This window comes from Ruegeria sp. G10 (assembly GCF_056533645.1).
Map to the genome: position 1 here is coordinate 171,600 of NZ_JBQFOQ010000002.1, position 57,081 is coordinate 228,680.

The 57,081-nt window shown below is 59.4% G+C and carries 55 protein-coding genes (2 of these 55 running past the window's edge); 35 read left to right on the forward strand and 20 right to left on the reverse strand.

Translation table 11 applies throughout. The annotated features are described in order from the left end of the window. The 4 genes in view from ACR0KM_RS04560 to ACR0KM_RS04575 are tightly spaced (at most 31 nt apart) and all read left to right on the forward strand, a layout consistent with a single transcriptional unit that may run on beyond the window. Positions 1 to 38: the 3' end of a MotA/TolQ/ExbB proton channel family protein gene (locus ACR0KM_RS04560; protein WP_480857866.1), read on the forward strand. Its footprint begins 619 nt before the window's first position; 38 of the gene's 657 nt are visible here — the last part of the coding sequence; its start codon lies beyond the left edge, outside the window; it ends in the stop codon at positions 36 to 38. 31 nt (positions 39 to 69) lie between these two features. Beyond that, positions 70 to 396 (forward strand): ExbD/TolR family protein, encoded by a 327-nt coding sequence (locus ACR0KM_RS04565; protein ID WP_480857867.1) that lies wholly within the window; start codon positions 70 to 72, stop codon positions 394 to 396. A gap of 4 nt (positions 397 to 400) precedes the next feature. Beyond that, positions 401 to 778 carry an ExbD/TolR family protein gene (locus ACR0KM_RS04570; RefSeq protein ID WP_480857869.1) on the forward strand — a complete coding sequence of 126 codons (378 nt, stop codon included), beginning with the start codon at positions 401 to 403 and terminating at the stop codon, positions 776 to 778. Then, a complete protein-coding gene (locus ACR0KM_RS04575) occupies positions 775 to 1,785 on the forward strand; it encodes an energy transducer TonB family protein (RefSeq protein ID WP_480857871.1) in 1,011 nt (336 codons plus the stop codon). Before ACR0KM_RS04570 ends, ACR0KM_RS04575 begins: the two co-directional genes overlap by 4 nt. 12 nt (positions 1,786 to 1,797) lie before the next feature. Here the strand turns inward: ACR0KM_RS04575 and ACR0KM_RS04580 are convergent, their stop codons facing one another. Next, positions 1,798 to 2,427 carry a response regulator transcription factor gene (locus ACR0KM_RS04580; RefSeq protein WP_480857873.1) on the reverse strand — a complete coding sequence of 210 codons (630 nt, stop codon included), beginning with the start codon at positions 2,425 to 2,427 and terminating at the stop codon, positions 1,798 to 1,800. Positions 2,428 to 2,642: 215 nt separating this feature from the next. On the opposite strand from ACR0KM_RS04580, the gene ACR0KM_RS04585 reads away from it, so the two are divergent. The 7 genes from ACR0KM_RS04585 to ACR0KM_RS04615 all read left to right on the forward strand — a co-directional run bounded on the left by ACR0KM_RS04585 (position 2,643) and on the right by ACR0KM_RS04615 (position 11,883). Then, positions 2,643 to 3,884, forward strand: coding sequence for a pyridoxal-phosphate-dependent aminotransferase family protein (locus ACR0KM_RS04585; RefSeq protein WP_480857875.1), 1,242 nt, complete (start codon positions 2,643 to 2,645; stop codon positions 3,882 to 3,884). A gap of 16 nt (positions 3,885 to 3,900) precedes the next feature. Continuing rightward, positions 3,901 to 5,097 carry a malate--CoA ligase subunit beta gene (locus ACR0KM_RS04590; RefSeq protein WP_480820671.1) on the forward strand — a complete coding sequence of 399 codons (1,197 nt, stop codon included), beginning with the start codon at positions 3,901 to 3,903 and terminating at the stop codon, positions 5,095 to 5,097. Further along, positions 5,097 to 5,987: a succinate--CoA ligase subunit alpha gene (gene sucD / locus ACR0KM_RS04595; protein ID WP_170424786.1), complete on the forward strand. Its 891-nt coding sequence runs from the start codon at positions 5,097 to 5,099 to the stop codon at positions 5,985 to 5,987. Before ACR0KM_RS04590 ends, sucD begins: the two co-directional genes overlap by 1 nt. Then, complete coding sequence (locus ACR0KM_RS04600; protein WP_480858547.1) at positions 5,987 to 6,958, forward strand: 2-hydroxyacid dehydrogenase; 972 nt, start codon at positions 5,987 to 5,989, stop codon at positions 6,956 to 6,958. Before sucD ends, ACR0KM_RS04600 begins: the two co-directional genes overlap by 1 nt. 29 nt (positions 6,959 to 6,987) lie before the next feature. After that, entirely contained in the window at positions 6,988 to 7,965 is a 978-nt protein-coding gene (locus tag ACR0KM_RS04605) for an HpcH/HpaI aldolase/citrate lyase family protein (RefSeq protein WP_480857878.1), read from the forward strand. Between the two features lie 139 nt (positions 7,966 to 8,104). Next, positions 8,105 to 8,569 (forward strand): putative molybdenum carrier protein, encoded by a 465-nt coding sequence (locus tag ACR0KM_RS04610; RefSeq protein WP_480820665.1) that lies wholly within the window; start codon positions 8,105 to 8,107, stop codon positions 8,567 to 8,569. A 299-nt stretch (positions 8,570 to 8,868) separates the two neighbouring features. Then, positions 8,869 to 11,883 (forward strand): ATP-binding protein, encoded by a 3,015-nt coding sequence (locus ACR0KM_RS04615; RefSeq protein WP_480865459.1) that lies wholly within the window; start codon positions 8,869 to 8,871, stop codon positions 11,881 to 11,883. Here the strand turns inward: ACR0KM_RS04615 and ACR0KM_RS04620 are convergent. The 3 genes from ACR0KM_RS04620 to ACR0KM_RS04630 form a co-directional block, all read right to left on the reverse strand. Further along, positions 11,880 to 13,526, reverse strand: a complete 1,647-nt coding sequence (locus ACR0KM_RS04620; RefSeq protein ID WP_480857884.1) for a peroxidase family protein — start codon at positions 13,524 to 13,526, stop codon at positions 11,880 to 11,882. The genes ACR0KM_RS04615 and ACR0KM_RS04620 overlap by 4 nt on opposite strands. A 17-nt stretch (positions 13,527 to 13,543) precedes the next feature. Continuing rightward, entirely contained in the window at positions 13,544 to 14,602 is a 1,059-nt protein-coding gene (locus tag ACR0KM_RS04625) for a catalase family protein (RefSeq protein ID WP_480857885.1), read from the reverse strand. 171 nt (positions 14,603 to 14,773) lie between these two features. Then, entirely contained in the window at positions 14,774 to 15,646 is an 873-nt protein-coding gene (locus tag ACR0KM_RS04630; protein WP_480820657.1) for a LysR family transcriptional regulator, read from the reverse strand. 99 nt (positions 15,647 to 15,745) lie between these two features. Here ACR0KM_RS04630 and ACR0KM_RS04635 point away from each other — a divergent pair, with 99 nt between their 5' ends. The 8 genes from ACR0KM_RS04635 to ACR0KM_RS04670 all read left to right on the forward strand — a co-directional run bounded on the left by ACR0KM_RS04635 (position 15,746) and on the right by ACR0KM_RS04670 (position 22,797). Then, complete coding sequence (locus ACR0KM_RS04635) at positions 15,746 to 16,612, forward strand: phytanoyl-CoA dioxygenase family protein (RefSeq protein ID WP_480857887.1); 867 nt, start codon at positions 15,746 to 15,748, stop codon at positions 16,610 to 16,612. Then, positions 16,609 to 17,229: an HD domain-containing protein gene (locus ACR0KM_RS04640; protein WP_480857889.1), complete on the forward strand. Its 621-nt coding sequence runs from the start codon at positions 16,609 to 16,611 to the stop codon at positions 17,227 to 17,229. Before ACR0KM_RS04635 ends, ACR0KM_RS04640 begins: the two co-directional genes overlap by 4 nt. Positions 17,230 to 17,396: 167 nt before the next feature. Continuing rightward, the gene (locus ACR0KM_RS04645; RefSeq protein ID WP_480857891.1) at positions 17,397 to 17,948 is read left to right on the forward strand and encodes a TetR/AcrR family transcriptional regulator; all 552 of its coding nucleotides are present in this window, start codon (positions 17,397 to 17,399) and stop codon (positions 17,946 to 17,948) included. A gap of 37 nt (positions 17,949 to 17,985) precedes the next feature. After that, positions 17,986 to 19,089 carry a mandelate racemase/muconate lactonizing enzyme family protein gene (locus ACR0KM_RS04650; RefSeq protein WP_480857893.1) on the forward strand — a complete coding sequence of 368 codons (1,104 nt, stop codon included), beginning with the start codon at positions 17,986 to 17,988 and terminating at the stop codon, positions 19,087 to 19,089. Between the two features lie 11 nt (positions 19,090 to 19,100). After that, a complete protein-coding gene (locus ACR0KM_RS04655) occupies positions 19,101 to 20,195 on the forward strand; it encodes an alcohol dehydrogenase family protein (protein WP_480857895.1) in 1,095 nt (364 codons plus the stop codon). Continuing rightward, entirely contained in the window at positions 20,192 to 21,316 is a 1,125-nt protein-coding gene (locus ACR0KM_RS04660; protein ID WP_480857897.1) for a mandelate racemase/muconate lactonizing enzyme family protein, read from the forward strand. Before ACR0KM_RS04655 ends, ACR0KM_RS04660 begins: the two co-directional genes overlap by 4 nt. Positions 21,317 to 21,319: 3 nt before the next feature. Then, a complete protein-coding gene (locus ACR0KM_RS04665) occupies positions 21,320 to 22,051 on the forward strand; it encodes an SDR family NAD(P)-dependent oxidoreductase (RefSeq protein WP_480857899.1) in 732 nt (243 codons plus the stop codon). Then, positions 22,048 to 22,797: an SDR family NAD(P)-dependent oxidoreductase gene (locus ACR0KM_RS04670; protein ID WP_480857901.1), complete on the forward strand. Its 750-nt coding sequence runs from the start codon at positions 22,048 to 22,050 to the stop codon at positions 22,795 to 22,797. Before ACR0KM_RS04665 ends, ACR0KM_RS04670 begins: the two co-directional genes overlap by 4 nt. 72 nt (positions 22,798 to 22,869) lie before the next feature. On the opposite strand, the gene ACR0KM_RS04675 is transcribed toward ACR0KM_RS04670, so the two are convergent. The 3 genes from ACR0KM_RS04675 to ACR0KM_RS04685 are packed head-to-tail and all read right to left on the reverse strand — an operon-like array spanning position 22,870 to position 27,930. Next, positions 22,870 to 23,919 carry an Ldh family oxidoreductase gene (locus ACR0KM_RS04675; RefSeq protein WP_480857903.1) on the reverse strand — a complete coding sequence of 350 codons (1,050 nt, stop codon included), beginning with the start codon at positions 23,917 to 23,919 and terminating at the stop codon, positions 22,870 to 22,872. A 21-nt stretch (positions 23,920 to 23,940) separates the two neighbouring features. Continuing rightward, positions 23,941 to 25,461, reverse strand: coding sequence for a trimethylamine methyltransferase family protein (locus ACR0KM_RS04680; RefSeq protein WP_480857905.1), 1,521 nt, complete (start codon positions 25,459 to 25,461; stop codon positions 23,941 to 23,943). A gap of 15 nt (positions 25,462 to 25,476) precedes the next feature. After that, positions 25,477 to 27,930 (reverse strand): GcvT family protein, encoded by a 2,454-nt coding sequence (locus ACR0KM_RS04685; protein ID WP_480857907.1) that lies wholly within the window; start codon positions 27,928 to 27,930, stop codon positions 25,477 to 25,479. 254 nt (positions 27,931 to 28,184) lie between these two features. On the opposite strand from ACR0KM_RS04685, the gene ACR0KM_RS04690 reads away from it, so the two are divergent. The 3 genes from ACR0KM_RS04690 to ACR0KM_RS04700 all read left to right on the forward strand — a co-directional run bounded on the left by ACR0KM_RS04690 (position 28,185) and on the right by ACR0KM_RS04700 (position 30,614). Continuing rightward, positions 28,185 to 29,084, forward strand: a complete 900-nt coding sequence (locus ACR0KM_RS04690) for a LysR substrate-binding domain-containing protein (protein WP_480857909.1) — start codon at positions 28,185 to 28,187, stop codon at positions 29,082 to 29,084. A 141-nt stretch (positions 29,085 to 29,225) separates the two neighbouring features. Continuing rightward, complete coding sequence (locus ACR0KM_RS04695; protein WP_480857911.1) at positions 29,226 to 29,423, forward strand: hypothetical protein; 198 nt, start codon at positions 29,226 to 29,228, stop codon at positions 29,421 to 29,423. A gap of 12 nt (positions 29,424 to 29,435) precedes the next feature. After that, complete coding sequence (locus ACR0KM_RS04700) at positions 29,436 to 30,614, forward strand: nuclear transport factor 2 family protein (protein WP_480857913.1); 1,179 nt, start codon at positions 29,436 to 29,438, stop codon at positions 30,612 to 30,614. Positions 30,615 to 30,681: 67 nt separating this feature from the next. On the opposite strand, the gene ACR0KM_RS04705 is transcribed toward ACR0KM_RS04700, so the two are convergent. From ACR0KM_RS04705 to ACR0KM_RS04720, 4 genes are all read right to left on the reverse strand, one after another. Next, on the reverse strand, positions 30,682 to 31,677 hold the full coding sequence (locus ACR0KM_RS04705) for a nuclear transport factor 2 family protein (protein WP_480857915.1): 996 nt from the start codon (positions 31,675 to 31,677) through the stop codon (positions 30,682 to 30,684). Positions 31,678 to 31,759: 82 nt separating this feature from the next. Next, positions 31,760 to 32,644, reverse strand: coding sequence for a carbohydrate ABC transporter permease (locus ACR0KM_RS04710; protein WP_480820630.1), 885 nt, complete (start codon positions 32,642 to 32,644; stop codon positions 31,760 to 31,762). A gap of 2 nt (positions 32,645 to 32,646) precedes the next feature. Then, complete coding sequence (locus tag ACR0KM_RS04715) at positions 32,647 to 33,678, reverse strand: carbohydrate ABC transporter permease (RefSeq protein ID WP_480820628.1); 1,032 nt, start codon at positions 33,676 to 33,678, stop codon at positions 32,647 to 32,649. A gap of 77 nt (positions 33,679 to 33,755) precedes the next feature. Further along, on the reverse strand, positions 33,756 to 34,988 hold the full coding sequence (locus tag ACR0KM_RS04720) for an ABC transporter substrate-binding protein (RefSeq protein ID WP_480820626.1): 1,233 nt from the start codon (positions 34,986 to 34,988) through the stop codon (positions 33,756 to 33,758). A gap of 288 nt (positions 34,989 to 35,276) precedes the next feature. Here ACR0KM_RS04720 and ACR0KM_RS04725 point away from each other — a divergent pair, with 288 nt between their 5' ends. From ACR0KM_RS04725 to ACR0KM_RS04785, 13 genes are all read left to right on the forward strand, one after another. Further along, a complete protein-coding gene (locus ACR0KM_RS04725) occupies positions 35,277 to 36,323 on the forward strand; it encodes an ABC transporter ATP-binding protein (RefSeq protein WP_480820624.1) in 1,047 nt (348 codons plus the stop codon). Between the two features lie 74 nt (positions 36,324 to 36,397). Further along, positions 36,398 to 36,934, forward strand: a complete 537-nt coding sequence (locus ACR0KM_RS04730; protein ID WP_480820622.1) for an ester cyclase — start codon at positions 36,398 to 36,400, stop codon at positions 36,932 to 36,934. After that, positions 36,934 to 37,881 carry an ester cyclase gene (locus ACR0KM_RS04735; RefSeq protein WP_480857917.1) on the forward strand — a complete coding sequence of 316 codons (948 nt, stop codon included), beginning with the start codon at positions 36,934 to 36,936 and terminating at the stop codon, positions 37,879 to 37,881. The genes ACR0KM_RS04730 and ACR0KM_RS04735 overlap by 1 nt, the downstream gene beginning before the upstream one ends. Before the next feature lie 9 nt (positions 37,882 to 37,890). Then, the gene (gene hisD, locus ACR0KM_RS04740; protein ID WP_480857920.1) at positions 37,891 to 39,219 is read left to right on the forward strand and encodes a histidinol dehydrogenase; all 1,329 of its coding nucleotides are present in this window, start codon (positions 37,891 to 37,893) and stop codon (positions 39,217 to 39,219) included. Positions 39,220 to 39,222: 3 nt separating this feature from the next. Further along, the gene (locus tag ACR0KM_RS04745; protein WP_480857922.1) at positions 39,223 to 40,272 is read left to right on the forward strand and encodes an ester cyclase; all 1,050 of its coding nucleotides are present in this window, start codon (positions 39,223 to 39,225) and stop codon (positions 40,270 to 40,272) included. Further along, a complete protein-coding gene (locus ACR0KM_RS04750; protein WP_480857924.1) occupies positions 40,272 to 41,036 on the forward strand; it encodes an SDR family NAD(P)-dependent oxidoreductase in 765 nt (254 codons plus the stop codon). The genes ACR0KM_RS04745 and ACR0KM_RS04750 overlap by 1 nt, the downstream gene beginning before the upstream one ends. Next, positions 41,033 to 42,049 (forward strand): LacI family DNA-binding transcriptional regulator, encoded by a 1,017-nt coding sequence (locus ACR0KM_RS04755; RefSeq protein ID WP_480858549.1) that lies wholly within the window; start codon positions 41,033 to 41,035, stop codon positions 42,047 to 42,049. The genes ACR0KM_RS04750 and ACR0KM_RS04755 overlap by 4 nt, the downstream gene beginning before the upstream one ends. Then, positions 42,046 to 43,017, forward strand: a complete 972-nt coding sequence (locus ACR0KM_RS04760; protein ID WP_480820612.1) for an ester cyclase — start codon at positions 42,046 to 42,048, stop codon at positions 43,015 to 43,017. The genes ACR0KM_RS04755 and ACR0KM_RS04760 overlap by 4 nt, the downstream gene beginning before the upstream one ends. A 152-nt stretch (positions 43,018 to 43,169) precedes the next feature. Beyond that, positions 43,170 to 44,129, forward strand: a complete 960-nt coding sequence (locus ACR0KM_RS04765) for a cupin domain-containing protein (protein ID WP_480857926.1) — start codon at positions 43,170 to 43,172, stop codon at positions 44,127 to 44,129. Then, the gene (locus ACR0KM_RS04770) at positions 44,126 to 44,728 is read left to right on the forward strand and encodes a class I SAM-dependent DNA methyltransferase (protein WP_480857927.1); all 603 of its coding nucleotides are present in this window, start codon (positions 44,126 to 44,128) and stop codon (positions 44,726 to 44,728) included. The genes ACR0KM_RS04765 and ACR0KM_RS04770 overlap by 4 nt, the downstream gene beginning before the upstream one ends. A gap of 10 nt (positions 44,729 to 44,738) precedes the next feature. Beyond that, positions 44,739 to 45,866 (forward strand): cobalamin-independent methionine synthase II family protein, encoded by a 1,128-nt coding sequence (locus tag ACR0KM_RS04775; RefSeq protein ID WP_480857929.1) that lies wholly within the window; start codon positions 44,739 to 44,741, stop codon positions 45,864 to 45,866. Further along, entirely contained in the window at positions 45,867 to 46,571 is a 705-nt protein-coding gene (locus ACR0KM_RS04780) for an alpha/beta fold hydrolase (RefSeq protein WP_480857931.1), read from the forward strand. Next, the gene (locus tag ACR0KM_RS04785; RefSeq protein ID WP_480857933.1) at positions 46,564 to 47,259 is read left to right on the forward strand and encodes an RraA family protein; all 696 of its coding nucleotides are present in this window, start codon (positions 46,564 to 46,566) and stop codon (positions 47,257 to 47,259) included. The genes ACR0KM_RS04780 and ACR0KM_RS04785 overlap by 8 nt, the downstream gene beginning before the upstream one ends. Positions 47,260 to 47,344: 85 nt before the next feature. On the opposite strand, the gene ACR0KM_RS04790 is transcribed toward ACR0KM_RS04785, so the two are convergent. The 9 genes from ACR0KM_RS04790 to ACR0KM_RS04830 form a co-directional block, all read right to left on the reverse strand. Then, complete coding sequence (locus ACR0KM_RS04790; RefSeq protein ID WP_480820600.1) at positions 47,345 to 48,952, reverse strand: BCCT family transporter; 1,608 nt, start codon at positions 48,950 to 48,952, stop codon at positions 47,345 to 47,347. A 215-nt stretch (positions 48,953 to 49,167) separates the two neighbouring features. Then, complete coding sequence (locus ACR0KM_RS04795; protein ID WP_480857935.1) at positions 49,168 to 50,193, reverse strand: LacI family DNA-binding transcriptional regulator; 1,026 nt, start codon at positions 50,191 to 50,193, stop codon at positions 49,168 to 49,170. A gap of 5 nt (positions 50,194 to 50,198) precedes the next feature. Continuing rightward, positions 50,199 to 51,368 (reverse strand): dihydrodipicolinate synthase family protein, encoded by a 1,170-nt coding sequence (locus tag ACR0KM_RS04800; RefSeq protein WP_480857938.1) that lies wholly within the window; start codon positions 51,366 to 51,368, stop codon positions 50,199 to 50,201. A 4-nt stretch (positions 51,369 to 51,372) separates the two neighbouring features. After that, positions 51,373 to 51,681, reverse strand: a complete 309-nt coding sequence (locus ACR0KM_RS04805; protein ID WP_480820594.1) for a Dabb family protein — start codon at positions 51,679 to 51,681, stop codon at positions 51,373 to 51,375. A 2-nt stretch (positions 51,682 to 51,683) separates the two neighbouring features. Continuing rightward, complete coding sequence (locus ACR0KM_RS04810; protein ID WP_480857940.1) at positions 51,684 to 53,270, reverse strand: GMC family oxidoreductase; 1,587 nt, start codon at positions 53,268 to 53,270, stop codon at positions 51,684 to 51,686. Between the two features lie 16 nt (positions 53,271 to 53,286). Further along, the gene (locus ACR0KM_RS04815) at positions 53,287 to 54,045 is read right to left on the reverse strand and encodes a 3-ketoacyl-ACP reductase (RefSeq protein ID WP_480820590.1); all 759 of its coding nucleotides are present in this window, start codon (positions 54,043 to 54,045) and stop codon (positions 53,287 to 53,289) included. Next, positions 54,042 to 55,532, reverse strand: coding sequence for a GMC oxidoreductase (locus ACR0KM_RS04820; protein WP_480857942.1), 1,491 nt, complete (start codon positions 55,530 to 55,532; stop codon positions 54,042 to 54,044). Before ACR0KM_RS04820 ends, ACR0KM_RS04815 begins: the two co-directional genes overlap by 4 nt. Beyond that, entirely contained in the window at positions 55,529 to 56,641 is a 1,113-nt protein-coding gene (locus ACR0KM_RS04825; protein WP_480820586.1) for an ABC transporter ATP-binding protein, read from the reverse strand. The genes ACR0KM_RS04820 and ACR0KM_RS04825 overlap by 4 nt, the downstream gene beginning before the upstream one ends. A 6-nt stretch (positions 56,642 to 56,647) precedes the next feature. Beyond that, positions 56,648 to 57,081: the final stretch of a carbohydrate ABC transporter permease gene (locus ACR0KM_RS04830; RefSeq protein WP_480857944.1), read on the reverse strand. The gene runs 448 nt beyond the window's last position; only the last 434 of its 882 coding nucleotides appear in the window; the start codon falls outside the window, past its right edge; the stop codon is at positions 56,648 to 56,650.

Genomic DNA, 57,081 nt, shown 5'->3' on the forward strand with positions numbered 1-57,081 from the left:
AAGAAGAAACCATATCCGCCGTGCCGGAACATGCGTAACCGGGCGCCATTTGTCAGGCGCACGTTGTCGATGACACCGCTCATCGATGTAATATTCTTGCTGTTGCTCTTCTTCATGCTCACCTCGACCTTTTCGAAATTCGGCGAGATTGAACTGACGAGCTCAGTCGGAGGCAACGCGCAAACCAGCGAACCGTCAGAGCGGACTTTTCTGCAGCTCGGAGCCGACCGTCTGGTATTGAACGGGACATCAACCACGCTGGACGATCTCGTGACGCAGGTCGAGACCGGGCAGCTTCTTGTCAGCCTTGACGACGACGTGACCGCACAGCGCCTTGCGGATTTGCTGGTCCGTCTGCGCGGACGCGACGGGCTCAGCGTGTTAGTGCTGGAGTGAGCGGATGATCCAACCGTCCACCCCCCGCCGCAAGCGCGACTCGACCATTGCCCTGATCAATGTCGTGTTCCTGATGCTGATCTTCTTTCTGATCGCAGGGACCATAGCACCACCGCTGGACCCCGATCTGGATCTCGTAGACACAAGCGAACTGGACGGGCGTGAGCCGCCTGACGCGCTGGTGCTGCACAAGGATGGCACGCTCAGCTTCCGTGGCGTGCCAACTGACGCAGAAACATTCATGGCCAATCACATTGAAGGCCCGGTCCGGATCGTTCCGGATCGCGAAGCACCCGGCGCGCGCCTGATCGAAGTCACCGGCCTGCTGCGCCGCAATGGCGCGCCATCCGTGTTTCTTGTAACAAAGCGGACGCTGCAATGATCCGCGGGTCGGTCATAGTTGCCGTATTGGCCATTCTGTTGTCGCTGATCCTGCATATCTTTGGCCTGAGCATGACCGCAGCGCCCGTCGCGGATGCGCCGTCCACACAGGGCAATAGCGACGCGGTGGACCTAAGCAACAGTTTCGAAGAACTGGCAGAGACGCCGACCGACCCGGAAGAACCCGAAGCCGCCGAGACCCCGGAGCCGCAAGAGGCAGAGATCCCGACCAGCGAAGCTCTGGTCGCTTCGGACGATCCGCAACGGGTCTTCTCGCCCGATTTTGGCGAGGCCGAAAGGGTTCAGCCTGACGTGGTCGAGCCGCAGGACGCAGAGCCCGCCGACCCGTCCGATAGCGACGACCCAGCACGCGCCGATACCGAGACGGTAGAGCCGACCTCGGTCGATGAAACGGCCGAAATCCCACAAGGTGAACCGGTTGCAGAAGCCGACCCTGCCGAGGCCGAGACGCCAGCGCCCGCCGTGATCGAAGCCATCGAGCCCGCGGAAGACGCAGACATCGCAGTGTCAGAGCAGGCCGTGACGGAATCCGTCCGCCCACGCCTGCCGGACCGCAAACCGACCGATGCCCCGGATGGGGCCACCGACAGCAACGACCAGTTCGCCCAATTGCGCTTTCCACAACAATTGATCGAATCTCCCTTGCAGACGTTTCAGCGTCAGGGGACCGATGCCTTCACCCGAGGCGATCAAGAGCGTCAGTCAGGCGGGCGCGGACCGGGCAATTCAAATACGACGAACTATGCTGGTCAGGTGCTGGTGCATCTGAACCGAACGCCTGCTGTGTTTGTCCCGGTCCGGGGCTTCGCGCGTGTCTTCTTCCAGATCGACCCCGATGGCTCGCTTGCATGGGTCGAAATCACCGACAGTTCGGGCTCGAACCAGATCGACCGCGCCGCCCGAGAGCAAATTCGCCGGGCCGCCCCGTTCCCGCCCCCACCGGGCGGTGTCAGCCGCAAACTGTCCTTCTATTATCAGAATGGCTAAGCACCAGCCCGGTCAGCCGTTCTCGGCCTTTGACGAATAGTAATATGCGATCGCCTGCGCCCGGTTCTTGATCGACAGCTTTTCATAGATGTTCGACAGGTGAAACTTCACCGTATTGGTTGAGATTTGCATCTCTTTCGACAATTCGCGGTTCGACATGCCCCGGGCCAGCGCTTCAAGAATAGCTAGTTCCTTGCGTGACAGGGTTTGCAGGGGGTTCTGCTGCATTTTGCGCACGTCGATGAACGGAAACACCATCTTGCCTTTTGCCACATCGACGCAGGTTTCCAGCAAACCCTCGACCTCACCCGAACGCGGCGCGAACCCGGCGGCCCCGGCCTGCATCGCCTGTCGCGGCACATCTCCGGCCTCATCCCCATAGACGACAAAGCGCGGCGCGTTGGCCTGTTCGCGCAAGACCTCGATCAATTTGGCTGCGCCCAAAGCAGGCAGTTCCCACGATACGATCCCGACCTGAACCGGCACCCGCATCACCGTGCCCAGAAATCCCTCGGCGGTGGCCGAGGTTGCAACCAAAGAGAATCGCGGGTCACGTTCAAAAATCTCGGACATGGCCGACAATACGAGCGGGTTGTTGTTCGCGAGCATGACATCGACCGGACGCTGAGATGTGTTGGCCATTGTTTTCCTGCCTGTTTTCCACCCTGTCCCATCCGTTTGGGTAGGTACATTTTTGGTATACATCCGTATATTTACCTATATGGGTAGGTTATTTACCACCCAATTAGATATCCCAAAGCAGTAGTAAGTTACGTTGCGCGGTGGCGCAAGTTTCGGTTTTCCTTTGCGTCAACGCGACCGACGGGGCCAGAGCCCCTGACGCTGAGGAGGATTACATGACTTATCAAATCTACCCCACGCTCGAAATCCCCGAGACACTGGCCGCAGGCCCCGGGCCGGGCAATACCGACGCCCGCGTTCTGCAGGCCTTCACCAGCGCTGGCGTTGCCGATCACATGCAGGGCGACGTTCTGCGCGGCATGATCGAATGCAAGCATATGCTGCGTCAGATCTGGGGCACCGCCAACACCTATACATTCGCGGTTGCGGGTACCGGCTGGAGTGGGCTGGATACCATGTTCTCAGCCGTGATGCCCGGTGACAGCGTTGTGGCGTTCACCAACGGCACCTTCTCGGGCATCGACGCGCTGACCCTGCGGATCAAGGCAGCAACGCCCGAGGAGCACGCCGCGAGCCCGCTGGACCCACAAGCCGCCAGCGTGACCGTGATCGAAGTCCCTCATGGTCAGCCCGTTACTGGCGAGATGGTTGATGAGGTTCTGGCGCGGCACAAACCCAAATGGGCCTTCATGGCGCATTGGGAAACCGGCTCGGGCCGCGTGAACGACATTCAGGGCTTTTCAGATGCATGCGAACGTCATGGCGCGATGGGCCTGATCGACGCAGTATCGTCGCTGGGTGTCGCGGATTTCCGTATCGATGACTTCCCGGGCGTCGCCGGTTGGGCCTCGTGCCCGCAGAAAGGCCTGTGCTGCCTGCCGCTGACCTACGCGCCTGTTAGCTTTACTGACGCCTATATCGACGCGCTGAAAACCTCGGGCGCTTACACCTACGTCCACAACCCCATCTTCGAGGCCCGCCACTGGGGCATCGTTGACGGTCAGGACGTAGAAAAGGGTACCTATCATCGCACCCATTCCGGCTATGCCGTCGCCGCTTTCCATGAATCGCTGCGCCTGACCCTGCAGGAAGGGTTGGCAAAGCGTGCGCATTCCTACCGCACGCACGAGGCTGTTCTGCGCGACGCTGTGACCGCCATGGGTTGCGAAGTGACCTCGGACATGCCCAGCCTTGTGGTGCTGAACCTGCCCGCAGAACTGGCAGGCCGCGAGATGGAGCTGGTGCAGAACTGCCGCGCCCGTGGCTTTGGCATCTGGCCGACGCTAAGCGCCCCGGTTCAGGTCCGCATCGGCATTCTGAACCAGCTGAACCACCAGTCGATCAGCCGCATCGTCCGACTGTTCGCCGAGGCGATCCGTGAAATGGGCGGTTCGGTCGATTTTGAAGCCATCGAATCGCTGCTGGAAAGCCGCTACGGCACATCTATCGCTGCATAAACGGGAGGGAATGCAGATGGATATTCACGAATATCAGGCGAAAGAACTTCTTTCGAAGTTCGGTGTCGAGGTCCCTTCGGGGGCGTTGGCCTACAGCCCCGAGCAGGCAGCCTATCGCGCACGCGAGCTGGGTGGCGACAAGTGGATCGTCAAGGCGCAGGTCCATGCCGGTGGGCGCGGGAAGGCGGGCGGTGTGAAACTTTGCAACTCGGAAAGCGAGATTCACGAGGCTTGTGATGAGATGTTCGGTCGCAAGCTGGTCACGCATCAGACCGGGCCCGAGGGCAAGGGTATCTACCGCGTTTATGTCGAATCCGCCGTGCCGATTGATCGAGAGATCTATTTGGGTTTTGTGCTGGACCGCTCGAGCCAGCGGGTGATGATCGTGGCCTCCTCCGAAGGCGGGATGGAGATCGAAGAGATTTCCGCAGATCGTCCCGACAGCATCGTACGCTCGATTGTTGAACCTGCGGTTGGGCTGCAGGAGTTTCAGGCCCGCGAGATCGCGTTCAAACTGGGGCTTGAGCCGAAGTTGACCCAGCACATGGTCCGTACGTTGCAGGGCTGCTATGCCGCGTTCAGCGAGCTGGACGCGACCATGGTCGAGATCAACCCGCTGGTCGTCACCGGCGATGATCGTGTTCTCGCGTTGGATGCGAAGATGAGCTTTGACGACAACGCCCTTTTCCGCCGCCCGCAAATCGCCGAATTGCGCGATAAAAGCCAGGAAGACCCGCGGGAAAGCCGGGCGGCGGATCGCGGTCTGTCTTATGTCGGTCTGGACGGCAATATCGGCTGCATCGTGAACGGGGCCGGTCTGGCCATGGCCACGATGGACACGATCAAGCTGGCCGGTGGCGAGCCTGCCAACTTTCTGGATATCGGCGGCGGGGCCTCGCCCGAGCGGGTGGCCAAGGCGTTCCGTCTGGTGCTGTCCGATGACAACGTGCAGGCGGTGCTGGTCAACATCTTCGCAGGGATCAACCGCTGTGACTGGGTGGCCGAGGGTGTCGTTCAGGCGCTGCGCGAGTTGGAGATTGACCTACCGGTGATCGTGCGCCTGGCGGGCACCAATGTCGAGGAGGGTCAGAAAATCCTGGCCAAATCGGGTCTGCCGATCATCCGCGCCACAACCCTGATGGAAGCCGCTGAACGCGCCGTGGGCGCATGGCGCAACGATCTGTCCCAAAACACCAAGATGAGGGCCGTGTAATGAGCATTCTTCTGGACCGCGACACCCGCGTTATCGTTCAGGGCATCACCGGACGCATGGCGCGCCTGCACACCAAGGACATGGTGCAGTACGGCACCAATGTCGTCGGTGGCGTCGTCCCCGGCAAGGGCGGTGAGACCGTCGAAGGCGTTCCGGTTTTCGATACCGTCAAACAGGCGGTTGAGGCCACAGGTGCTGAAGCCAGCCTTGTCTTCGTGCCTCCTCCGTTTGCGGCGGATTCGATCATGGAGGCCGCAGACGCTGGTATCCGCTATTGCGTCTGCATCACCGACGGCATCCCCGCGCAGGATATGATCCGCGTAAAACGCTACATGTACCGCTATCCCAAGGACAAGCGCATGGTGCTGACTGGCCCGAACTGCGCCGGAACCATCAGCCCGGGCAAGGCGCTGCTGGGGATCATGCCGGGCCATATCTATCTGCCGGGCACTGTGGGCATCATCGGACGCTCGGGCACGCTGGGCTATGAGGCCGCAGCGCAGCTGAAAGAGCGTGGTATTGGCGTCTCGACCAGTGTCGGCATCGGTGGCGACCCGATCAACGGCTCGTCTTTCCGCGATATTCTCGAACGGTTCGAACAAGACGAAGACACCGAGGTCATCGCCATGATCGGTGAGATCGGCGGCCCGCAAGAGGCTGAAGCGGCGGAGTATATTCGTGATCACGTGACCAAGCCCGTTGTGGCCTATGTCGCGGGTCTGACCGCGCCCAAGGGCCGGACCATGGGCCATGCCGGTGCGATCATCTCGGCCTTTGGTGAAAGCGCCAGTGAGAAGGTAGAGATTCTGTCTGCAGCCGGAGTGACCGTGGCTGAGAACCCGGCGGTGATCGGCGAAACCATCGCCCGCGTTATGGGAAAGGCTGCGTGATGGTCAAACCTTCGGTCCTTGTCACCCGTCGCTGGCCTGCCGCCGTCGAGGCGCAACTGGCCGAGAACTATAACACCGTGCTGAATACCGGGGACAAACCAATGTCCCCGGCCGAACTCCGCGAAGCATTCAAGAGATATGACGCGGTTTTGCCCACCGTGACCGACACGCTCAGCGCCGAGGCACTGGACGTGCCCGCCGCTCAGACCAGAATTCTCGCCAACTACGGTGTCGGCTACAGCCATATCTGTGAACCGGCGGCGCGCGATCTGGGAATGACGGTCACCAACACGCCGGATGTTCTGTCCGAATGCACCGCCGATCTGGCCATGACGCTGCTGCTGATGGCCGCCCGTCGCGCCGGTGAGGGCGAGCGTGAGTTGCGAGCAGGGGGCTGGACCGGCTGGCGACCGACCCATCTGGTCGGCACCAAGGTCAGCGGCAAGACGCTGGGCATCATCGGCTTTGGCCGCATCGGTCAGGAAATGGCCCGCCGTGCCCATCACGGGTTCGGCATGAAAATCCTCGTGCAGAACCGCAGCGCTGTGTCGCCCGACCTGCTGAAGCAATTCAACGCCACGCAGGTCGAGACGGTGGACGAGCTGCTGCCGCAGTGTGATTTCGTCTCACTGCACTGCCCCGGCGGTGCTGCGAACCGGCATCTGATCAACGGACGTAGGCTGGACCTGATGAAACCCGACGCATTCCTGATCAACACCGCGCGCGGCGAAGTGGTGGATGAGCACGCCTTGGTCCAATCGCTGATGTTCGACACAATCGGCGGGGCCGCGCTGGATGTTTTCGATGGTGAGCCGCGCATCAGCCCGGACCTAATGCAATGCGACAATCTGGTGATGCTGCCACATCTTGGCAGCGCCACTAAGGAATCGCGCGAGGCCATGGGCTTTCGCGTGCTGGACAATCTGGGCGATTTTTTTGCAGGCCGCCCACCCCGTGACCGCGTGATCTGACGCACACTTCTTTCAAAGGACTCAAACTCATGAGCTTTTACGCCATCGAACAAGCGCCTGCGCGCCTGAACCGCAGCGAACTCGCCGTACCGGGCAGCCAGCCCGGTATGTTCGAAAAAGCCGCCAAATCGGATGTGGACGTGATCTTCCTCGACCTCGAAGACGCGGTTGCGCCGGACGAAAAAGAACAGGCCCGCAAGAACATCATTCAAGCCCTGAACGATATCGACTGGGGCACCAAGACCATGTCCGTGCGCATCAACGGGCTGGACACGCATTACATGTACCGCGACGTGGTGGATGTTGTGGAACAGGCCGGAGAGCGGCTGGACCTGATCATGATCCCCAAGGTCGGTACCGCTGCGGATGTCTATGCCATCGATATGATGGTGACCCAGATCGAAGACGCAATGGGCTACAAGAAGCGTATCGGATTCGAACACATCATCGAGACCGCCCTAGGTATGCAGAATGTCAGCGAAATCGCTGCCGCCTCGAAACGCAATGAAAGCCTGCATTTCGGCGTGGCGGACTATGCCGCCTCGACCCGCGCGCGGACCACGATCATCGGTGGCGTGAACCCCGATTACTCGGTGTTGACCGACCCGGATGGTGACGCGGCCCGCGCGACCCATTGGGGCGATATGTGGCACTACGCGCTAGCCCGTATGGTGGTTGCGGCCCGCGCCAATGGCCTGCGCCCGATTGACGGTCCGTTCGGTGATTTTCAAGACCCCGAGGGCTATAAGGCCGCAGCAAAACGCGCTGCTGTTCTGGGCTGCGAGGGCAAATGGGCCATCCACCCCAGCCAGATCGCGCTGGCGAACGAGGTCATGTCGCCCGGCGACGCTGAAGTCACCAAGGCGCAACGGATACTGGAAGCAATGGCCGAGGCCGAGGCCGCTGGCAAAGGGGCGGTTTCACTGGACGGTCGCCTGATCGACTATGCCTCGATCCGTCAGGCCGAAGTGATGGTCGAAAAGGCACGCCAGATAGCTGCCGCATAACCGGTCATGAAATCCCGATCACACCTGCGCCCCCGGTCAGGTGTGATCCCCCATGTGACCCTATCAATTAAATCAGTGGTTTACGGAATCGCTCAGCTGCGCCTAACCTGACGTTATCGGCACCTTTCAGGATAGGACAGTGAAAATCATATCAGGCGGACAGACCGGTGTGGACATGGCGGCGCTTGAATTCGCCCGCGTCCACGGCTTGCCCTACGGAGGGTGGGTGCCAAAAGGCCGTACCAATGAACTGGGGCGCATACCCGAAGAGTTCAGCGGGCTGACTGAAGCCCACTCGACAGATGTTAACGTTCGCACGCGATTGAATGTGACCTCAAGCGACGCAACCGTCGTGTTTGTCGATGGTTCAATTAGTCCGGGCACACAAGAGACGATTGCACTGGCCTCTGGCACAGGTAAACCACATCTTATGGTTGACCTCAGGGCTGGGATAGAGCCTTGCGCGCAGCAAATTGAAACCTGGTTGCTGGCTCATCCGGTCAGCATCCTGAATATTGCCGGTCCGCGCGCTTCGGAAGCGCCCGACATCGGGGCTCAGGTCGCCGAGGTATTGAAGCGCAATCTGCTTTTGCTGAGCAGTTGACCCAGAGGCCGATTTCCTCGCTGCATTCGTCCGGATGCGGTTTGGCTGACATCCCAACCCCGGAGGCTCAGTATCGGCAATTTATTTTGATATCGCCGCAATACAGCACCAGACATAGCCATATGGCATATGATCCTATAGTCTCGGCCCCACCTTCGCGACTCTGACCCGGGACGCGGAGCGGGGGATAGTTTGTTGTGGGGCACGGAAATGGGGGGCATTTCGTCCGTTCCAGGTTCAATATCGATTGGGTGCGCCGCGCATGATTGCGGTGCCGATGACGGTTGCAGAGACTGTCGATGGTCGTAAAAGCAACAGGCCCAGATACCGACCTTGGCGGGATGGAGCACAGGCACCTTACGGTGATGTTGGCGGATCTCGTCGGTTCGACGGTGCTTGCCCAGACGCTTGAGCCTGAGGACCTGCTATCGACCACATTACGCTATCAGAAACTGGTGGAACAAGCTGCGGCAGCCTATGGCGGAAAGGTTCTGCAAATCGTTGGTGACGGAATCCTCGTCGCCTTTGGCTGGCCCGCCGCCGCTGAGAACAACGCAGAGCGCGCATTGCGCACGGCACTGCGTATCCATAGCGATCTGGAAGCGCTGCCAGGCCCCGTTGATCTGAGCTGTCGCATCGGAATCGCATCTGGAATGGTGCTAGTTGGCGATATCGCGCTTGGCTCTGACATTCAGCCTGATGCCATCTTCGGCACGACACTGAACCTTGCCGCAAGGCTGCAGTCGCTGGCGGCACCGGGTGAAACGATGGTATCGGGCGCCGCACGTACGCTGGGCGCGGGGCAGCTGGAGTTCGAGCCTTTGGGCACTCAGGCACTGGCCGGTTTCGATCAGCCGGTGCCGGTCTATCGTCTGGCAGGCCCCGCAAAAGAGACCACATATCGGCGGGATCGGACAGTCCTGATCGGGCGCGACACCGAGCGCGCCGAGTTATCCAGCGCCTGGTCCCATGCACAGGACGGGCATGGCAGGGTTATCCAGATATCGGGCGAAGCGGGTATCGGAAAATCGCGGTTAATCCGCGACTTCCGAAAAGCAGCGGCGCCTCGGGCGTGGGTGACCTATCATTGCAGCCCGTTTCATCAGAATACACCGTTTCACCCTTTCACGCTTCAGCTTGAGCAATGGTGCGGTATTCAAAGCGGCGACGATACGGATGCAAGGCGCAACCGATTGTTGCATCATCTGACCGATATTCTTGATCAACCCCAGCTCGAGACGCTCTTTTTCATCCTTGCGCCCGGCCCTGGCGATTGCGGGGCAACAAGCGAAGATGAACTGCGCGCGAAGCTCTCGCAAATTTTTCTGCGGGTCTATCAACGGCTCAGTGCAGATGGGCCGGTTATGGTCGTGGTCGAAGACCTGCAATGGGCCGATCCCTCGACCGTCTGGATCCTGGGCAACGTCGCAGAACAACTGACCACGCTGCCCGTCCTGATGCTCATCGCCTCGCGTGAGGCCGTTCCAGACGCGTTTGCAGAGCAGGTTCCGTCGCTGCGCAAACTGCATCTTAAACCTTTGGACAAGTCAGACGCCACCGCGCTGGCTCAGGCCGCGGCTGGCGCGGCGCTGGATCAAGACACGACGGCACAGATCATAGCTCGGAGCAATGGGGTCCCGCTTTTCATCGAGGAATGCGCCGTTGCGGTTGCGGCCTCTCCGCGTCGGGCTGCGGGCGACATTCCTAGCACACTGCATGATCTTTTGGCTCAGCAAATCGACGCTACCGGTGACGTGCGCCGCGCGGCTGTTGATGCATCCGTGATCGGTGGTGCCTTTGACGCAACGATGCTGTCGCATATCAGTGACATCAGTCTGGCTGATGCCGAGGAGGCGATCACCCAGCTTGCTGCCGACGGAATGCTGCAACCCCTGCCAAAGCCCGGACCGCGCCACAATCAGAGCTGGCGGTTCCGCCACGAACTGGTGCGCGAAGCTGCCTACCAAAGCCTTGTTCGCGATCGCCGTGTCCACCTGCACCAGCGCGCCGCCGAAGCGCTGAGCGCACAGAGCGAAGCCGCGCGACAGCCCGAATTGATTGCGCGCCATTGGGAACGCGCGCGCGCAACCCCCCGAGCGGTAGCCGCATGGATCGAGGCCGCGCGCCAAAACCTGCGCCGCCACGCCAACAGCGAAGGTGCGCAGCAGGCCCGCAATGGCTTGCAACTGCTGAGCGCCCTGCCCCCTGAACAGCGCGATGAGGCCGAGTTGAGCCTTCAGTTCCTGTTGGCCGCAGCCGAGCGCGTCCGGTTCGGATATGGCGCACAACCCGCCATTGATGCTTTTACCCGCAGCTTTGAACTTGCCAAAGAACTTGACGACCGCCGCACGTTGGTGCGCGCCGGGCGTGGTCTATTTACGGCGTCCATGGTGAAAGGCGATTATCACGGCGCTGAACGCTGGGGTGCCGAGATCGTGGGTGCCTACGAGGACCATCACACCCAGATGGTCGCCCACTATATTCGCGGCGCGGCCCTGTCTCCGCGCGGGAAATTTGCAGAAGCCGCCGCCGCACTGGCGCGCGCATCAAGCCATGCAAAGGCACATGCGGCAGAAGCAGGCAATGCGCCGGATATGGCTGCGATGGTACAGATCGAGGCCATGACCGCGCTGGTCCGGTGTTTTCAAGGCCAGACCGAAGCAGCGCTTGCGGCAGCAAAATCCGCTGTAGACGCTGCCAAATCACTGGACCAGCCGCTGATGCTGGCCAACGCGCTTCACTGGATGACCGAAATCCACATGCAGCTGGATCACGCCGATTATGCGCAGGTCGCCAAAACGCTGGACACTGCCGTTCGGGAAAACGGAGGCCCCTATTATCGTGCCGTTGCCGTCGCACATTTGGCTGGATCAGCCATCCGCAACGGCAATGCCGAACATGGCGTCCAGCTTCTTGAAGCAGCCTGGCAAAAGATGCGCGAGACGGGTGCCGAGGCGGCCGGGGTATTGATCAATACGGAACTGGCCCGTGGCCATCTGGCCATTGGACAAATTGACAAGGGATTGTCGGCGGTCGACGCCGGTCTGGCCTGCGCCGCATCCACCGACGAACGCAACTACGAACCCGAACTGCGCCGGATACAAGCCGCGCTGATGCTCGAAAAAGGCATGCCGGTTGAAACCGCCGAGTCCACATTGCGTGCCGCCATCACGCTTGCCCGCGCACAAGGCGCACGCTTGTACGAGCTACGCGCCCTGACTGATCTGGCCTGTATTCAGCCAGAGGACGCCAATCTGGCCGCCCGCATCACAGAGCTTGGATCAGATGATCTGATCTCTTACGCCAGCGCTTAGCCCCTGCGCCCCAGTACGCAATCGTCTGGGTTGAGGCCCACCAGCGCCGCCACATCCGCAAAAGTTGACGTTCGCTTCACCACGTCAAATCCACGCGCTGTAAACGTTTCTTCGTTGTAGAGATTCTTCGACACCATTGGATTGTTCATCAGTTGCGTGATCGCGTCATACCCCACCATCGAGGTCATCAGATCGCCCATGATCACCGTCCCTTTATGCTGTTCGGCAAAGAGACCCGGGAACAATTCCACTCGATCCACATTGCAGTAGAGACGGCTGAGATCGGCCACCAGTTCATCTGCGAAAGGCTGATCCCCGACCAGTTCGGCAAAACTGGCGTGGGGTTTGCGGCGGAAATGGTGACGATAGGCATTCAGCGATGGCAGCCGGGCCTTGCGGGTCAGCGCAATTGTGGCTTCGACCGGCGCAGGAACGTCTGCCGCAGGTTTTTCGAACATGAAATCGGGCGTATTGCGCAGGGACATTCGGGCGGCGGGCTGATGTGACAGCGACTCGATCATTTTCTCAAGCCCCGTCTCTTCGACCAGCCGGGGATTAAAGCGGAACCCTTCCGTTCCAACCTGAACCCCATCAATCAGGAACCGGTCCGGGATCATGGAATGCCAGCGATAAAGCAGATTGAACTCGATCGCGATCTGGTTCGAATGCTGCCAGTGTTCCCGTCTGTTCACGCCCACAGGAAGCTTAAAGGGCATGTTGGCGATATAGCCCATATAGTCTTCCATCACGACTTTGATCAGAACCGCGATCAGCGCGCAGCGCGTGGTTTGAAAGACCCTTTCCTGATCCCACCCAGGCGTATTGCGGTGTTGTAGCCACAAGATGTCGGCAAGCTGGTTATGCGCGCGTAGCATCAGGGTGTTCATCACCATATACCCGATGGTACCGTTGCCATTGTCCAGCCCCGTGGCGTGAAAATCCAACAAGCGTTCGTTGATCTGCTCGCTATCAAGATCAGGTCGCGCCCGGATAAGCGCATCTTGCAGCTTTTTCCTGTTATGCAGCGGGCGACCGGCATCTTTGCCCGTGGCAAGGCTGCCATCGAACGGCGGTGCAAACTCGATCCCGCCGGAAGGGGTCCGCTGGAAAAGCTTCGGCGACCATGTCTCGCCCTTCTCATCCGTCCGGACGGCCATACGATGCGTCAGCGCACCGGTATCGGGGTCGCGTTCACGCAGCATGTCGGTCTGATAATCGTGCAGGCCATATATCTGGCACAGATCAACTTCGTGATTTGAATCCGTTTGGCCGACCGGACCATCGGGGCCAAATGTGCGCAAAAAGCTGTCGGTGAACCATTGCGCCGCCGATATGAACAGGATCGTCGAGCCCTGTGGGCACAGCAGTGTTAGCGGGCTGCCATCCATCCGCCGGCGTCGGCGGAACAGATCGGCCACCTCATCTTCGGGCGGCAGGACCGGTGAAGGGTCCTGCGGCGGCAGATGGCGACCGATCCACTTGTGGGAATAAACCCCGGACCATGTGGTGTAGTCCGCCCCAAGTGTCAGCGGGCGCGGCCGATGCACGCGTGCAGCACGCGCCAGCCGCAACGCAACCAGCCGGCTGGCCAGGCCGCGGTGCACGACGAACAGATGATCAAGCAGCGTATCAACATCCAACATACCCGACCTCCGTTCAGTTATCGATTTGGAAAGCGCACGCGCGCTAGGCTTAGATAGGTCCCGAGCCGGATGGCATTGATCGGCCCAAGCGGGGCATGTTCTGCAGTCACACGCCACGGCGAAAAGCTGAGCGTGTCGCCGTCATGCGGGTCAAAAGCAGCACCGCGCGCGATGGTGATGTCCGCCACCGGAGTCACAGTCCGATGGTAGGGATCGAGCGGCGCATCGGGTTGGGGGTCGCGGGCCCAGCGGATACGATTGTCGAGCAGATCGAACCCCTCTCCGGTTTGAGGAGGTTCAATGATGCAAAACTCGAACCGGTTCTCGGCGTGCTCCACGTCCCGCCGCAAATTCTGTTTGATGCCATCTGGGTCTTTGACCGGCTCTGTCGGCGTGTCAGGCCGCACGCTGCGCGCAAGATATCGCACCGTCAGATCCGGCCCTAGCTGATAGGGCGTGGTAGACCAGAAATGCGAGGCGAACGGGGAATGCATCAGGTTCGAGGCGAAGTCGGCTGCGACTTTACGGTGTCGCTTGCCCTCTTTGGTCAGCAAGACACGCAAAGCCGCGCGCGCGCCTTCGCGGATCAGGCGCAAGCTCCACCCGCGCCGTCCGCTCAGCGCATGTTTGATCGCCTGCCCTGCAGCGACCAAACGGTTCAGGCTCTCGTAATCTTCCGGCTGGTAGCTGGGAAATGTGTCATTGTCGGTCAGAACAAAATCGAAATCTTCGCTGATCTGCGAAACACCCAGATGGTCTAGCGCGGCGGTGTCGATCAGTTTGGCTCCGGGGACATCGAACAGTTTGACAGCCATGCCATGTGCGTCAGGTTCACGGTCATCCAAATGAGCCCCATTCGAAAACCGCAGCGCCGCCTTATAGACGCCGGGTTGTGCAAAAAGGCCGTGGCGCAGATGTTGGGGCAAGTCGTCCCTAACTTGGAACCGGGCGCTGACACAGCCTTGGCTGCGCCCGTGTTGCGCCCTCAACCGTCGTCCATTCCAAAGCGGCACGGCTTCGAGGTTCTGATCGATAACATCCTGAACAAGATCGGAAGGTACAGAGTTTGCGGACATTTCTTGAAATCAACCTACTTCACAAACCAATCCCGGCTGCCTTGGGCTAAGTGGGCCGAACAAATGGCAATTCTAAATTCCGGCAGCCTACACCAGTTTCCGCGAACCACCAAATGCTGAGTCCCCGACCAATCCGCGCGCCCGACCCCCCAACGCGATCAAGCCAAATGACTAGAGCGCGCGCGCTTCTTGCAAAACCCAGGCGCGGAAAGCTTCGGCATCCGCGCTGAGCCGAGTGCCGATCGTCGACAACAGATGGTAATCCTCAACGCCCGCAACAGCAAAATCGGGCAAACAGCGCTTGAGTCCGAATTTCCCGATCAGCGCATCACTGGCCGGAGGTCGGGCCAGCGCGATCCCCCCACCCGCGGCGGCGAGCGCCAGCGCAGTCAGCGTGGTATCGACATGCGTTACTTTAACCCGCTCTGGCAACACATCGGTGCCCAGCACCTGCGCCCAGTTCTTGCGATGATCCGCAACTTCTATCAGCATGTGATCACGCATATCATCAACACTTCGGATGCCCGCGATCAGATCAGGATGCGCCACAGGGATTAACGTCTCTCCGAATAAGCGGTCGGCCTGCGTACCCGGCGGCGGTTGACCAAACGCAATCCAGACCTCGGCCCCGCGGGGCGGCGTTTCAGGACGGCCCGACAGCGAGTTCACCTCCAGCGAGATAGCCGGATTCGCCGCTAGAAACTGCGGCAGGCGCGGCGCAAGCCAACCGACAGATAACAGCAGCGACACCCCGACCACCAGAGGCTCGGATCGGGGCGAGGCGAGGTTGGCGGCGGCCGCTTCCATCCGGCCCAGCGACTCGCTGACAACAACCAGCAGGCTGCGCCCGTCCTCGGTCAACGTCACTCCGGCGGCTTTGCGCTCGAACAGCGGGCGCCCCAGATGCTGTTCGAGTGCGCGAATTTGCTGACTGACCGCCGGGGGCGACATGGCCAGACGCTCTGCCGCGCGCGCGAAACTGCCCGTGCGCGCGGCGGCTTCGAAAACACGCAACCAGTTAAGAGAGGGAACCCGTTTGCCCATGTTTATAGGGTAAGTTCAGCTTATGCTGTGAGACAAGAGAAACGTCTTCTCTCACAACATGGGCCGAATAGGCTGAATCCAGCACCAAGGGAGGACAGGATGCGAGATTCGATGCCAGACTATGTCGACAGCTATCGTACAAACGGGTTCGTGGCTGGGTTGCCGGTGTTCTCAGAAAGCGAAGTCGCAGAACTGCGCCGCCAGATCGAAGCGCTTGAAGCAGACTATGCTGATGGGGCCGGCGGCTATGATCTGACGCAGTTCTTTCGCGTCAATGGTCACGTGGTGATCCCCCTTCTGGCCGGGCTTGCCCGAACACCGGCCATTCTGGATGCGGTTGAAGATGTTCTTGGGCCAGACCTGTTGGCCTGGTCGGTCGAATTGTTCATCAAAGAGCCCCATAGCGCTCAGACAGTTTCGTGGCATCAGGACATCACGTATTGGGGGATGGGCGAAACCGATGACGAGGTGACCGCTTGGGTCGCGCTGTCCGACGTTTCCGTACAGGCAGGATGCATGCGCTTTATTCCCGGCAGCCACAAGGGCGGGATCGCCGAGCATGAGGACACCTTTGCCAAAGACAATCTGCTGTCGCGCGGACAATCCATCACAAGCGTCGATGAAAGCAGAGCCGAACACGGCCCCTTGAAGCCTGGCGAGATGTCGCTGCATCACGGGCGCTGCTTTCATGCCTCGGGCGCAAATGCCAGTGATGATCGTCGGATCGGCCTGGCCATCCGCTATGTGACACCGGCGGTGCGCGAACATGCACCGGGGCGGGACTGGGCGATGCCCGTGCGTGGCGAAACCCCGGCGGGTGGCTGGGAATGTATCGCAGGCCCGCGCGGGTTGTTTCATCCAGCCGATCTGGCACTCTATCAAAAGATTCTCGCGGGTCAGGCGTCAACCCTTGCCGCAGGTGCCGAGCAGGCAGTCGGCCTATATGCAACTGGAGACAACACATGAGCGAAACGGTCAGTTTCACAGCAATGAAAGACGGCACCAAAGAAGACTACGAGCTGCTCGAGCGGCTCGAAAAACCCTTCCTTGCGCTGACGGCAGACCGGGTGCTGGACGAACTGCGCCGTGCGGGCGAGGTTACGCTGGAGGGCTACCCGATCACCCGCCTGCAGCACGGTTTGCAATCGGGAACCCGCGCGCTCAGAGACGGCGTTGATATCGATTGGGTTGTAGGTGCGCTGCTGCATGATATCGGCGACGGCCTGGCCCCACAGAACCATGACCGTATGTCCGCCGAGGTGATCCGACCTTTCGTTCGATGGGAGGTCTCGTGGACCGTCGAACATCACGGTATCTTCCAGACGCTCTACTATGGGCACCACTATGGATGGGATCGCAACGCACGCGAACGGTATCGTGATCACCCGCTGTTCGACACCTGCGCTGCCTTTTGCGAGCATTGGGACCAGTCCAGCTTCGACCCCGACTACGCCATGGAGCCGTTAGAGACCTTTGAACCCATGGTACGCGAAGTGTTCGGACGCACAGCCTATGATCCGAACGTCATCCGAGAAAATGAAATCACCGATCTGCCCGGTCAGTTGGGCAAAGACCAGAGTTAAATCTCGTTGCGCGGTGTCGGGTTAAGGAAACCCGTTCTGCCGGACGTCTGTTTTGGCCCGCGTTTTACCGGGGGCTGGCAGTTGCGACAGGCCATTTTGTCGGCCAGATGAACGCTAATGTCGTAAATCTTCAAGTTCAGGGTAGAATGATCGCTCTACCCTGAGGCATGACGAACACTCAATTTCAGATCGCGCGGACTCTGGACCGCCAATTTTCGGAAATGGGCTTTGCGACGCAGGGGGTCGAAGCGTTGCGCGAGGGGGCAAATGTCTCATTGCGGACGCTCTACAAGTATTTTCCCAGCCGCGAGGCAATGGTGATTGGAGCGCTGAACCATCGGGATGCGGCGTATTCCGAATGGATCGGTCAGGATCAGGCCAAGGGTGCGGATCATGTTATGCATGTGCTGGTGCGCCTGTCCGATTGGCTGCGCGATGTGTCAAACACCGGCTGCCTGTTTCGGAACGCACTGGCGGCCTATCCTGAAAGCCAGCCCATCCGCGCGGCGGTCGAGACGCACAAGGCACATGTCCGCGACATGTTCCGCGCACGGCTGACCCGTGTCGCCCCCGACAGCGATATCGATGCGCTGTCCGAGGCTCTGTTCATCCTGCACGAAGGGCTGACCGAAAGCGCCCGGCTGCTTGGCGTTGAAGCTGCAACCACCGCAACGATGCGCTGCGCCCGCGCGCTGATGGCCGACGCCAATATTCCATAGGCCGGCGCTCTATCCGGCGAACGACAAAGGTACGGACATGAAGATCAAGGAAATCCACATCTACGCACATGATCTGCCGGTCAAGAACGGCCCCTACACCATGGCCAATGCCGAGGTCTGGGCGCTGGATACCACGCTGGTGAAGCTGGTGTCTGACGATGGCATCGAGGGCTGGGGTGAGACTTGCCCGGTTGGCCCCACCTATGCAGAGGCGCACGCAGGCGGGGCCCGCGCCGCACTGACTGAGATGGGCAAGGGTTTGGTTGGGGCCGACCTCTGGCCGGTCGCGTTGCATCATAAGATGAACGGGCTGCTGAACGGGCATAACTATGCCAAGGCGGCCATCGACATTGCCGCCCATGACCTGATCGGCAAAGGGCTGGGCGTCAACGTGGCTGACCTTCTGGGCGGGGCACAGACGGATCGGGTGTCGTCCTATTACGCCACCGGCGTCGGAGCCCCGGACGACATCGCGCGTCTTGCGCGGGAAAAGCTGACCGAGGGCTATCCACGCCTGCAGATCAAGGTTGGCGGACGCCCTGTCGAAATCGATATCGAGACCATCCGCAAGGTTTGGGACGTCATCGGCGGCACCGGTATGCGCCTTGCGGTCGATGGCAATCGAGGGTGGACCACGCGCGATGCGCTGCGCGTCAGCCGCGAATGCCCGGATGTGCCGTTCATCATGGAGCAGCCCTGCAACACATATCAGGACCTGCAAAAGATCCGCCCCCAGGTGACGCATGGCATCTACATGGACGAAAACAGCGTCGACCTGAACACCGTGATCTCGGCCGCCGGGACCGGGCTGGTGGATGGGTTTGGCATGAAAATCACCCGGATCGGCGGCCTTCAGAACATGCGCACCTTCCGCGACATCTGCGAGGCGCGTAATCTACCGCATACCTGCGATGACAGCTGGGGCGGGGACATCATCGCCGCCGCCTGCACACAGATTGCATCGACCGTTCGCCCCACGCTGATGGAGGGCGCATGGCTTGCTGCTCCGTACATCGAGGGCAACTATGACCCCGAAAACGGCATCAGGATCGAGGGCGGCCACATTCGGCGCCCAACCGGTCCAGGCTTAGGTATCGCCCCGGATGAGAGCTTATTCGGCGCGCCCGTCGCCTCTTTCTAAGGAAAGCCCCCATGATCCCCGAAACCATGCACGCGGTCCAACTGACCGGCCATGGCGGTATCGAGATGCTGGACTACCGCTCGGACGTGCCGGTCCCGAAGCCGGGGCGCGGAGAGGTTCTGATCCGGGTCGCTGCCGCGGGTGTGAACAACACTGACATCAACACGCGGATCGGCTGGTACTCCAAGGCTGTCACCGAAGATACCAATACCGGCGGTGCCTCGGGTTTTGAAACCGTGGACGATGACGACGCCAGTTGGTCCGGCACCCCCTTGACCTTCCCGCGCATTCAGGGCGCGGATGTCTGTGGCTATGTTGCTGCCGTAGGCGATGGCGTCGACCCGGCGCGCATTGGCGAGCGTGTGATCGTGCGCAACATGCTGCGGACTTATGTCGACTACCGCCCTTATGAATGCTGGACCATCGGCAGCGAATGCGATGGCGGCTTTGCCCAGTTCTGCGTCGCGCCTTCGCAAGAAACCCACGCGGTGAATTGCGACTGGGAGGATGTAGAACTGGCCGCCATCCCCTGCGCCTATTCCACGGCCGAGGGCATGCTGCACCGCGCCAGCGTCGGGGCCGAGACCGTTCTGGTCACCGGTGCCTCGGGCGGTGTTGGTTCGGCTGCGGTGCAACTGGCGAAACGGCGCGGCGCGCATGTGATCGCGCTGAGCTCATCCGCAAAGGCCGAGGTCGTTCGGGCTTTGGGCGCCGATCGCGTGCTGGACCGCAACGCCGATCTGGTGGCTGCACTGGGTGAGGGCTCGATCGACGTGGTGGTCGATCTGGTGGCCGGTCCGCAATGGCCCAGCCTGTTGGACGTGCTGCGCCGGGGTGGTCGCTATGCGACCGCCGGGGCCATTGCCGGGCCGATCTGTGAAATCGACGTGCGGACGCTCTACCTCAAAGACCTCACCTTGTTTGGCTGTACCTTTCAGGAGGACATCGTGTTCGAAAACCTCGTGAAATACATCGAGGCAGGGGAAATCCGCCCCGTCGTCGCCAAGACTTACCCGCTCAGCGAGATCGCGACAGCGCAGGAAGAGTTTCTGACCAAAACACATACCGGGCAGCTGGTGCTGATCCCGCCGCAGGTGGCCTCATGAAAATCCGTAAGATCGAGCTTTTTGAACTGCATCTGCCCTATGCGGGCGGCTCTTACGAGCTGTCGGGCGGGCGCATTTACACCGGATTTGACAGTGTCATCGTCTGTATCACCGCCGATGACGGGACCGAGGGGTGGGGCGAATCCACGCCCTTCGGCCCGAACTACATCGCCGCCCATGCGCGGGGTGCCCGCGCCGGGGTCGAGGAAATCGCCCCCTATCTGATCGGTCGTGACCCGCGGGATGTGGACCGGATCAATGACGCCATGGATGAGGCGCTGCTGGGCCATAACCACGCGAAATCGGCGCTTGATCTGGCCTGTTGGGACCTGTTTGGCAAATCGGTTGGTCTGCCGGTCTATAAACTGCTGGGCGGTGCGACGGGCAATCGCCTGCCCGCGATCAGTTCGATCTACGCGGGCACGCCCGAGGATATGCGCGCCCGCGTCGCGGAACACCGCGCGATGGGCTATATGGGCCATTCGGTCAAGGTCGGCGCGATGGATTCCGAAGGCGGCCCGGCGTTGGACGCCGAACGCATCGCGGCTTCATTGGCGGATCGCCAGCCGGGTGAGTACTTCATCGTTGACGCCAATGGCGGCCTCATCCCGGAAACCGCGCTGCGGATGCTCCGCGCCCTGCCGGATGGGCTGGATTTCGTGCTGGAGGCCCCCTGTGCCACATGGCGCGAGACGCTTTCCCTGCGCCAGCGTTGCGACGTGCCGATCATTCTGGACGAGTTGGCGCAAGAGGATGGCGATATCGCCAAGCTGGTGGCGCTGGATTTGGCCGATGGCATTGGACTGAAGATCTCGAAAGCCGGGGGACTGACCCATGCCCGCCGTCACCGCGACATCTGCCGTGCCGCAGGGCTGACGATCAGTGTGCAGGACACGGTGGGATCAACCCTATCCGCCGCCTCGATCTTCCATATGGGTGCGACTGTGCCCGAACGGCTGCTGCGCTGCGTTCTGGACCCGCGCGACATGGTGACGATCCAGACCGGGGCGTTCGACGCCCCAATCGAATACGGTGGCGTTCTGCCGCCCGATGCGCCGGGCCTTGGCGTGACAATGAACAGGGACCTGCTGGGGCAGGCCGTCGCAATCTGGGAAGGCTAAGGCATGTTTCAGGACAAAAACGCCCTCGTCACCGGTGCGGCCGGAGGGATCGGGCAGGCCATCGTCAAACAGCTACGCGCGCAGGGCGCTCGGGTCGCGGTTGCGGATCGCTCGACCGACGGCATCGCGGCCGAGGCGCATCTGCCCGGCGATCTACTGGACCCGGCCTATTGCGACCAACTGGCTGCCAACGCGCAACAGGCTTTGGGCGGCCTCGATATCGTCATCAATAATGCCGGCGCCATCACCCGCGGCCCGGTGACCGAGACCTCGGACGCCGACTGGACCCTGTCCTTGGGCGTGAATGTCGAGGCCCCTTTCCGGATCTGCCGCGCTGCAATCCCGCTGATGGCCGAGGCGGGCGGTGGAGCCATCGTCAACACCGCTTCGTGTTGGGGCGGCAAGGCGCCGGGGCCGAACCATGCGCTTTATTGCATGACCAAGGCGGCGATTGCCTCGCTGACCGAATGCATGGGGATGGATCACGCGCATCAGGGCATCCGCATCAACGCTGTCTGCCCGAATGAGGTCGACACGCCGATGCTGCGCTCGGGCTTTGCCAAGCGCGGGTTTGATCCAGACGAGGCCGTGACTGAACTGGGTAAGACCGTGCCTCTTGGGCGGATCGCCGAGCCTGAGGATATTGCCGATGTAGTCCTGTTCCTCGCCTCGGATGCGGCGCGCTATATGTGCGGCACGCTGGTTGAGGTCAATGGCGGGAAGCCGGTCGCATGAGGCGGTTTAAGGGCAAGGTTGCGCTGGTTACAGGCGGGCGCTCCGGGATCGGGCAGGCCATCGCGGCACGGCTGACGGAGGAGGGCGCGCGCGTCTTTACCGCCCAGCGTGGTGGCGATGATCACTTCGAAGGGATCGCAGCGGATTTCACCGACCCAAACGCGCCGGCACAGGTGGTGGCCGAGGTCATCGCCCGCGCCGGGCAGTTGGACGTTCTGGTCAACAATGCCGGGATGATGCAGGAGGCCCGCGTCGAAGAGATGACGTTGGATGACTGGCAGAAAAACCTGACCGTCAACCTGAACGCGCCCTTCCTGATGATCCAGGCCGCTTTGCCCCATCTGCGCAAGACAAAGGGCAGTATCGTCAATACCGGCTCGATCGAGGGGCTGGGCAGCAATCCCGGCCACGCGGCCTATTGCGCTTCCAAAGCCGGGCTGCACGGGCTGACCCGCGCCGTGGCGGTGGATCACGGGGCCGAAGGTATCCGCTGCAACGCGATTGCTCCGGGCTGGATCGATACCGAGTTGAACCTCGACTTCATCGACTCGATGCCCAACCCGGATGCGTTTCGCCGGGATATCGGCCAGATTCACCCGGTCGCGCGCACCGGCAAGCCCGAAGAAGTGGCCGCTTTGGCGGCGTTTCTGGCCGCCGAGGAAAGCGGCTTTATCACTGGGCAGATCTACACGATCGACGGGGGGCGGATGGCCCAGTTGAGCTTGCCCAGATCTTCGCGTCTCTGAATCAATCAGCCAGAAAATGCACACCGGTGCCTGCCGCGTGAAGTGGCCGCTCGACGTGGGGTTCATGGATGATTACCGAAGCGCCTCTAACTGCATCAACAATTCAGAGCTGACGCCAACACCCTGCGCGGTTGAATGCGCACGGTTTTTCAATCGACCGTCGCCGGGCACACGGGCGGCTCCGTTACCGTCAATCTCGGCGCAGATGCGCCTGACATAGTCATCGAACGCCGCATTGCCGAAGCGCTTGGGATCAATCGCGATCAGCGTTGCGCCGCCTTTGATGTTCAGCGCGCCATGTGCTTCGCGATCCGCGTTGTCCACCGAAAGGGTACCACCAGCCAGCGCCGCGCCGAGGACCTCGATCAGGAAAGCGATCGCCGCCCCCTTATGCTCGCCAAACGGTAATAGGCTGCGGGTCTCAAGAATGGCGTCTGGATCGGTGCTGGGTTGACCCTCGGCATTAAGACCGGCAGCACGCGGAAGGTCATGCCCTTCGGCAGCGGCCAGTTTGATATCCATCAGCGCCACCATTGATGAGGCTTGATCCCAAACCACAGGTTCAGCGCCCTCGCGCGGACAGGCGAAGGACATCGGGTTGGTCCCGAAGACGGGACGCACGCCGCCCTGCGGCACGACCATGGACAGCGAGTTAACGACGCCCAAAGCGACCAGACCCGCCTCGGCCAGTGGACCAGTATCAAAGCGCAGCGCGCCCAGATGGTGGCAATTGGCGCAGGTAAAGGCCGCGATCCCATTTTCGCGCGCCAGTGCGATCAGCTCGTTCTGCGCCGCCAATGCAGCAACCTGATAGAACCCGTTATCGCCATCGCCGCGCAACACGCCGGGCGCAATGCGGCTGATCGTCGGCGCGGCCGCCGGGTTGGCATAGCCCGATGATAGGTATTGCACATAGACCGGCAACAACCGCAGCCCGTGACTGCGTGGGCCATCGCGTTCAGACATCTGTACAAGTTCTGCAATAACCTCCGCGCTATGCGCATCCAGACCCGCCTTCAAAAGCACAGACTTGGCCAGTTCCTTGACCTCTTCGAGTGAGAGCGTTTTCGTCGAGCCTTCGGTCATCTTGTTATCCTGTCCTTGCGTGGTCAAAAGGGGCACCTAGATGCCCCTTCTATCGTGTCAGGCGCTGTATTCCGCGCGTTTTTTCGCGACGAACGCGTCCAGCGCGCCGCGCTGATCGTCGGGCATCGGCGGCTGAACATAGGTTCGCAGCATCCGCTCGGCCTCTTGCGTGCCCACGGTTTCCGCGGTTTTTGAGCCCTCAGCCTCCCACTGTTCAAAACTGTCGTTGTTTTGCAAGTGGTTCATGTGCATCGGATTTTCGCGTGTATGATCTGTGCCCAGGAAGTGCCCGCCGGGGCCGATCTGATCGATGTCGCCCAGCAGCGCGTCCAGATTTTCATCCTGCAACCCGCTAAAGAAGCGGTGGAAGTTCTCCAGCTGCAGCGCATCCTGTACCCATTTCGAATAGCTGACGCCCAATGCACCCTCAAGAAAACCAGCCGAATGCACGATATAGTTCGCACCCCCCAACAACACTGGCCACATGGTGTTGGCTGTGTCAAACGCGGCCTGCATATCCGGGGATTTCGATCCCGTCCACATGGTGCAGGTTCGCCATGGCACGCCGTAGAAGCGTGCCATCTGACCCACCAGCAGGTTCATCAGACCCGGTTCGGGTGAACCCATCATCGGCGCGCCGGTTTTCATCGACACACCCATGATCGCCACGCCCAGTACCATCGGTGCTCCGCGTCGGATGATCTGGCTATAAGCCATCCCCGCCAACGACTCTGCGATCAGAAGCGCCACACCGCCCTGAGGGCTGGCCGGAGTGCTGGCCCCGGCCAGAACGAACGGCGATAGCAGACAAGGCTGATTGGCAGCCGCATAGACCCGCAAGCTTTGCAACATGGTCTCATCCCAGACCAATGGCGTGTTGCAGTTCAGCAGCGCGGCCATCACCACATTATTGTCGACAAACTCCTCACCAAACACGATGCGCGTCATCTCAACCGAATCCCGCGCGGCCTGTTCTGACAGGACCGAGCCCATGATTGGTTTGTCGGTCAGCGTCAGTGCGGCGTGAACCAGTTCCAGATGGCGCTGCGGAACCGGGACGTCCTGCGGCTCGACCGGCAGAATACCGGGCACCATCATCGACTGACTCATCTGGCTGAGCTTGAAGAAGTTATGCGCATCCTCCAGCACAGAGGGCCGCCGCACCCCGTCCAGACCGTAGACAAACGGCGCACCATAAGCATTGGCGAACACTGAATACTGGTTCCCTACCCGCAACGAGCGTTTGGAATTGCGCGCCGCATAGCCCCATTCGGACGGAACCGCCGAGATCAGGTCCATCAGCATCTCGCGCCCGATACGGACCCGTTCGCCCTCGACATCTGCACCGTATTTCTTCCAGTCAGCGAGAGCGACAGGATCACGAAATTCAATGCCCGTGGTTTCAAGAATGGTCATCGCGGCATTGTGGATTTTCTCGACCCCTTCCGGGCCAAGCAGATCGATCGGACCGACCTTCCGGTTCAGCGTCGACAGATAAACCGGGGGCGGGTTGGTACGGGCCTGAACCCGCGCCGCACGTCCACCACCGCGGCCCGAGCGAGCTCTGACTTCTGCCATATCAAATCCTCCAGATCAGGCGCGCGCACGGGCGCTGGTTGGGTCGACGGCACAGGTGTCGATCACCTCGGCGTCGCGCATTTCATTGTGAACCAGCACCTGCATTCTGGTGCCCGGCGCTGTCATGCCCTGCGGCACCAGCGCCATCGCGATGTCGTGGTTGCAGTAATACGAGAACCCCCCCGAGGTGACGCGCCCGATCAGGTTGCCATCGGCATAAACGCCTTCGTCAAACATCACCGAGGTATCGCAAAACGGCAGTTTCAGCGTGACCAGTGTGTTGTATCCGCCCTGCTCCTGCTGCTTTAGCAGCGCGGCTTTACCGATGAAGTCCCGCTCGACCACCTGCCCGCCGATCTTCTCGGTCATAGCCACGAACCGGCCCAGATCGGCTTCATACGGGGTAAGGTCCTTGCAGATCTCGCGATTGATGGCACGGTAGGATTTCTCGAGCCGCATGGATTCAAGCGCTTCTAGGCCGAAGGGTTTCACACCCGCCTTCAACAGCAAATCGACAAGGTGACGGTTGTAGCCGACCGGGTGGTGCAGCTCCCAGCCCAGCTCACCAGTGTAGGACACGCGCAGCAAGTGTACGCCCTTGGCATAGCCCACCTCGCCCATTTGCGCCGAGAGCCACGGAAAGGCCTCGTTCGACAGATCATTGTCAGTCAGCGGCTGCAGAATATCCCGCGCCTTGGGTCCGGCCAGAGCGATCACGCCCAGCTGTTCCGAAACATCCTCGACCACGACCGAGCCATCGCGCGGCAGCACGCGCTGCAGCTGATCCCAGTTGTAGGCGCGCCAGTTCGGGGTGGAGATGAGATAGAAATCATCCTCGGCGTAGCGCACGATGGTGTATTCCGCATCCATGCCGCCCTTGTCGTTCAGCATGAGCGACAGGGTCATCCGCCCCACCTTTGGCAGCTTGTTTGCCATTAGACCATCCAGCCACTTGGCCGCCCCCGGCCCGCGGACGGTGAATTTGGTCATCGGGGACATTTCGATGAACCCGGCCTCTTCCCGTGTGCGGCGCACCTCTTCCTGCACCCGTTCCATGTGGTTGGTGCGGCGGAAGCTGTGTTCCGGGATAGCTTGTTCCGGCGTTTCAGCGAACCAGCGCGGGAATTCATAGCCGTTAAAGCTGGTCCAGACCGCACCATGGGCGGTCAGCAGATCGTATGAGCCTACAGTCTTCATGGGGCGCGCATCAGGAAAGTCCTCGCCCGGGACATGCGCATCCATATGGGTGCCCCATGTCTCGCGCACCTTGTCCATGGTCCAGCGCTTGGAGGCATAGTCCGAGAACCGGCGCGGGTCGAGCTCGGACATGTCCATACCCGGATCGCCATCCACGATCCATTTGGCCAGACGGTTGCCCACGGTGCCGCCCCAGAGGATGCCTCCGGGCATGCCTTCGGCCAGCCAAAGGTTCTCGTGCCCCGGCGCGGGGCCGGCCAGAGGCAGTTCATCCGGGGTCATCTGGAATGGGCCGCGGGTGTTGGCCTTGATGCCAACCTCGCCCAGGGTCGGCACCCGTTCGATGGCGCGCTCCCACTGGGTTTCCACCGCGTCGAAATCCTCGGGCAGCAGATCCGCCCCGAAATCGGGCGGCACGCGATCTTCGGCAAACAGTTTGAGGTCTTTGGTAAACTCATATGGCCCGAATTGGATGCCGCCCACGTCCTCGCGCAGATAGGCGCCGTAATCCTCATCCCGCAAGATCGGAAATTCGGGCAGTCCCTGCGCCTTGCGCTCTTTCAGCAGCGGCACGGTTTCGGTGGTCCAGTATTGGTGCACGATCGGGATACAAGGCAGGTCCAGTCCCACCCTGCGCGCGTTTTCACGGGCATAGTTCCCCGTGGCAAAGATCAGGTGTTCACAAGTGATATCGCCCTGATTGGTGGTGACTTTCCAATGGCCATTGTCCAGCTTCTCATAGGCCAGCGCCTCGGTGTTCTGATAAACCTTGGCACCTGCATCGCGGGCCAGCTTGGCGAGTGCCATGGTGATATCGGCCGGGTTCACATAGCCGTCTTCGGTGTGCAGGATGCCACCGCGAATATCTGGGCTCTGGTTCAGCAGAGGATGAACCTCAGCGATTTCCTCGGGCGTCAGCAGTTTGCAGGGCACACCTGCGGCTTCGGCGATCGAGATATAAGACTGGAACTCATCCCAGCGTTTCTGCGTATTGGCGACCCGCAGCTGGCCCACCTTCCGCAGCCCGACCGAACTGCCCATCTTCTCTTCGACCTCGGTATAGATGCGGATGGTTTCCATCGTCATCTTCGACACGTTGTGCGAGCGTACAAACGTCACCAACAACCCCGCCGCATGCCAGGTCGAGCCCGATGTCAGGGTCGTGCGCTCAAGCATCACTGCGTCCGAACATCCATGCTCGGTCAACCCATACAAGATCGAGGCACCGACGCACCCGCCGCCGACAACCACAACTTTCGCATGCGACTTCATCTTGTTTTCCTTCAAAAGCTCATTGGCAACACCCACGTCACCACTGGTTTCATATTTGCACGGAGGTCGACCGGCACCTTATCACAACGCCGTTTGTGAATGCGGATTATTCTGAGTGATACGGCACTTTACGCAATTGCAAAAAATCTCATCTTGCATTAGCTCAAGTAATGCTGAATGCCGCGCCGCGATTGAAAATCAAGATGCTGTGATGCTTGCCATGCGAGGTGAAATTGCCCAAACGGCCTTACAACATGCCCCCCATGACCTCGCTGGTCAGCTTTGAGGCCGCCGCACGTCATGTCAGCTTTAAAGCAGCAGCAAAAGAGTTGAACGTCACCCCTGCAGCGGTCAGCCATCAGGTCAAAGGTCTTGAGCAGGAGTTGCAGTGCGACCTGTTCCACCGATTTCATCGCGGGGTCGAACTTTCTGAGAGCGGCGCTTATCTGCTGGTTGCGCTACAGCGCGGCTTTGAAGGGATCAATGAGGCGATAGGCCAATTGCGAGCGCATCACGGCCGCTCGTCCGTCACAATCCGATCGACGACGGCGGTCAGTTCGCTTTGGCTAACCCCGCGGCTGGCGCAGTTCTGGAAACGCCATCCCCATATCTCAGTGGCGCAAATTGTCAGTGATCAGGATATTTGCCCAACGGATTGCGACCTGAGTATCCATTACGGGCACATGGATCAGGATGTCGGCCTCTGTCGTGCCTTGTTTCACGACCAGATCATGGCTCTTGGCAGTCCCCGTTTTGCCGAACAGCACCAGATCAAGACCGCCGCAGATATTGCGCACATCCCCCTGATCTATCTGGAAGCGACGGACAGCGGCTGGACCGACTGGCAGGAATGGCTGCGCGCACTCGGTCACACAGCACAGTTGAACGCCGCACATCGAGTCAACAATTATGTCATCGCGTTGCAGGCGGCGCAGGACGACATGGGGGCAGTGCTGGGATGGGAAGGGTTAACGGCTGAATTGGTCACAGCGGGCAAGCTGGTAAAGCTGATACCCGAAACCGTTTCCTCGCCGCTGGATTTCTATGTTATTCTGCACAACCATGCCTCGGATCGCGCGCGCGTGCTGTTTGACTGGCTGTCCGAGGCCGATCACCCCGAGCGTCAGAGGCCGATAGTTTGGAGTGGGGCATGACGCGTCGGCCTCCTCCACCGCGGAGGCCGTTTGGGCCTACCCTCTAGCTGTTGGGCGACGCAGACCGGACCGCGACCCAGGATCGCGTTCGTCCAATCGGTCGCTTCAAGCGACAGATAGTATCTGTCGGGCGCAAAACGGTTGGGTCGCGCAAAACCGGCAGCTGCACTGGCCTTGAACGATTTGCATTCGTATGCGATTTTAAAAGGCAGCGCCGGATGGGCCCAGTTAGCCTTATTTGGCGCTGTTCAAGTTCAGCTTTTGATCGAAACGCTCAATCAACCAAGAGAATTGACGTTCATCATAAAAAAGAACCAGCATACGTATGCGATCAATTGATTCGAGGTTCTCATGACGAAAGATGCATCCCCAGCAGCCAAGACCATCGCGGCACAATCGTCCAGCAGCGCCACCCACATTCGCTTTCGCCCATTGGGTGACGAGCATATGCCGCAAGATTTTTCGATTTCGCTCGAGGATTATCGGCGGGGCGGCACGCGGGAGTTTCTTGACAAAGAACCTGAACACATTGCCAGCCAGCCGATGCGCGGCTTTGAACCCCGGTTCAAGAACATCGTAGACTATATCGTCCGCATCACCCACCAGATATGGGAGGAAAAGGACATTGGCTACATCTACGATACCTACAGCCACGATTGCCGCGTCTGGGACGATATCGGCCTTCAATACGGGCGCGATCAGATCGTCGCCGACACGGTTCACACCAATAATGCAATCCCCGATGTCCGCCTTGTGGCGGATGAGGTAATCTGGGCGGGCAACGACGATGTCAACTTTCACACCTCGCATCGCACGATGATACTGGGCACGAACACCGGCTACTCTCGATTTGGTCCTCCCACGAACAGGCCGTTGCGACTGCTGTGTATTGCCAACTGCGTCGCCCGCGAAAACGAAATCTATGACGAGCACGTGGCCTATGACACCGCGGCGCTTGTTCAGCAAATGGGGTACGATGTGGCCGAAACCGCCCGTCGCATAGCCTCTGAGCGCACGCAAGGCCCGTTTGCACCCAATTATGCGGCCAGCGACACCAACCGTCTCGCCGGGCAAGCTTTTCCCAAACGCCCGGCTATTCCTGATGTTGTAGATGGCAATGTGCGCGAGTTCGTAGATGCTGCGTTCGAAAGCATCTGGAACCGGCGCAACTTCAGCGCAATGGACCGCGTTTATGCACCGGACGTTGTCTTCGAAGGCTCAACCAGCCGTGTTTATCGTGGCGTTGGTCAACTCCGGTCGCACATCATGTCGATGATCGCAATGTTCCCGAACATCCGGATATCGGTTGACGATATCTATTGGATGGGCAACGCCAAAGACGGCTATTTGGTTGCCGTACGCTGGGGCGGTGTGGGTGCGCATCGCGGAAACGGCGCCTATGGCGCACCAACCGGAAAAGAGGCACATATCTGGGGCATTACCCAGTGGCAGATCAAAGACAACAAAGTCGTCAAAGAATGGACCGTATTCAATGAGTTCGGCATCTTGATGCAAATTCTGAGCGCTTAGCGCCCCAGAGTCCTGCCAAAGCACACAAAAGACCCCCGGGAGGGGGCATTCTAGTTTCATCCGATTTTCAGCAGCCGCGCATGTACGGAATACGCGCCAACACATCCAGCCCCTGCTGCTTCCAGAAATGCAGCAGGTCTATGAATATCCAGTTTTCGGTCAGCTTATCGCCCGACCTGCGATACATATCGATAACCCGCATATCAGCCGGTTTGCCGGTCGCAGGCATGCCCATAAACCCCCCGGTCGGGGTCAGCGTCAGGTTTGGCCACCCAAAGAAACCGCCAAAGCTGCCCTCGGCGATCCGGGCAACATGCCCGTTAAAGATGCGATCCGCAAAACCATCACGAAACGGCCCCGCATGCTGCTGCGCATAGCGTTCGATGGTGTAGGTTGCGCCGATCCCCGTAGGACCCCACCAGATCATATCGTCGTTCCAGCTGCGCGGCAGTTCCGTCAGCAGGCCCTGTTCTTCCCTGCCCTTCCAGTCGCGAATATCGTTGATCATAAATTCGATAGCAGCCAGCGTCTTGCGGCCTTCGTCCGGATCCTGCGGGTCGAACATGACCCCATCATGGGTCATCGGGCCCGGCTGAACCAGCTGCGCGCCGGTCTGCGGCGGAAACGGCTGTAGTCCCGCCTGTACCATCAAATGCGGAATATCAAAGAACATCGCGATATCGGTGATGCGATCCCCTTCGACCCGCATGAACTCGGCGTAGCGCAACATTGCAATTTTGTTCGTCGGCGGAATGCCAAGCCAGGGCGCATCGAACAGGCCCATCAGGTGTCCCATGGACGCGACCCAGATGCCCCCATCCTTCAGATGATTTTCGCCCGCCATGAACAAGTCCAGCCTGCGCTGCATTCGAGTCAGAGAGCGCTGCAGCGGAATCCAGAACTGCTCCGTCACCTCAGCGGGATCGTGGATTTCGTTGAACGGATGATACCCTCGCCAGATGGCCCCGGGAGCGCAGTAGGCTTCAAGTGCCTTGGCGGGGTCCGCTTCAATCGCGGCGTAGTAATCGCGCACCAGTGATTTTGCGCTCTGGAGGTCGGTCATTCAGAGTGGTCCCAACAAAGTAAAGACATTTCTTCGGCTGACCCCCGGCCCGATCTCTGCGACCGGGCCGGGGTGTCGGATGTTAGCCTTTCACGGCGCCTGCCGTCAGGCCGCTTACGATCTGCCTCTGGAAGAAGAGAATGAGGAAAAACAGAGGAACCAATGCACTAACGGCGGCGGCGACAGCGAACATGACGTCGCCCGTTTCACGCACAGTTCCGAGGAAGCTGTTGATTTTTGGAACCATAGTCTGATTTTCGGAACTCAGCAGCACCGCACCAATTGCAAAGTCGTTATAGGCCAGCAGAAAGCTGAATAGCCCAGTGGTAATCACGCCAGGCCACATCACAGGAATGATCACATACCGGAAAGCCTGAAAGCGGGTGCAGCCGTCTACCATGGCACTTTCATCCATGTCCTTGGGTATGTTCAGAAAGAACGAATGCAGCATCCAAAGCGTAAACGGCTGGTTGATCGCGACCAGAACCACAATGGTCGTCCCCAGCTTACCCCAAAGGTTCCATTCGAAGAACGGCAACAGATAACCCGACACCAGCGTTATGTGTGGCATCGCGCGAAAGACGAGTGCGATCATAAGCAGCCAGAACGCGTAGCGGAACCCAGAGCGTGCCAGCGCGTATCCCCCGAGCGTGCCGAAGGTGAGCGAGATTATGACTGTAAAAAAGACCACGATCGCGGTGTTGATCGTGTTCCGCCAGAACTCCTGTTCAACCCAGGCTCCGTAGTAGCCCGCACCCGTGAACGCACTGCCGGTCTCAGCTGTGGTCATGACGCCATAAATCGCGTTGCGCCAGTCTGTTTTCGAGAAGAAATCAGCCTGAACTTTGAACGACCCCCAAACCGTCCAGAGAAACGGACCGGCGGCGATTAAGATCCACAGGACAACGAAACTGGTGGTAAACCAGATCAGCCCGCTCGAGCGTCTGTTTGCAACAGATGATGCCATGGTCAGGTCCTCTTCCGGTTAAAGTCGCGCCAGGTGCGGATAAGCACAGGGGTCAGCAGGATCGACACCCCGATGATTGTCAGGATCGAAGTCGCCCCGGCCGAACCGAACAGTTGTACATCGCCACCACGCAAGTCGTTGTAGATAATCCAGGATAGCGATGTCGCTTTGGCCGAAGCCGAGAAGGCGACGATTGGTTCAAACACCCGAAAGTTATCCATCAGCTGCATCAGTGTGATGAACACAACCAACGGCATCATGTAGGGCACAACCACATATCGGATCGCCTGCCAGCGCGAGGCTCCGTCAATCTTGGCGGCCTCCAGCGTTTCACTGGGAACAGTTTGAAGACCTGCATAGAAAACAATGAAGCTGAAAGGAGTCGAACTCCAGATTCCATAGACGATCAGCATCATCCAGGTCAGCGGGGTAGATGCCTTCAGCGACAGGTTCGGATCGTCAAATATCCGCTGAAGGGTGGCACCTATGATGCCATCCGCATCAACCATCCAGAACAAGATCAATGCGCCGATCAGCGGAGTAACAATCATCGGCAGCAATGAGACGAAGATTGTCGGGCCTTTGAGCATCCGAGGCAGCGTATTCACGGCCAATGCAACACCCAGACCCAGGAAAATCACAAACGGTGTCACAACCGCAGTATAGGTCAGCGTAAAGAATAGCGCCTTATAGAAGGGCAGGTTCATCAACTCGCCAACAAAATCACCGAATGTCTCGGTGGTGTTCCACGCCACCCCAACCTCTTCAAACGCCAGATGCTTGCGGTTGGTATAGGTGCCCAGGCCGTTGAAACGCCCCAACGGTGCCTCTTCCCGCAGGGCATTCGTTGCCTCCTGATCAACTTGCAGGACTGTATCGCAGTTAAAGGGCCCGCAGTTTTCAACCTCGACCATAACCTGTTCATGTTCGACAAAGAGCGATTGAACGGTAACCGAGACAATCGGCAGCGCAATGAACAGCAGCATCGCAGCCAGAGATGGCAGAATGAACCAGAAGAAGGCGCGGTGTTTCATAAGACCATACCCATAGTGTCAGCTGGAAATGCAGGACAGGATGACCGGGGCCGCATCAGCAGCCCCGGACAGATGCGTCAGAGGTATCCGGCTTCTTTTGCCGCTGCGATATAGGCCGCCTCGATATCAGCAAGGGTCTGCTCGGCACTCTCGTTGCCTTGCAGGAAATCGGGCAGTTCTTCGTAGAAGGCCTGATGTAGAAGCCCCATATAGGGCAGCATCGGATATGGCTTGGCCCCGGCAGACGCGGTCGCCGCAACACCGGCAGCGGCCGGGCCCGGCTTGTAGGAATCCATCAGCCATACCGCGGCGTCATTATTGGCTTCGACCATCTTTTCCGAGATGCCGTGGACCATGGCAATGAAGGTCGCCTCGGCATCTTCATCCGAGATATTTTTCGCGATTGTGAAACCGTCCCACCACAGGGTCGACGCTGGCACCGACCCGCCAGCAACGCTGGGCGCGCTCACCAGAACGGTGTTTTCTGCCACACCCGGCTCGGCCCCGTCGCCGCTGAGGATTTCACCCCCGCTGGAGCCCCAAAGCTGAGCCATCGCCAGATCACCCGACTTCCAGATCGGAACCACCGTCGCAGTATTGTAGGTCAGGAAATCAGGGTTCGACAGCGACACCAGCTCCTTGAGCATGTTCAGAGTGGCCACACCGGTTTCATTATTCACCGCAGGTTCAGCCGTGCCCGGCTTGAAGAACTCGCCCCCGTGGCCGAGATACATGTTCACGAACTCTTCACCCAGGTTCCAGTCGGACATGCTCAGGATCGCAAAGGGGTGCTCCATGATGCCAGCGTCGCGAATCGCTTTGCCGGTTTCCACCACTTCCTCCCATGTGGTCGGAACGGGCTTGCCCACCTGATCGAGAATATCCTGACGCAGGAACAGGTGCTGCGCATTTGCCATGAAGGCAATCGCCATGATCTGTCCGTCAATTGTAATCAACTGGTTCTTGCTGAGGCTCTGACCATGCTTGGCAACCAGGTCATCCAGCGGCCGCACCAGTCCCTCATTCAGCAGCGGAACGATGGAAGAGTTCGCAACGATCACCGACGTATACTCGGCCGGGTTCGCGGTCAAAGCCTGGACCTGAAAGTTTCTGAAGTCCTTGTTGTGGTTAGCCGCAACAGTGGCATCGCCGGTTGCGCATTCGGCTGCGGTCGATGTCACCGCACGCAGCGCCGGGAAGTCGTTGGCCAACACATTAACGTTGCCGCTGCTGATCTCGCATTCGGCGTAAGCTGCCGTCGCCATCATCGCAGCGACAGCGCCGACTGCAAAACTCTTGATAAGAGACATAACTCATTTCCTCCGGTTGGACCCTGTTATCCGGGCGGACGCCCGTTTTTCCCTACCTTGACCTAACTCTAGTCAAGTTTGTGCATTCGCATGCATCATTATGCCCACAATTTTCAATGTGACAAGAATTTCCTTCACATCTCGCAATTCACTCAATTTTATGATTATATAACGACCTGTAAGCGCCTAAATATGCCCATCAAACGATCCCTTGCAGAAGTTCTGCTTGCATAACTTTAGATTCGCTGGCAGTTTTTTGGGCACGAATGCAAACTACGTGGAGCGGTCATGGCCGAGATTCAGCTAAAGAACATCTCCAAGCGTTGGGGATCATTTATCGGGGTCCATAATTTCGACCTTACGATCGCAGACAAAGAATTTCTGGTCCTGCTTGGCCCGTCTGGCTGCGGCAAGACAACAACGATGCGGATGATTGCAGGGCTCGAGGATATATCTGAGGGGGAAATCACTATTGACGGTCGGGTCGTCAACGATCTGGACCCCAAGGACCGCGATGTGGCCATGGTTTTCCAAAGCTACGCGCTTTACCCCAACCTCGACGTTTACGAGAATATCCGCTTCCCGCTAAAAGTGCGGAAAACCGATCCTTCGACTCATGATGCGCGCGTCAGGCGCGCGGCTGAAATGGTTGAACTGACGGATTTCATGCACCGACGTCCTGCGGAGCTTTCCGGCGGGCAACGGCAGCGTGTCGCCCTGGCCCGCGCGATCGTGCGTGAGCCGAACGTTTTCCTGATGGACGAGCCGCTTTCGAACCTTGATGCCAAGCTTCGGGTGTCGACCCGTCATCAGATCAAGAACCTGAGCCACGAACTTCAGGTCACTACAATTTATGTGACACACGACCAGATCGAGGCAATGACGCTGGCGGATCGGGTTGTCGTCATGAACAAGGGCATCGTGCAGCAGGTTGGCACCCCGACAGACATCTACGATGCGCCCGCCAATACATTCGTTGCCAGCTTTATCGGCAGCCCCGCGATGAACCTGCTGGACGGCGAAATCTCGGATGGTGTCTTTGTGGGCGAGAATGTTCGCATCGAAGGTCTGCCCAGCGGGCCAAGTGGGAAAATCACATTGGGTTTCCGTGCAGAGGACGCACAGATAGATCCCAACGCCACTTCATCGGCACCACTCTATTCACTCGAATTGCTGGGTGATGCGACCATCGTGACGCTGCGCCTTGGCGGCACCATCGCCTCTGTGCGCGCCGGTAAGGACTATCGCGCCGAGATCGGCAGCCAGACCTCGGTCAGCATACCCGCAGAGATCTGTCACCTGTTCGATGCCGAAACAGGCGAACGTTTGGACTGAAATATCAGGTAACTGCGCATTCGAGCTTTGCCAACCAGGCCAGCTTGCTTCTGCGCATTTGAAAGGGATTAAGCATGAAGGGTTCCCGACCCGAACAAGCGGTACTCAGCCGCGATACAGACATGAGCAAAACCGCCGAAACCCGCGCTGTGATCGAGGGGATGGTGGATGGCCTCAACGACCACCGGATCGGCGACATCGGCGAGTTTTTCGCCGAAAGCTTCCGTTGGCTTGGAAACTGTGGCTGCGGCACCAAGAACGGCCTGCGAGAGTTTCAGGACAACTGGCAGCGCCCGTTTCAGGCGGCGTTCTCTGACAAAACCTGCATTGATGAGGCCCGCCTCTACATGGGTGAGTGGGCCGCCGCGTTTGGCCGTCAAGAGGCGGTACATTCCGGCGAATTCATGGGACTTCCGGCAACAGGTAAACGCGTGGAAATACGTTATATGGATTTCTGGAAAGTCGTGGATGGCAAGATCGTCGACAACTGGGTGATGGTCGATTTTCCGCATGTGCTTTCGCAATTGGGGCACGATGTCTTTGGCGGCAAGGGATGGGAAACGTATGATCGCGGGGAAGCCGTGCCACCCAGTCCGGAAAGGCAGGCGTAATGGGCGCTGCGCTTGATCTGGTTCAGGATATGGAACGCGCACTTGGGCGCGCCGAAACTGACTTATCACACTGGTTTCACGAGGATTTCGTCTGGGACGGCAACGCGGGCTGCGGTCGCAAGGCCGGCTTGGCAGAGTTCAGAAGCCATTGGCAAACCCCGTTCCGTGCTGCGTTCGCGGATCGGCGCTTTGACACGGCGCTGTGGCTTGAAGATGGCGATTGGGTCGCATGCGTTGGAACCTGTCATGCCATCCATTCCGGCGACTTTATGGGCATCCCGGCAACCGGCCGCCCGCTGCACATATCATATGTCGACTTCTGGCAGGTGCGAAACGGGCGCATTGCCTATAACAAAGTGCATGTTGATCTGGCTGGCGTTGCCGCTCAGTTAGGTTGGGATGTGTTCGAAGGCCGCGGCTGGGATCGTCTGGACGTACCGGTTACACGACTGTGGCGCGGCCAACAGGGCCAGGGTGCAGCCGCCCGGCCTCTGGATGTTGTTCAGGCGATGGAAGCAGCCCTGCAGCGATCGGATGTGGATGTCTCAGAGTTCTTCCATGAAGACTTTGTTTGGGACGCCAATTATGGGTGCGGCCTGAAGCACGGTCTCGGCGAATTTGAGACCGGTTGGTACCTGCCGTTCCGAGAGTTTTTCGGAAACAGGGATTTCGTCACCCCCCATTTCATGCAGGACGGCGACTGGGCTGCATGCTTCGGGGCCTGCCATGCGACGCTTGAGCGGGACTTTATGGGCATCAAGGCCGAAGGGCAGAAAATCCGTATCCCTTACATCGACTTTTGGCGCATCGAAGGTACCAAAATCGCCGAAAACATCGTGCGGGTCGATTTTGCCAGCATCGTCGAACAGCTGGGGGGCGATGTGTTCCTTGGCAAAGGCTGGGGCCCGGAACAACCTTATGATTTTTGCGTAGACACTGCGGCTTAGGAGGCTGATATGACAATCCAATATCTAAAAACCAGCAAACCCGCCGAAGCGCGCGCCGAAGATGACGCCAAAGTTCGGAAAGTTGTCGAAGGCACGTTGTCCGACATCGAAAACCGCGGCGACGCGGCTGTGCGCGAACTGAGCGAAAAGTTCGATGGCTACAGCCCGGCTTCGTTCCGCCTGAGCCCGTCCGAGATTGAGGCCGCGATGCAGAAAGTGTCGACCCGCGACATGGAGGATATCCGTTTCGCCCAGACACAGATCCGCCGCTTTGCGGAGGCGCAGCGGGCGTCAATGACCGATGTTGAGGTCGAAACCCTGCCCGGCGTTATCCTGGGCCATCGCAACATCCCTGTACAATCGGTTGGCTGCTATGTTCCGGGCGGTAAATTTCCGATGGTGGCATCTGCGCATATGTCCGTGCTGACTGCGCAGGTTGCGGGGGTGCCGCGCATTATTGCCTCGGCCCCACCTGTTGACGGGGCTCCGCATCCGGCAATTGTGGCGGCGATGCATCTGGGCGGTGCGCATGAAATCTACGCTCTGGGCGGCATTCAGGCCGTCGGCGCCATGGCTATCGGAACCGAGACCATCGACCCGGTTCACATGATCGTTGGCCCCGGTAACGCCTTTGTCGCCGAAGCCAAGCGGCAGCTGTTTGGGCGCGTTGGCATCGACCTGTTTGCAGGCCCGACGGAAACCATGGTTATCGCCGATGAAACGGTCGACGCCGAGATGTGCGCGACTGACCTGCTGGGTCAGGCCGAGCACGGCTATAACTCGCCTGCTTGCCTGATCACCAATTCCCGCAGCCTGGCTGAGGATACCCTGTCCGAGATCGAGCGGTTGCTCAAAATCCTGCCGACCCGGGAAACCGCCTCGACCTCGTGGGAGGACTATGGCGATGTGATCCTTTGCGACACGCATGAGGAGATGCTGCAGGTTGCCAACGACATGGCCTATGAACACGTGCAGATCATGACGGATCGCGATGACTGGTATCTGGACAACATGCATTCCTACGGCGCGCTGTTCCTCGGGCCGCGCACAAACGTGGCCAACGGCGACAAGGTGATCGGCACCAACCACACCCTGCCGACGAAAAAGGCGGGGCGCTATACGGGCGGCCTTTGGGTTGGCAAATTCCTGAAAACGCACAGCTACCAAAAAGTGACAACCGACGAAGCGGCGGCGATGATTGGCGAGTATGGCTCTCGGCTATGCATGCTGGAAGGCTTTGTGGGGCATGCCGAACAGTGCAACCTTCGGGTGCGCCGCTATGGTGGTCGCAATGTGCCCTATGGTGCGCCTGTGGTCCCTGTTGAAGCGGCCGAGTAAGCGATGCCCGACCACACCGCAAACCGACAGCTGCTGACCCCGCTGCGTACCGCTTTGTACGATTGGGACGAAGCAGCCGTGCGACGCACACTGGAAAAGTTGTGCGCGCCGGATGCTCTGTTTCGGTGCTGTCATCCGTTCGGCGATCAGATCGGACCACAAGCGTTCTTCGAAAATGTTCTGAGCCCGCTGCGCGAGGCATGGCCGGACTTGGAGAGACGCGATTGGCTGATCATGGCGGGTGAGGACGAGCACGGCAAAGACTGGGTTGGCTGTGGGGGACACTATCTGGGAACCTTTGCCGGTCCTTTGCTGGACATCCCGCCCTCGGGTCATTTGGCCCATATGCGGTTTCACGAGTACTACCGGATCGTCGAAGGCCAGATTGTCGAGATGCAGATGATTTGGGATCTTCCCGAAGTGATGATGCAGGTCGGCGCATGGCCCATGGCCCCGTCACTCGGGGCCGAGGTTCTGATACCCGGCCCCGCAACGGGTGACGGCCTTTCGCACGGACCTCATGACGCGGCGGTGGGCAAAGCCAGCCGTGATCTGATCGTTGATATGCTGGACCACATGAAACGGCATCCATCACAAGGCGGACCGGAGGTGATGGAGATGTCGCGGTTCTGGCACGAGAACATGAACTGGTACGGTCCGGCAGGGATTGGCACCTGCCGGGGTATTCGCGGGTTTCGCAACTGGCATCAGATTCCCTTTTTGTCCGGCATGCCGGATCGCGGACAGTATCTTGACGAGATCACTTATCACTTCTTTGGCGATGGTCCCTATGTCGCCGTCACCGGCTGGCCGGATATGGTTCAAACCGTTACCCATGATGGCTGGCTGGGGATTGCGCCATCAGGCACGAAGATCACCATGCGCAGCCTGGACTTCTGGCGTGTGAACGATGGGCGCATCCGCGAGAACTGGGTCATGGTCGACATATTGGACGCCTATCGGCAATTGGGGGTGGACGTTTTCCGGCGTTTACGCGAGTTCAACAAAGCCCGCGTGCCGGGCCGCGTGCCTTTCCCGGTTGGAGACCCCTGATGACGCTGCCCCCTGCCCCCTCGTTCCGCCTAGATGGCAAGCGCGCGCTCGTTGCGGGCGCATCCTCTGGGATCGGTCTGGCCTGCGCGACCGCCCTTGCCAGCCATGGCGCCGAAGTCACTCTGGCGGCACGCAGCATCGATAAACTAAGCGATTTGGCCGCGGCCTTCGCCGACAAAGGCTGGAGCGCAAAGACCCTTGCGCTGGACGTCGCAAATATCGCCGCGACCGAGGCGGCAGTCGACGCCAATGGGCCCTACGACATTCTGATCAACTCGGCAGGGCTGGCCCGCCATAGCCCGGCGCTTGAGACATCCGAAGCCGACTTCGATGCAGCCAATGACCTGAATTTCAAAGGGGCCTATTTCCTGACCCGTGCCGTGGCGCGAGGGTTGATCGCCGCAGGCAAACCCGGAAGCCTGATCAACATCACCAGCCAGATGGGACAGGTGGGGGGTATTGATCGCGCTGTGTATTGCGGCACCAAACATGCGGTCGAGGGCTTCACCAAATCGATGGCCATCGAGTGGGGGCCGCTTGGCATCCGCGTCAATACCATCGCGCCCACCTTCATCCGTACACCACTGGGTGAGCAAACGCTTGCGATCCCTGAACGTCGTGCCTGGATAGAAGACAAGATCAAATTGGGTCGCGTCGGCGAGTTGAGCGATATCACCGGGGCTGCGGTATATCTTGCCTCAGACGCGGCAAGCCTTGTAACCGGCACTGCATTGCTGGTGGACGGAGGCTGGACAGCGGACTGATGACAGACAAGGTAACTTCATTCGATGTCGCCCGACGCGCTGGTGTAAGCCAGTCCGCCGTCAGCCGTGTGTTCACGCCGGGCGGCTCTGCCTCAGCGGCAACGCGTGACAAAGTCATGAAAGCAGCCACTGACCTTGGCTATCGCCCGAACACCCTCGCCCGCGCCATGATCACAGGGAAAAGCCGGGTGATCGGCGTGGTCGTCGCATACCTTGAGAACCAGTTTTATCCAATGGCGCTGGAGTATCTCGACCACGCGCTGAAAGCTCGTGGCTATCACATTATGCTGTTCATGGCACGTAACGATGACAGCGTCGGGCGCATCGTGGAAGAGCTGATGTCCTATCAGGTCGAAGGGATCATTACCGCTTCGGTCGCAATGTCCAACGACATCGCCGCGCGCTGCGACGATGCCGGTATCCCGGTCGTGATGTTCAATCGGGGGCAAGAGACCGGCAATCTGGCTCAGGTGACGTCCGACAATATCCAAGGCGGTCGGACCGTGGCCAATTTTCTAGTTGCCGGAGGGCACAGCCGGATTGCGCATATTTCGGGGTGGCAGGAATCGTCGACGGGCGTTGATCGTACGCACGGGCTGATCGAGGGGCTCAAGGAACACGGGATGGAGCCGTTTGCCATCGAAGACGGCCGCTATAGCCAGGACACTGCCGCCGATCTTACGCGCTCCATGTGCAGTTCGACCGACCGGCCCGATGCGATCTTCGTCGGCAACGACCACATGGCTTTTGCAGTCATGGACACGCTGCGCTTTGAACTCGGCCTGTCTGTGCCCAATGACGTGAGCGTAATAGGCTATGATGATGTTCCCATCGCCGCGTGGCCCGCATACGACCTGACCACCATAAGACAACCGATCAATCGCATGGTCAATGCAACGGTCGATATCCTGCTGGCCAGAATCGAAAGCGGTGCGGCCTCGGAACGTATTCAGATTGCCGGCCCGCTCAAAATCCGCGGATCAGCCAGACGACCAAGAGGTTTCTCAAAATGACCTACGCCGAAAAATGGACGGATTTCCCCGACTATATCCTGGGGATCACCAAAGAAATCTGGGAGGATCGCGGGACTGAAACACTGAACCGCTATTACGCACCCGACATTCCCGTGCGCACACCGATGGGTATCAGCCATGGCAACCAAGGCGTGATCGCCGCGACAATGGCGACCTGCCATGAGTTCCCCGATCGTCAGCTTTATGGAGAGGATGTCATTTGGTCCTATTCGGATGAGCATGGCCATCTGTCTTCGCACCGTTTATTGACGACCGCGACCCATTTGCAGGACGGCCAGTTCGGCAAAGCCAGCGGCAAGCCATGGGTGGTGCGAGTGATCGCCGATTGCGCGGCCAAGGGCGAGACGATCTATGACGAATGGCTGGTACGCGACTATGGTGGGCTGGTGCGCCAACTTGGGCACGACCCCCAGGAGTACACCCGCGACCTGATCGCTGCCGAAGGCGGGCCAGAGAAGGCCACGCGCCCCTTCACGCCAGAAATTGATGTGGACGGAGGCTATCATGGCAGAGGCAACGATAACGCGTGGGGCGCGCGCTATGCCCAAACGCTGACGCGTATCATGGACAAGGATTTCAACCATATCCTTGCAGATTACGACCGCGCCGTGATCGGTGAGTATGCCGGTTCGAAACAGGCGATCGGACGCGAGGCCGTGACACAGTTCTGGGTCGGCCTGCGATCATCATTCCCGAACGCCACGTTCAAGATCCACCATCAGATCGGGATGGACGCTGAAATGATGTCACCCCGGGCGTCTGTTCGCTGGTCACTCGATGGGACCCATGATGGTTGGGGGGCATTCGGACGTCCGACCGGGGCCAAGGTCCATGTCATGGGCATGTCGCACGCCGAGTTCGGACCGTGGGGACTGCGACGGGAATTCAGCCTGTATGATGAGGTTGCAATCTGGAAGCAAATCTTGCTGCACACAGGAGATGTCTGAATGCTGCTAGGGGTTCTGCATCTCGATGCAAGTCAAGCGGCGCGACGGTTTCATGCGCACCGCGCCAGCCTGAGGGCGCGACGGCTGAACAACCGGCCTCCGGGCCATGGGGTTTGAACTCACAACCCCCTGAAACCCAAGGAGACACCATCATGAGCACCATCCAGAGCCGCATCGTTCGCTACGGCGAGCTTCAGCCTTGCAAAACCGCCTTTATCGACGCGCACACGCCCGGTTCAGATCAGAAAGAGAACTTTACTATTGTTGGCGGCGGCGTATCGGAGAGCCCTGATCAACACGTCCATATCACCGACAAGATCGGGTTCAACATCGGCGCTGCCGGTCAGCCACCGAAATGCCGCAACTCGTTGCATAGCCATACCACGGCTGAGGTTTTCTTTGTTGCCAAAGGCCGCTGGCGCTTTTTCTGGGGTCGGCATGGCACGGCGGGCGAGTTCATTGCCGAAGAAGGTGACATTTTCAATATCCCGACAGGGATCTTCCGCGGTTTCGAGAATGTCGGTCAGGACTACGGCATGATCATGTCGATCCTCGGCGGCGACGACGCTGGCGGTGGTGTCACGTGGGCCCCGCAAGTCATCGAGGACGCGCAGGCCCATGGTTTGATGCTGGGCGACAATGGCGTGCTCTACGACTCGAAGAAAGGGCAGGAACTGCCGCATAATGTCCACCCGATGCCCCTGCTGACCGAAGAACAGCTCAAAGACTATCCCGAGTTACCGGTCGAGGATGTTATTGGAAAATACGTCGCCCGCTACTGGGATCTGATGGCGCTTGCCGCCCGAAAACCGGCTGTGGTGATCGGCAAAAACGGCATCATCAAGGACAAGCCGGGTTTCGAGGTTGACTTCCTGACCCATGGCTCTGGCATCGAAGATCCGGTCGAGGCCGCGAAACCCGTGGTCCTGATGCCTGCAAGCGGCCATTGGCGCGTTACGATCGACGACGTTGTCACAACCTTGTCCAGCGGCGACACCGCGCTGGTGCTGCCCGGGGAACACTATAGCGTCGCATCTTGCATGACCGGTCTGGCCGGTCTTTATCGCATCACCGCCACCGACGACCCTGCTGGCGCGACCTGGACAGGATGACCGTTGATCCAAAAGATACGCACGCCGTTTACGAACGGCAGGCCAAGGCCTATGACGCGCAACGGTCTCGTGCGCTGTTCGAGGCGCGCTGGCTGGCGCGTTTCACCGCCAGCCTAACCCCCGGCGACAGTGTTCTGGATTTGGGCTGCGGCACAGGCGAGCCCATCGCGCGCTGGTTCATGGCGGAAGGCTTTGCCGTAACGGGCATCGATTTCTCGACCGCCATGCTTGATATCGCGCGAAGCCGCTGGCCCGACTGCGATTGGCGTCACGCAGATATGCGCAGTTTCGAGCTGGACCAGCTGTTTGGCGGCATCATTGCTTGGAACAGCTTCTTCCACCTGACAGCGGGTGAGCAGAAGGATTGCATCGCACGGATGTCACGCCACCTGAGAACGGGCGGTATGTTGATGCTGACCGTCGGACCCGGCGAGGGCGAGGCAGAAGGGACAGTGGGCACCGAGCGTGTTTATCACGCCTCGCTTTCACCAGCCGGCTACGCAAGCTGTCTGGAAGAAAACGGGATGCGCATGACCGGGTTTCTGGCCAAAGATCCTGAAACCGAACGCCATAGCGTGTTGATGGCGCGCAAGATTTAAGGAGACGCCCATGCCGGTAACAACAACTCATGTCGGTTCGCTTCCACGCGCACAAGAGGTGGTGGACTTCATCTTTGCGCGCGAGCGTGCGCAACCCTATGATGGCGCCGCCTTTGATGCGTGCATGACGGCTGCGGTTGCCGAAACAGTCAAGCAGCAGAAAGAGGCCGGGATCGATATCGTCTCGGATGGCGAGACGTCCAAGATCAGCTATGCCACCTATGTAAAGGATCGCTACACCGGCTTTTCAGGCGATAGCCCCCGCAACGCCCCCGCCGATCTGAAAATGTTCCCCAGCTTCCTGCAGCGGCTGGCGGATGCGGGTGGAACGCCGCAATATGCGCGCCCCATGTGCACAGGTGAAGTTCGGTCGAAAGGTCAGGATGATCTACAGAAGGACATTGCCAACCTCAAAGACGCGATGGCGGAACACGGGATCACGCGCGGCTTCATGAACGCAGCCAGCCCCGGCGTAATCTCGCTTTTCCTGCAGAACGATCACTACAAATCGCGTGAGGCTTATCTGGCCGCGTTGGCCGATGCGATGAAGGAAGAGTACGAAACCATCGTCGCCTCGGGGCTCGACCTGCAATTGGATTGCCCCGACCTGGCGTTGTCGCGCCACATGCTGTTCACTGACATGTCCGATGACGAATTCATCAAAGTGGCACAAATGCATGTCGAGGCCCTGAACCACGCGCTTTCCGATGTGCCCGCAGAAAAGGTACGCGTCCATATATGCTGGGGCAACTACGAGGGTCCGCATTTGTGCGATATCCCCATGTCCAAGATGTTCGACACCCTGATGGCGACCAAATCGCGCTATGTCCTGTTCGAAACCTCGAACCCGCGCCATGGTCATGAATGGACCGTGTTTCGTGACCGCAAGACGGACATCCCGGATGACAAGGTGCTGGTGCCCGGCGTCGTCGACACAACGACAAACTTTGTCGAGCATCCCGAACTGGTGGCCCAACGCATCACCCGCTTTACTGAAATTGTCGGCGCCGAGCGTGTCATCGCAGGCAGCGACTGCGGCTTTGGCACCTTTGCTGGATTCGGAGCGGTCGACCCATCGATCGCCTACGCCAAACTCGCGGCCTTGTCCGAGGGTGCCGCCGCAGTTTCGGAGGGCTAGATGACCCCGCTTGTACTGCTACCAGGCATGATGTGCGACAGCCGGTTGTTTACACCCCAGATCGAAGCGCTCTCAAACGAGCGCGCAGTGTCTGTGCCGGAATTGTCCGGCAGCGACACAATGGCCGGATCGGCAGAGCAAGTCCTTGCGGCAGCGCCCGAACGGTTTGCTCTTGGCGGTCTTTCGATGGGCGGTATCATTGCGATGGAGATCATTCGGCAAGCCCCCGAGCGTGTGCTTGGCCTGGCGTTAATGGACACAAATCCGCTGGCAGAACTGCCCGAAGTGCAAGCCCGCCGTGGCCCCCAGATGGACAGCGCGCGCGCGGGTCGGCTGGACAGCGTGATGCGCGACGAGATGAAGCCCAACTATCTTAGCGACGGAGAAAACAGAGCCGAGATTCTAGACCTATGCATGGATATGGCGCTGGGTCTCGGGCCTCAGGTATTCTGCGAGCAATCAATCGCACTGCGCGACCGGCCGGATCAGACGAACACGCTGCGCAGCTTCGAGAAACCAGCGCTGGTGCTGTGCGGTCAGGAAGACAAGCTTTGCCCGATCGCGCGCCATGAGCTGATGCACGAACTCCTACCCCGCTCGACGCTGGTGGTTGTCGAGGGTGCCGGGCATCTTCCAACACTCGAAAAACCAGCAGAAACCACGCAGGCTCTGCGCCTCTGGCTGAAGGATGTGGACCATGAATGACGACTTGCTCGCCCTGTTGAAATCAGTCGATACGCCTACCGTCTGCAACGCGATCGAGGTCGCCCAAGGCGGGCGAGGTTTTGACAGATACACACGTGGAACGGTGTTGTGCAGTGCCCCCGACGAGGGTGCCATCGTAGGCTATGCACGCACGGCCAAGATCGCAGCAGCCGAACCACCCTCTGAACCGGCGGGTGTCATCAAAGCCCGGCGCATGGACTACTACCGCCACATGGCCGAAGGCCCCCGCCCCGGCATTGCAGTCGTAGAGGATCTGGATGGCGAGAACGCCGTCGGCGCCTTCTGGGGCGAGATCAATACGACCGTTCACAAAGGCTTTGGACTGTCAGGCGCGCTTACAAACGGCGTTATGCGCGATCTTGGGGACCTGCCCAAGGGTTTCCCTGTCATCGCGGGTTCTGTCGGCCCGAGCCACGCCTTCGTTCATGTGCGCGAAATTGGCACCCCTGTCACCGTTTTTGGCATGACGGTCGCGGTTGGCGATCTGATCCACGCTGACCGCCACGGGGCGCTCGTGATCCCGGCCGAGGATGTTCCCCAGCTGGCCGACGCGATCCATAAACTGCTCGATACAGAGAAGCTGGTGTTGAGGCCGGCCCGCTCAGAAGGCTTTGATTTTAACGCGTTCGAAGCCGCATGGGCTGCGTTCGAAAAAGCGCGCACCTGAACCAGCGATACGTTCGTTATCGATCTTCATGACAAAAGCGGCCTCAGGTTTCCCCGAGGCCGCCTTTTTCTTTCTCAAAGCGGGGTTACTTGCCGCGCTTTTCGCGTGTGAGGCCAATGAAGACCGAAACACACATCAGCATCAGAACGATGGCGAAGGGGAAGCCCGTCGCGATCGCTGCTGCCTGAAGTGCGCCAAGCCCACCGCCCAGCAGCAGCACGATCGCAATCGCGCCTTCAAGAATACACCAGAACACACGCTGCGGCGTTGGTGCATTGGTCTTGCCGCCAGCGGTGATCGTGTCGATCACCAGCGAACCCGAGTCCGACGAAGTCACGAAGAACACCACCACCAGCACGATGCCAACAAAGGACAGCAGACCGGTCATCGGGAAGGCTTCGAACATGGTGAACATTTTCAGCTCAAGCGCCGCGTCGGACAGGGCCTGGCCCGTACCGCTCATGACCTGATCCAATGCCGCACCGCCAAAGACGCTCATCCACAGGGTGCCGACCACTGTCGGGATCAGCAGAACGCAGACCACGAATTCACGTACCGTACGGCCACGCGAGATCCGCGCGATGAACATGCCCACAAACGGTGACCAGGAAATCCACCAGGCCCAGTAGAAGGTTGTCCAGCCCTGCATGAAGTTGGTGTCTTCACGACCCATCCAGTTGGACAGCGACGGCAACTGCTCGACATAGTCGATCAGGCTGTTGAAGAAGCCGCTGAGGATCAGCAGTGTCGGGCCGACAAGCAGAACCAGCAGCAACAGCAGTGCCGCCAGGATCATGTTGGCCTCGGACAGGCGCTTAACCCCTTTATCCAGGCCCGCAACAACCGATACCAGCGCGAAAATCGTGATCAGCACGATCAGCAACACTTTCATGCCATCGGTGACCGGCACACCAAACAGATAGTTCAGACCGGCCAGCGCCTGTGTCGCACCCAGACCCAGCGAGGTTGCCAGACCGAAGATGGTCGCAAACACGGCCAGCACATCGATGATGTGTCCAAGTGGACCCCAGGTTGCCTCACCAAAGATCGGGTAAAAGACCGAACGCATGGTCAGCGGCAGACCCCGGTTGAAGCTGAAGAAGGCCAGCGCCAACGCAACAACCGCGTAAATCGCCCAAGGGTGCAGACCCCAGTGGAAGATGGTCGCGGCCATTGCCAGATCACGTGCTTGTTCCGGGTTGCCTTCAGCACCGGCCAACGGTGCCCAGTCTGTGCGCACACCGCCCTCGCTGGCGATGCCGCCAATGGACGATCCATAGTGCGAGATGGGTTCTGCCACCCCCCAGAACACAAGACCGATGCCCATGCCCGCTGCGAACAGCATCGAGAACCAGCCCATATAGCTGTAGTCTGGACGGGCATCGACACCACCCAAACGGATCGAACCCAGCGGAGTGACGATCAGGAACAGACAGAACAGCACAAAGAGGTTACATGCGATCATGAACACCCAGTCAAAGTTGCTGGTCAGCGCGGGCCTGAGCCACCCAAAGAACTCTCCGGCCTGGTCCTGAAACACAAGCGAGAAGAAGACGAATGCGACAACGGTCAGACCCGAAATCGCAAAGACGGGATTGTGGATGTCCAGACCCATGATCTGGACGTTATCCTGTCCGACCTCATAGTCTGTATCCGTACTTTCGGGAATAATTGGGTCGGTTGTTTCCGACATTAGATCTCTCCTGATGGTTACCGGGCGGATGATCCGCAATCGGGGCCGACCCGGTCGGGCAGAAGAGGCTCTTGTTGGACCAAAAACGACATGGCGTCGTTTTTTTGCAGTCGCATTCGCAACACGTTATGGCAAAGAGCATCTCTGCAAGCATCTGGTCGCGAGCGACATATCGCACTGGGCCGGGCATTTGCGACGCTAGTGCAACCAAGGCGCTAAATCGCCGAACGCTCGGCGGCACGCGATCGTGTAGTTTGTCGCCTGATAAGCTGGACGGCGGTGCGCGTGCAGTCGTTGGGCCTTGACGTTTCCTGAAGCCATCCGACGATCATGTCAGCCACCGTTTTTCCAAACGCCTGAACGCCGCAATGAACGGTCGAGAGGGGCGGCCAATACTCTGCCGCTTCTGCAATATCGTCAAAGCCTATGAGCTGGAAATCCCCGCCAATACTGCGGCGCCCTTCATGGCAGGCATTGATCATCCCAAAAGCCACGAGGTCATTGAAACATACCGCCGCATCACAATCGGGATGCTCTTCGAATAATTGCACCGCAACCGTCTGCCCAAAAGCACGATTGCTGCGACCCGTCAGAACCAATGGGGGCTGCGCCTGAGTGGACATGACCTCGAGATAACCGGCATATCGTTCCTGCGTCACCTTCCGCCCCTCAAGCCCCCCCACAAACGCAATCTTTTTGGCACCGGTCTCGATCAGATGGCGCGTCGCGATACGACCCCCTTCCGCGTAATCAGGCGCAATGAAAGGAAATGCTTCCGTATTGTCGTCGACCTGCCGCAGGACCTGCATCATCGGAATACCCGCACGCTCAACCGCGGCAAAGGTTTGGGACACATCCCCATAAGCTGGCGAGATGATCAGTGCAGAAACCCCATGTTCCAGCATGGCCCTGACAACCTGATCCTGCAGCTCTGGGTCTTCGTTGGTGTTCGCGACGACAACTGCATACCCACGTGCGCCAAGCGTCATCTGCAGCGATGTGGCAAATTCGGTGAAAAACGGATTGGTCAGATCGTTGATCACAAGCCCAACCAGCGCTGTGCCCGAGGACCGCAGGTTGGCCGCCGACCGGTTGTACACGTAACCGATCTCTTTCATTGCCGCATGAACAAGCGTCCGGGTTTTGGGTTTCACCTGCGTGCTGCCCTGTAAAACCAGACTGACCGTTGACTTCGAAACGCCTGCCTTGCGGGCCACATCTATGATCGTCGGTCGGCGCATTCGGATTACTGTTCTACTCCGTGCAGGGTCAGCAATGTGGCCATACGCGTCCGCGCCAATTCCGGGTCCCGAAGCAGGCCAGCCTGATCCGCCATGCGAAAGACCTGTGCATAGTGACAAATGTCACGGCTGGACTGAAATCCACCCGGCATGATGAAATGAGACTGCGCCCCATTCAGCCATGCCAGATAGGCGATCCCCGCTTTGTAGAACCGCGTCGGTGCGCGGAATATCTCGCGGCTGAGGGGGACGGTCGGAGCAAAAAGCGACTGATAACGATCCATGTCGCCCATCGCGAGTGCCTCAAGCGCTTGACTCGCCGCCGGAGCGATTGCTGCAAAAATTCCAAGCAACGCATGTGAGAAATGTGCGCCATCGCCTGCGATCAGGTCGGCATAGTTGAAATCGTCGCCCGTATACAGACGAACCCCATCCGGAAGGCGGGTGCGGAAGGCCTCTTCATGAGACTGATCCAAGAGGGAAATCTTTATCCCATCCACTTTCGCGGGATTCTCGTTGATCAGGTTCAGAACAAAGTCGCTGGCCGCCGCGACATCCGTGTGGCCCCAATAGCCGGTCAGCGCGGGATCAAACATATCACCCAGCCAGTGCAGAATGACGGGCTCGACAGCACCGTCAATCAACGCCCGATAAACGTCGTGATAAACGTCGGGCCCAGCCCCAATCGCCGGAAATGCGCGCGACGCCATCAGGATCAGCTGACCGCCCGCGGCCTCGATCGCTTCGGCTTGATGTTCATAGGCCGACAGAATCTCTCCGGCCGTGTTTAGCGCACTCAGCGGAAGATGGTCTGTCCCCGCGCCGCATGCAACGCGCGGCGATAACGGGTGCGCGCGCGCCGCCTGCATCGTGCGCTGGATCAATTCCAGTGCGGTCGCCCAGTCGACGCCCATGCCGCGCTGTGCCGTGTCCATCGCTTCGGCCAGCCCAAGGCCCTGATCCCATAATTCTTGCCGGAACTGCAACGTGGCCTCCCAATCCACCGCAGGCCGTCCTTCCCATGGGTTGCGCTCGGCCAACGGATCGGAAACCACGTGCGCGGCAGCAAAGGCCGTACGCGTCAACGCAACTTTGGGCGCACGTGGCACCAACGGGGTCCCAACCAGCGTGTAAGTCTCCAGCTGGCCGTCAGGATTGGGCAGTATCAAACTCATCGCGCTATACCTCCAGATCCAGTACCAAAATACCCTCGATCCCACCTACGGCATTTTCGACCAGCTGCGCACCTAGAGCCTTGTGCGCCTCGTGATCCTGATAGGTCTGCAGCGCGGCCCAATCCTCAAAATCGATTGTGAAACCATGCATATAACCGCGCTCAATCTGTTCGGGGCTTTGGCTGCGACCACCAGCAAACCCGCCGGCGCCGGGCAATATATCGGCCACATCCGCGAGGCCTTTGTAGATGGTCGCAATGGTCGCTTCAGCAACGTCCGGGCGAAATTTCGTCAATACGATATGGCGGATCATGTTCAGAAACCTTGATCTTGTTTGATCATGTCGGCGGCCTTCTCGCCGATCATGATCGTCGGGGCGTTTGTATTCGAAGAATTGACCGTCGGCATGATCGAAGCATCCGCGACACGCAGGCCTTCGATCCCGTTAAACCGCAAACGCGGGTCCAAAACGGCCTCGGCGTCGCTGCCCATGCGGCATGTGCCCGCGCAGTGATGCGAGGTTTTGGAATGCACGCAGATGAAGTCAAAATACTCCGCTTCGCTCTGCACATTCGGCCCTGGCAAACGCTCGGCCAGGATATATGGCTTGAGCGCATCCTGCGCGAGGATGTTCTGTACCAGCTTCAGGCCACGGATCGACATCTCTCGGTCATAAGGATCAGCAAGATAGTTGGGATCGATCAAAGGCATAGCTGCGGGATCGGCACTTTGCAGCCGCACAGTCCCGCGCGAGCGTGGTCGCAGGAAGCAGGCATTCAGCGTAACGCCACCATTGGGCATGGCTTCGACGCCTGCTTCGATCCCGGTCCCAAGACCCAGGTGCATCTGGATATCCGGGGATCGGGCATCAGGGTCGGCATACCAGAAACCACCGGTCTCAAAGAGACTTGAGGCGACCGGGCCCTTACGTGTGAAGATGTATTGCAACCCTGCCAAAGCCGACAGGTGCAACTTCGCAAAGCGGTCATAAGTGTGCGGTCCGGTGACCTCGCATATCGAATAAAGGTCCAGATGATCCTGCAGGTTCTCACCCACTTGAGGCTGATCATAGACCGCGTCTATCCCAAGGCCGTTCAAATGATCAGCCGGGCCGATGCCCGAAAGCTGCAACAAGCGGGGCGATCCGATGGCGCCAGACGACAGAATGACTTCTTTCGCGGCGGTGATTTTCTCACCCCCGACCATTTCGACACCGATTGCACGACCCTTGTCCACCATGATGCGCCTGACCTGCGCCCCGGTCCGGACGCTCAGGTTGGCACGACCTCGGTTCGGAGTGACAAAAGCCATCGCGGCGGACGAGCGGCGCGCCTTTCGCTGAGTCAACTGGTAATACCCGGCGCCATCCTGTTTGGGGCCGTTCACGTCCCGTGTTTCGGGAATACCCAGCTGCCCTGCGGCCTTGATGTAAGCATCGCAAATCGGCAAAGGGGCTGCGGGCTGCGACACGCCCATCGGTCCACCTTTGCCGTGGTATTCATTGTCGTAGGTGTCGTTGTCCTCGGACTTTTTGAAATAAGGCAGAACGTCAGCATAGCTCCACCCGTCGCAACCCATTTGCCGCCAGTCGTCGTAATCCTGCGCCGCTCCTCGGGTATAAATCTGCGCGTTAATCGCAGACCCTCCACCGATGACCTTGGCTTGTGTATAGTTGAACACCTTGTTCTGCATGTGTTTTTGCGGAACGGTTGACCAGCCCCAGCTGCCGATGCCCTTCGTCATCTTGGCAAAGCCTGCAGGTAAGTGAAAGAATGGATGGCGATCCGTCGATCCGGCCTCGAGCAGCAATACCTTTGCCGAAGGTTCCTCGGACAGCCGCGTAGCAATGACCGAACCGGCAGAACCGCCTCCGATCACGATGAAATCAAACCCTTCAGACATTCGTCTATGCCCTGATCTAAAGACGTGGAATTGACAGACCGCCATCTACGGGAATGGCGGCTCCGGTGGAAAAATGCATCTGCCCTTCAACAAGCGGCAGGACAACAGACGCGATATCTTGGGGCTCGCCCCAACGCGCTGCGGGGACCAGTCCGTTTTCGATCCGGTCCGTGTATGTTTCGCGCACGCCCGCCGTCATGCCGGTTGCTATTATGCCGGGACGCAACTCGAAAACGCCGATCCCGTGCGGCGCAAGACGCACTGAGAACAGTTGCGCCATCATCGACGCGGCAGCTTTCGAGACACAGTATTCGGCGCGCTCGACCGACGCCATCGTGGCACTGACGGAGGTTACAAATATTATGGACCGGTAGGTATCTTGCGGCAATTTCAACATCCGCCGGGCCACCTGCTGCGCCAGGAAAAATGCGCCGCGCGTATTGATATTCTGGACGAAATCCCAGTTTTGGGGCTGTAGGTCCAGCATATCGCCACGCACAGGGGCCCCAACGCCAGCATTATTGATGAGCGAGGTGACAGGGCCACATTCGGCCTCGACCTGATCCAGCAGTGCCGGAACGTGCGATATATCAGCCACGTCGTGCCGGATGTAAGAAGCGCCTGAGCCAAGCTGCGTCAAAGCCTCCTGCACCACCGGCGTATTTGACTCGAACTGCGAGGCCACTACAACTTTGTATCCCGCCGCGATCAACCCGTGCGAGATGCCAAGGCCGATGCCCTGCTGCCCTCCCGTGACCAGGGCAACCCGGCTCATGCTGCGAACTCCGTCTCGGCGATGTGCCGGCCCGCGCGAAGTGCCAGCGCGGCAATGGTCAATGCCGGGTTGACAGCAGCGGACGTCGGCAGCACCGAGGCATCGACCACGAACAGATTACTGTGGTCGTGGCTCCGGCAATAGGTGTCCACAACGCTGTCCAGAGGGTTAACGCCCATGCGGGCCGTCCCACACTGATGCGACGGCGTTCGGCGATCAAAAGGTCTTGACAGGACGATCGGGAAACCCGCCCTTCGCAAATGGGATTTCAATCGCGTTACCAGCGCCTCGTGTGCGGCCCAGTTCGACCGCTTCCAGTCGAGACAGATTTGACCCTGATTGAGGCTCACGCGGCTCTCGGGATTTGGCAGGTCTTCGGACATCGCATAGAAGTCAAAGCTTCTGTTCGCGATCAGGTTGGCAAGCAATGTCGGTAATCGGCTCTGTGTTGCCAGTATCGGCCCGGTAATCTTACCCAGCATCTGGATGTTCCCAAGCGGGAAACCACCTTCGCCATCATCGTTGTAGTAGTCATTGAACATCAGAGTTTTCTGATACACCGACCGGTTTTTACGAAACGGATGCAGGGCAAGGACCGCTGAACAATTGTGGTTCATGAAGTTCCGCCCAACCTGATCCGAGCGGTTTGCAAGACCCGCTGGACAATTGTCGTTGGCCGAGCGCAACAACAGCGCCGCAGATTGAACAGCGCCTGCTGACAGAACGACCAATGGGGCCGTGAACGTGCCGTGCCCTTCCACATCGACACCCGTGATACGCCCGTCTGCCTGACTGTTCAGCTTTTGCACGGGTGCGCGGGTCAACAGATCGACGTTGTCGCACGCCAAGGCCTTTGCAAGCGCTCGTGTTTCCGCGTCCATCTTCCCGCCGCAGGTGTTTGGAAAAGCATCCCAGGTGGTCCGGCCAGCCGCCAGCCATGTGTCGATATCCACTCCCAATGGGACCGATGACGGCGTCAGACCGCTGCGACTCAGACGATCCCTGAGATCGGCGATATCTGCCTCATCGGAAACTGGCGGGTGCGGATAGTCCGCGCTATGCGGCGGTTCGGATGGGTCTTCTCCTACCGTTCCGCGCACATCGTAAAGCTGTTCGGCCGCTGTGTAGTCCGCCTCCAACTCGTCATAGGTAATCGGCCAGCCGGGCGACTCGCCGCCCATATGCTGGCGGCGTTGAAAATCGTCTTGCCGGTAGCGTATCAGGGCGGCGCCGTAGAATTTGGAATTTCCGCCCACGCAATAGTAGTTTCCGGGGTTGAATCGCTGCCCGTCCCCGTCCAGCCATGTCTCATCCGGACGAAAGTGACCATCGCCGAAGATCGCCTGCGGGTCGCGATCCTGCGCCGAAGGGCGCAGGTACTCTCCGCGCTCAAGGATCAGGATGCGGCGACCTGATGGGGCCAGCGCTGCGGCCAGCGTTGCCCCTCCGATCCCGGATCCGATGATTATGACATCGGCTTGTTTCACGGAATGATCCGCATCTCGCTTTCAGGATCAAAGGCAACGGCCTTTTCCATGTTCACGGCAAAGTCGAAATCCTGACCCGGCGCGACCTCGGCATCTGATCGCATCCGGGCGATCACATCCTTCCCACCAAGCGTCATCGATACGAATGTATCCGAACCCGCGGGTTCGGTCACAACGATGCGGTTTTTCATCGGCGCGATGTTCGAAGACTTCCGGTCCGCGCCATCCATGTCGGTGATGGTCTCGGGGCGAATGCCAAGCAAGATCTCTCGGCCGTCCCAAGCGCTCAGGTTATCCTGGCTGAACGGCAAATGCGCCATTGATCCATCATGCAGAGCGACCTCAGCATGAGGGCGACCGTTCAATACCGCAACCTTCGCGGGCACGACGTTCATTGCCGGCGACCCCATGAAAGTGGCAACGAAGATATTGGCCGGGGTATCATAGATTTCCTGCGGCGTACCCAGCTGCTGGACATAGCCGCCATTCATCACAGCGATCCGGCTTGATAGGGTCATCGCCTCAATCTGGTCATGGGTCACGTAGACGATGGTTGTGCCCAGGTTCTGATGCAGCTTCTTGATCTCGGTCCGCATGTCGACACGCAGCTTGGCATCGAGATTGGAAAGCGGTTCGTCAAACAGGAACACATCGGGATTACGTACCAAGGCCCGCCCCATCGCCACGCGCTGCCGCTGACCCCCCGAGAGCTGACCGGGCTTGCGATCCAACAGCTGTTCGATCTGCAAAAGCTTTGCGACCTCTTGCATCGCTTTGTCGCGTTCAGGTTTGGGCACCCCGTGCATCTCAAGCCCAAATGTGATGTTTTGACCGACCGTCATATTCGGGTAGAGCGCGTAGCTTTGGAACACCATGGCGATGTTGCGGTTCGACGGGTGCACCCCGTTCATCACCTGATCCTTGATGCGGATTTCGCCGCTGGTGATCTCTTCAAGCCCCGCAATCATGTTCAGCAGGGTCGACTTACCGCAGCCCGATGGACCGACAAGCACCAGGAACTCTCCTTCCTGCACCGAAATATCGACTTTGTGCAGAACCTCGACCGCCCCGTAGGATTTGGTCGCGTTGTCTATGTCTAGAAAACCCATGAGGTCTTATCCTTTCACCGAACCCGCCATCAGGCCACGGACGAAGTATCGACCGGCCACGATGTAGACGAGCAGAGTTGGCATGGCGGCCAGAATGGCGCCTGCGAAATGAACGTTGTATTCCTTCACACCGGTTGACGACTGCACCAGATTGTTCAGTGCCACCGTCATCGGTTGGCTGTTGGCATCAGCAAAGGACGCGCCGAACAGGAAGTCATTCCAGATGTTGGTGAACTGCCAGATGATCGAAACCACGGCGATCGGCCCGGAACTGGGCAGAAGGATGCGCCAGAAGATCTGGAAGAACCCGGCGCCATCAATCTGTGCGGCCCGGATCAACTCGGTCGGGAACACGGCATAGTAGTTGCGGAAGTAGAGCGTGGTGAAGCCGATCCCGTAGACCACATGGACCAGCGCCAGACCCCATGTCGAACCCGCCA

Bases quoted from the DNA above. Each gene is read 5' to 3' on its own strand.
- ACR0KM_RS04570 (WP_480857869.1), top strand. From the start codon at position 401: ATGATCCAACCGTCCACCCCCCGCCGCAAGCGCGACTCGACCATTGCC.
- ACR0KM_RS04685 (WP_480857907.1), bottom strand. From the start codon at position 27,930: ATGAAGTCGCATGCGAAAGTTGTGGTTGTCGGCGGCGGGTGCGTCGGT.
- ACR0KM_RS04655 (WP_480857895.1), top strand. From the start codon at position 19,101: ATGATCCCCGAAACCATGCACGCGGTCCAACTGACCGGCCATGGCGGT.
- ACR0KM_RS04810 (WP_480857940.1), bottom strand. From the start codon at position 53,270: ATGTCTGAAGGGTTTGATTTCATCGTGATCGGAGGCGGTTCTGCCGGT.
- ACR0KM_RS04705 (WP_480857915.1), bottom strand. From the start codon at position 31,677: ATGACCGACCTCCAGAGCGCAAAATCACTGGTGCGCGATTACTACGCC.
- ACR0KM_RS04670 (WP_480857901.1), top strand. From the start codon at position 22,048: ATGAGGCGGTTTAAGGGCAAGGTTGCGCTGGTTACAGGCGGGCGCTCC.
- ACR0KM_RS04680 (WP_480857905.1), bottom strand. From the start codon at position 25,461: ATGGCAGAAGTCAGAGCTCGCTCGGGCCGCGGTGGTGGACGTGCGGCG.
- ACR0KM_RS04575 (WP_480857871.1), top strand. From the start codon at position 775: ATGATCCGCGGGTCGGTCATAGTTGCCGTATTGGCCATTCTGTTGTCG.
- ACR0KM_RS04795 (WP_480857935.1), bottom strand. From the start codon at position 50,193: ATGCGCCGACCGACGATCATAGATGTGGCCCGCAAGGCAGGCGTTTCG.
- ACR0KM_RS04630 (WP_480820657.1), bottom strand. From the start codon at position 15,646: ATGGGCAAACGGGTTCCCTCTCTTAACTGGTTGCGTGTTTTCGAAGCC.
- ACR0KM_RS04660 (WP_480857897.1), top strand. From the start codon at position 20,192: ATGAAAATCCGTAAGATCGAGCTTTTTGAACTGCATCTGCCCTATGCG.
- ACR0KM_RS04800 (WP_480857938.1), bottom strand. From the start codon at position 51,368: ATGAGTTTGATACTGCCCAATCCTGACGGCCAGCTGGAGACTTACACG.
- ACR0KM_RS04765 (WP_480857926.1), top strand. From the start codon at position 43,170: ATGAGCACCATCCAGAGCCGCATCGTTCGCTACGGCGAGCTTCAGCCT.
- ACR0KM_RS04665 (WP_480857899.1), top strand. From the start codon at position 21,320: ATGTTTCAGGACAAAAACGCCCTCGTCACCGGTGCGGCCGGAGGGATC.
- ACR0KM_RS04780 (WP_480857931.1), top strand. From the start codon at position 45,867: ATGACCCCGCTTGTACTGCTACCAGGCATGATGTGCGACAGCCGGTTG.
- sucD (WP_170424786.1), top strand. From the start codon at position 5,097: ATGAGCATTCTTCTGGACCGCGACACCCGCGTTATCGTTCAGGGCATC.
- ACR0KM_RS04715 (WP_480820628.1), bottom strand. From the start codon at position 33,678: ATGAAACACCGCGCCTTCTTCTGGTTCATTCTGCCATCTCTGGCTGCG.
- ACR0KM_RS04735 (WP_480857917.1), top strand. From the start codon at position 36,934: ATGGGCGCTGCGCTTGATCTGGTTCAGGATATGGAACGCGCACTTGGG.
- ACR0KM_RS04745 (WP_480857922.1), top strand. From the start codon at position 39,223: ATGCCCGACCACACCGCAAACCGACAGCTGCTGACCCCGCTGCGTACC.
- ACR0KM_RS04720 (WP_480820626.1), bottom strand. From the start codon at position 34,988: ATGTCTCTTATCAAGAGTTTTGCAGTCGGCGCTGTCGCTGCGATGATG.
- ACR0KM_RS04615 (WP_480865459.1), top strand. From the start codon at position 8,869: ATGGTCGTAAAAGCAACAGGCCCAGATACCGACCTTGGCGGGATGGAG.
- ACR0KM_RS04750 (WP_480857924.1), top strand. From the start codon at position 40,272: ATGACGCTGCCCCCTGCCCCCTCGTTCCGCCTAGATGGCAAGCGCGCG.
- ACR0KM_RS04775 (WP_480857929.1), top strand. From the start codon at position 44,739: ATGCCGGTAACAACAACTCATGTCGGTTCGCTTCCACGCGCACAAGAG.
- ACR0KM_RS04770 (WP_480857927.1), top strand. From the start codon at position 44,126: ATGACCGTTGATCCAAAAGATACGCACGCCGTTTACGAACGGCAGGCC.
- ACR0KM_RS04605 (WP_480857878.1), top strand. From the start codon at position 6,988: ATGAGCTTTTACGCCATCGAACAAGCGCCTGCGCGCCTGAACCGCAGC.
- ACR0KM_RS04700 (WP_480857913.1), top strand. From the start codon at position 29,436: ATGACGAAAGATGCATCCCCAGCAGCCAAGACCATCGCGGCACAATCG.
- ACR0KM_RS04790 (WP_480820600.1), bottom strand. From the start codon at position 48,952: ATGTCGGAAACAACCGACCCAATTATTCCCGAAAGTACGGATACAGAC.
- ACR0KM_RS04585 (WP_480857875.1), top strand. From the start codon at position 2,643: ATGACTTATCAAATCTACCCCACGCTCGAAATCCCCGAGACACTGGCC.
- ACR0KM_RS04645 (WP_480857891.1), top strand. From the start codon at position 17,397: ATGACGAACACTCAATTTCAGATCGCGCGGACTCTGGACCGCCAATTT.
- ACR0KM_RS04815 (WP_480820590.1), bottom strand. From the start codon at position 54,045: ATGAGCCGGGTTGCCCTGGTCACGGGAGGGCAGCAGGGCATCGGCCTT.
- ACR0KM_RS04640 (WP_480857889.1), top strand. From the start codon at position 16,609: ATGAGCGAAACGGTCAGTTTCACAGCAATGAAAGACGGCACCAAAGAA.
- ACR0KM_RS04600 (WP_480858547.1), top strand. From the start codon at position 5,987: ATGGTCAAACCTTCGGTCCTTGTCACCCGTCGCTGGCCTGCCGCCGTC.
- ACR0KM_RS04730 (WP_480820622.1), top strand. From the start codon at position 36,398: ATGAAGGGTTCCCGACCCGAACAAGCGGTACTCAGCCGCGATACAGAC.
- ACR0KM_RS04710 (WP_480820630.1), bottom strand. From the start codon at position 32,644: ATGGCATCATCTGTTGCAAACAGACGCTCGAGCGGGCTGATCTGGTTT.
- ACR0KM_RS04650 (WP_480857893.1), top strand. From the start codon at position 17,986: ATGAAGATCAAGGAAATCCACATCTACGCACATGATCTGCCGGTCAAG.
- hisD (WP_480857920.1), top strand. From the start codon at position 37,891: ATGACAATCCAATATCTAAAAACCAGCAAACCCGCCGAAGCGCGCGCC.
- ACR0KM_RS04565 (WP_480857867.1), top strand. From the start codon at position 70: ATGACACCGCTCATCGATGTAATATTCTTGCTGTTGCTCTTCTTCATG.
- ACR0KM_RS04620 (WP_480857884.1), bottom strand. From the start codon at position 13,526: ATGTTGGATGTTGATACGCTGCTTGATCATCTGTTCGTCGTGCACCGC.
- ACR0KM_RS04725 (WP_480820624.1), top strand. From the start codon at position 35,277: ATGGCCGAGATTCAGCTAAAGAACATCTCCAAGCGTTGGGGATCATTT.
- ACR0KM_RS04590 (WP_480820671.1), top strand. From the start codon at position 3,901: ATGGATATTCACGAATATCAGGCGAAAGAACTTCTTTCGAAGTTCGGT.
- ACR0KM_RS04625 (WP_480857885.1), bottom strand. From the start codon at position 14,602: ATGTCCGCAAACTCTGTACCTTCCGATCTTGTTCAGGATGTTATCGAT.
- ACR0KM_RS04580 (WP_480857873.1), bottom strand. From the start codon at position 2,427: ATGGCCAACACATCTCAGCGTCCGGTCGATGTCATGCTCGCGAACAAC.
- ACR0KM_RS04760 (WP_480820612.1), top strand. From the start codon at position 42,046: ATGACCTACGCCGAAAAATGGACGGATTTCCCCGACTATATCCTGGGG.
- ACR0KM_RS04690 (WP_480857909.1), top strand. From the start codon at position 28,185: ATGCCCCCCATGACCTCGCTGGTCAGCTTTGAGGCCGCCGCACGTCAT.
- ACR0KM_RS04825 (WP_480820586.1), bottom strand. From the start codon at position 56,641: ATGGGTTTTCTAGACATAGACAACGCGACCAAATCCTACGGGGCGGTC.
- ACR0KM_RS04785 (WP_480857933.1), top strand. From the start codon at position 46,564: ATGAATGACGACTTGCTCGCCCTGTTGAAATCAGTCGATACGCCTACC.
- ACR0KM_RS04805 (WP_480820594.1), bottom strand. From the start codon at position 51,681: ATGATCCGCCATATCGTATTGACGAAATTTCGCCCGGACGTTGCTGAA.
- ACR0KM_RS04635 (WP_480857887.1), top strand. From the start codon at position 15,746: ATGCGAGATTCGATGCCAGACTATGTCGACAGCTATCGTACAAACGGG.